Genomic DNA, 40,524 nt, shown 5'->3' with positions numbered 1-40,524 from the left:
TCTCCTAGCAGTTCGTGACAACTGCATTATGGCGCATTGCGACGCCGATGGAGCAGGAGCCATCCACCCCATCCCGCTAATCGGACACAGGCCTTATCTGATCTGGTGTCCGCTTCCCGCACAAGCGGTCGCTCTTGCTCTCAGTGATGCCTGTAATTCGGTGGGTTCAACATATCGAGGGAGCACAGCCCGGGTGCAGCTGCAATCACGTCTGGGATGCGATTTATGAGCGTCGAACAGGTAGTGAAGCGGTAGTTCGCGTCTTCGCAACTGAGTTGAAGATTTGGTTCTCCCTGCACCTTCCAGAAATTGTTGTCTGTTTCGCCATCGCGGCAGATGCGCCCTTCCATTGCAAATTCGAATTGAGGGCCTTCGCGCGTTGTCACGACTGTCCGATCTATGGTTCCGATCACATGGCCCGGCGGCACCTCCTCTTTCAAGCTTCGGCAATGGAGCTGCGTACTCGCAGTGACAGCCGTGACATCCGAAGCGATGGAAGCCACCTTAAGCCCAAGACGCGCGACGAGTGCTTCCAGCGTTTGACGGGCGACAAATTCAGGCCAGCCGGATGTTTTCACAAACTCGTCGAAGTCTTCTTCGGATCGCCCAATCAGAAGATGGTTGGCAACCTCGGGCCCGTAGTCATCCACATTCCAGCGACAATGTCCGATGACTTTATCGATCCTGTGAGATGCGCCCAAAAGAGTAGTAACCAAGTTCAACCAGAACACATCCTGTGCGCCTGACGCCGCAAGTGTAACGCCATTAGCCTTCGCTAGGTCGTCTAACGCCTCCGCGTGATTCAACGCTGTTGTCCATGGATAAACTGTCTCTTCCTCGATCGTCACAACATTCACGCCGTTCTTCAGGCAGGTTTCGAAGTGCTTATGCATAGAAGACAGATAACTGCCGACACACACCACCGCGATATCGGCACCGCGGGCTAAGACCTGAGCCGCGTCGCTTTCAACTGAGACACCAAGGTGAATTCCAAGCCCAGCGACTTCTCCGAGGTCACGCCCCACCTTGGAAGAACTGCGCCCCACAGCCCCAACAATCTTGGCACCCTTGTCCACAAGTAGGCGCGTTGCCAGGGCCCCCATAGCCCCCACACCGTACACAACCACCCGGATGTCTGAAAACGGACCGGTGCTCATCCCGCGACTTGGCGGTCGTAGTCCTCACCATCAAACCAGCCCAAGGCGGAGGTGACCTTCATGTCATCATTGAGTTCCCATTCTTCCCAGCCGTGCACGTTCAATGGGTTACCCGTCTCCGCGTGATGTCCTGTAAAGGTCCACAAATAGACAACATGCGAGCCTGCGCCACGAATACCGTCACAAGTAAGGTGCAAGTCAGGCACGTCGGCATGAAATCCTGCAGCCATCGCTGTAAGACCTTCATGACCTTCAGAGGGCTCGCCCCGGTTAATTACAATGCTGCTGCTAGACACGTGGAAGGCGGCGACATTCTCGGGAACCTTTGAGTTCCAAGCAGCCGTGTAGCGTTGCGCCAGATCGTCCAAATCACTTTGAGTAAATGACATCTTCATCTCCCTTTATCGGGGATACGGTATTTTTCATCTACCGACTTGGCAAGAATTAGAGCATGTCTGGTTCAATTGGTTTCATATCCAGCGGCCCTGAAGAAGTTGTAGCACTCGTCCGGCGTGAACAGGTTGCAGACGGTTCCGACAGCTTTCCAAAGGTCGTCATATGTACGTGCCGCGGCCTTCCGGATGAGGGTCTTCAACTTGGAGAAGGCCATTTCTATGGGATTGAGATCGGGGCTGTATTTCGGAAGAAAGAGGAACCATGCGCCGATGTCCTCAAGGATCTTCTGAGCCACGGCGCTTTTGTGGGCTGGCAGATTATCGAGGATCACGACGTCCCCTTCACGCAATGTCGGTGCCAGGATGCCTTCGACGTAAAGCTCGAACATCTCCCGATCCATCGCCCCATTCATCACGCCAGTGGCATCGATCCGGTCATGTCGCAGACCTGCGATGAATGTCTGGGGGTCATGTCAGAGGAACTTGGCTTGAGGCGGGTAGGGGGCTTTCGTAGCCTCCGAGCATGACCAAACGCTCCCCGTTCAAGTACTTCAAGACCAGCCCCGAGATCATACGCTTGGCGGTTATGCTCTATGTCCGGTTTCCGCTGTCGCTCAGGAATGTCGAGGATCTGCTGCATGAGCGAGGCATCGACGTCAGCCATGAAACTGTCCGATTCTGGTGGAACCGTTTTGGTCCGATGTTTGCGTCCGAGATCCGCCGGCGGCGTGTCCAGAAGTTGCGCGCCTTTTCCCGATGGCAGTGGCACGTCGACGAGGTGTTCGTGAAGATCAATGGTGAACGGCACTATCTCTGGCGGGCCGTAGATCACGAAGGCGAGGTCCTAGAGAGCGTCGTCACGAAGCGGCGCAACAAGCGCGCCGCATTGAAAATGCTCAGGAAATTGATGCGGCGGTATGGTCCACCGGAAGTCCTGGTCACCGATCGCTTCGCTTCATATAAGGCCGCGCTTCGCGACATAGGTTGCGATCATCTCCAATCGTGTGGTCGCTGGCTGAACAACCGCGTTGAGAATTCACACCTGCCATTCCGACGACGAGAACGGGCAATGCAACGCTTTCGCCGAATGCGAAGTTTGCAGAAATTCGTTGCCGTTCATGCCTCCGTCTTCAACCACTTCAACCAGGACAGAAGCCTCTCCAAACGAAATCACTTCAAGCAAAATCGATCCGCCGCTCTCGCCGAGTGGCGCGGTCTCTGCGCGGCATAAGAGACAGCATCACTGTACTTGCGGAGACTGGTTAGAATTGGTCTGACAGCACCATACCTGCGACACGCGCGGCACGCGCCGCAAACTGGCGCTCGATCTGCGCTACATCCGGAAATGCGGCTTCCGGATGGAAGGTTACGTTCTGTGGCGCACGCTGATCACGGTGGCCACAGGGCATGGCGCGCTCTGAGCAGGTCCGAGCCAGAGGCCATTAATCAAAAAATCGCAAAGCACCGATAAAGACGGTTGCGACCGGCGCATCAGGCAGCGGATCTCGGGGCAATCATGACGGCAAGAGTACTCCTGACCGGCGGTGCCGGCTTTATCGGATCACATACCTATCTGGCCCTCCTCGAGGCGGGCTTCGAGGTCGTCATCGTCGACGATTTCTCCAATGCCGAGCAGTCGGTGCCCGACCGCCTCGAAGAGATCACAGGAACCGCGCCCCGCGTCATCCGTGCGGATGTCTCGGACGCCGCCGCGCTTGCCAGCGTCTTTGCCGCCGAACGCATAGATGCGGTCATCCATTTCGCCGCCAGAAAGTCCGTGCCCCAATCCCTTGCGCGGCCGCAGGGTTTCTTCGATGCCAATATCGCAGCACTCCTGACCCTGCTGCGGGTCATGGACCGACACCGGGTTGCGACGCTGGTCTATTCGTCCAGTGCCACGGTCTATGGCCAGCCCGAGGCGCTCCCCATTCCCGAACATGCGCCGCTGGGCTACACCAACCCCTACGGTCTCTCCAAACTGATGGGAGAGCAGTTTCTCAACCAGTGCGTCCGGACACGTCCGGACTGGGCCGTGGGCATCCTGCGCTATTTCAATCCCGCAGGAGCGCATCCTTCCGGTCTGATCGGGGAGGCACCGCTGAGCGACGGCGGTAATCTCATGCCCCTCGTGGCGCGTGTCGCCCGGGGCGAACTGCCCGCCATCGACATCCATGGCCGTGACTATGGAACACCGGATGGCACGGGTGTGCGTGACTTCATCCATGTCAGCGATCTGGCCGAGGGGCATGTGCTCTCCCTCGACCGGCTGCTGAGGCACAGACGCTCGCACACGGTCAACCTGGGGCGGGGGCAGGGCTATTCGGTCCTCGAGGTGGTCAAGGCCTACGAACGGGCGAGCGGACGGCGTATTCCCTACCGGTTCAGGTCTCGGCGCGAGGGCGATGTCGCGGCCAGCTACGCCGACCCAAGCATGGCGCGTGCCGTGCTGGGGTTCCAGGCATCGCGCGATCTGAACGACATGTGCCGCTCCAGCTGGGCGTGGGAAACCCGCTCTTCGGCGGGCCTGACTGCCGCAGTGCCGGTCTGGTCGATGACGGCGACCCAATCCTTGCCAAACCTGTCTGCGTGATCGGGCCCATATAAACGCAAAAAACGCCCGAATGGGCGCCCTTGCAAAACAGTCCGTGACCTGGCGTGCGGCTTAACCGCCCCAACTGCGGACAACACCGCAATCCATGTGCACGAAGTTCGAACCGGAATACCGGCCAACACCGCCGCCCCGGCAGGCAATCGCCGCCTTGGCCATCTGGTGCACGCTGCGTGTGGAAAGCCGCAGATCAGCCGCCTGGCCGCGCATGTGCAGCGAGTTCTTGGCCACCCCGCGGGAGCGCGAGCGCAGCATGGCATTGGTCTGGGGGCTACGGTAGCCCGACAGCAGCATGTAGGGTTCGTTGACATCCAGAAGGTTGTGCGCTGCGGCCATGATGTCGACCGTGCGCAGGTCAATGCTTTTGACGCTGTCGGTGCGCCAGTCCCGCATGAAGAAGTTGATCTCTTTCACGGCGTCTTTGATGTACTGGCCCTCGATCCAGTAGATCATGTCGATCCGTTCACCGGTACGGCCCGAGTACATCCGGATACGACGAATGTCTCCGCCACCGCGAAGGAAACCTGCTGCATTGGAGTATGTGGGTGCTGCCGTTACTGCTGTTGCTGCGAATGCGCAAAGGAGCGCGCGCCGGGTCATCCCCGTTGAGCTTGTGCCAGTCATGTTGCCGTCTGTCCCGTGTTCTGCCTGTTTGGCGTCTGCCTGTGGCCGCGATGTTACACAGCCGTTCGATCTGTCTCCTTCAGATGCTGGGTATGTATGGCATAGGCCGAATCACGAACCAACCCTTTAAATTCAAGGCGACAATTCAGCTGCAAGTTTAGGCAATTTTCTGCTCAAACTATGATCACTGGAAGAATGTCGGGAACCCGATCCGGTTGCCTTTGCGCATCAGGTGCGGATTTGTTCACGTTTCCACGGCTTTGTTATTGGACTCGGCGCGATCTGGGCGAATGATTGAGTCGCGAACACGAATTTTGATTGGGAAACCCTTTTGATGCGAAAGTTATTTATTTCCCGGGTCTTGGCAGCCTTTCTATTTGTTGCGGGTCCCGCCGCGGTGGTGTCTTTGCCAGCCCCGGCCGTCGCCCAGGTTACCGCGTTCAAGCAGGCCGTGGCGGAAGCCGCCGCGCGGGACGCCGACATCGCCGCCTTCTACCGCCAGACCGGCTTTGCCCCGCTCTGGACCGGGCCGGGCGATGCCGACCGCGCCCGCCGGGCGCAGCTGTTCCAGGCGATCCGCGCCGCCGACAATCACGGGCTGCCGGTTGCCCGCTACGATCCAGAAGGGCTGATGGCGATTCTCGCGTCGGTCCGGACCCCGCGCGACCGCGGCATGGCCGAAGTCGAGATGAGCCGCGTCTTCCTCAAGTACGCCCGCGACATCCAGACCGGCATGTTGATCCCCAATCAGATCGACCGCGCGATGGTCCGTGAAGTGCCCTATCGTGACCGCACCTCCTATTTGACCGGCCTTGCCGAGGCGGAGGCCGCGGCCTTCTTCCGCGCGCTGCCACCGAAGAGCATGGAATACAACGCGCTGATCAAGGAAAAGATCGCGATGGAACGGCTTCTTCAGTCGGGCGGCTGGGGCCCGACGGTGCCTGCCTCCTCGCTCAAGCCCGGTGCGACCGGCAAGGCCGCCATCGCGCTGCGCAACCGACTGATCGCGATGGAGTATCTGGATCGCACCAGCACCGTGAGCTACGACGCCGATGTCGAAGCCGCCGTGCGTCAGTTCCAGGTCGATCACGGCCTCAACCCCGATGGCGTGGCGGGCGAGGCCACGATGAACCAGATCAACGTCAGCGTGGAAAAGCGCCTGCAATCGGTGCTGGTCGCGCTCGAGCGGGAGCGGTGGTTCAACACAGAGCGGGGCAAACGGCACGTGCTGGTCAACATCCCCGATTTCACAGCCAAGATCATCGACGACGGCAAGATCACCTTCGAGACGCGGTCGGTGGTCGGTGCCGCGCGGGAGGACCGTCCCACGCCCGAGTTTTCGGACGTGATGGAGCATATGGTGGTGAACCCCAGCTGGTATGTCCCGCGCTCGATCGTGACCAAGGAGTATCTCCCGGCGCTCAAGCGCAACCCCAATGCCGCCCGCCATATCGAGATCACCGACAGCCGGGGCCGCGTTGTGAACCGGGGTGCGGTTAATTTCGCCGCCTATACGGAGAACAGCTTCCCCTTCGCCATGCGCCAGCCCCCCAGCCGGTCGAATGCGCTGGGTCTGGTGAAGTTCATGTTCCCCAACAAGTACAACATCTATCTGCATGACACGCCTGCGAAAAATCTCTTTTCGCGTGACGTGCGCGCCTTCAGCCACGGCTGCGTGCGCCTCGCCCAGCCGTTCGAGTTCGCCTACGAGCTGCTCAGCCGGCAGGAAGCGGACCCCAAGGCGCATTTCCACTCCGTGCTGAACACCGGAAGGGAGACCAAGGTCGACCTCAAAGAACCGATCCCGGTGCATCTGATCTACCGCACGGCGGTCACCAACGCGCGCGGGCATACGGAGTATCGCGCCGATATCTATGGCCGTGACGCGAAGGTATGGAACGCGCTGTCACGGGCAGGGGTGGTCTTGGGCGGCGTTCGGGGGTAAATCTCGCGGCACGCCAACAGGGGTGCCCGATGTCCTATACCCTAGCCGAAATCGCCGAGGCCCTCGGGGCCGATGCCGCGGGCGACACGTCGCTGACGATTGCGCGCGCGGCAGAACCGCAAAGCGCCGGGCCGGACGATCTGGCCCTTGCCACCAATCCGAAATACGCCGAGGCGCTTGGCACAGGGCGCGCGCGCGCGGCGATGCTCTGGCCGGATGCCGATTGGCAGGCGCTCGGGCTCGAAGGCGCGATCCTGCCGACACGTCCCCGTTTCGCGATGTCGGGGCTGACGCGCCTGCTCGATCCGGGTCAGGGCTTTGGCACCGGCATCCACCCCTCCGCGATTGTCGATCCCTCCGCCACGCTGGGGGAGGGTGTCAGTGTCGGACCGCTGGCGATCATTTCTGCCGGGGCGCGGATCGGCGCGGGTTCCGTCATTGGCCCGCACTGCTTCGTGGGCGCGGACGTCACCATGGGCGAAAACGCCTTCATGCGCGAACAGGCGAGCATTGGGGCCCGCGTCACCATCGGACGGAACTGCATCATCCAGCCCGGCGCGCGGATCGGTGGCGACGGGTTTTCCTTCGTCACGGCCGAGCCGTCGACGGTAGAAGCCGCCCGCAAGTCGCTGGGCGATCAGGGCGACGCGCAGGCGCAGCCCTGGATCAGGATCAATTCGCTGGGATCGGTCAGCATCGGCGACGACGTCGAGATCGGCATGAGCGCGACCATCGACTGCGGCACCATCCGCGACACGAAAATCGGCAACAACACCAAGCTCGATAACCTCGTGCACATCGGCCACAACGTGGAGGTGGGCGATAACTGCCTGCTCTGCGGTCAGGTGGGGATCGCCGGATCGGTGCGCATCGGCACCAACGTGGTGCTGGGCGGGCAGGTCGGCGTCAGCGACAACATCTCGATTGGCGACGGGGTGATCGCGGGCGGCGGCACCAAGATCCTCAGCAGCGTGCCCGCCGGCCGCTCGATCCTCGGCTATCCCGCTACGCAGATGGACAAGCAGATTGAAACCTACAAGGCCCTGCGCCGTCTGCCACGGCTGATGCGGGACCTCGCGGAGGTACGAAAGGCGGTTTTCAAATCCGGCAAGGACGACTAAATCAGCCTCGAAAGTGATTTGAGGACGCGTGCATGAGCAGCATCAAGGATCAGGTCATCGCGATCATCGCGGAACAGGCCGTGCTTGAGCCCGAGGATGTAACCATGGACAGCACCCTGGAAAGCCTCGGCATCGACAGCCTGGGTCTGGTCGAAAGCATCTTCGCCATCGAGGAAGCCTTCGACATCACCGTCCCTTTCAACGCCAATAATCCGCAGGATTCGGACTTCGACATCTCCAGCGTCGAGAGCATTATCGCGGGCATCGAACGGCTGAAGGCCGAACAGGGCTGAAGCGCGTGAAACGTGTCGTCATCACCGGTGCGGGCACGATCAACCCGTTGGGGCATTCCGTGCGGGACACACTCGCCGCCATGCGTGAGGGTGTCTGCGGCATCGGCCCGCTCGACATCCGCGATGTGGATCGCCTGCAAATCCAGATCGGCGGGCAAGTGCGCGGTTTCGAGGCCGAAGGCCGCTACAATCGCCAGCAGATCTCGCTTTACGATCGCTTCACCCAGTTCACGCTCGCTGCCGCAAAGGAAGCCATCGCGCAATCGGGGCTGACCTTCTCCGGTGAGCTTTCGGCGCGCTCCGGCGTGGTGCTGGGCACTGCGGGGGGTGGCGTGTCAACGTGGGACGACAATTACCGCGCGGTCTACGAAGAGGGTAAGAACCGTGTGCATCCTTTCGTGGTGCCCAAACTGATGAACAATGCCGCCGCCAGCCACGTCAGCATGGAATGGAACCTCAAGGGGCCGTCTTTCACCGTCTCGACCGCCTGCGCCTCTTCCAACCACGCCATGGCGCAAGCCTTCTCCATGGTCCGCTCAGGCATGGCCCCGGTCATGGTCACGGGCGGTTCTGAATCCATGCTCTGCTTCGGAGGCGTGAAGGCCTGGGAAGGCCTGCGCGTGATGAGCCGCGACGCCTGCCGTCCGTTTTCCGCCAACCGCAACGGCATGGTACAGGGCGAGGGCGCGGGCATCTTCGTCTTCGAGGAACTGGAGCGCGCCCGCAAACGCGGGGCCGACATTCTCTGCGAGGTCGCCGGCTTTGCCATGTCCTCGGACGCCAGCGACATCGTGATGCCGTCCAAGGCGGGCGCCGCCCGCGCGATGGAAGGCGCGCTGCAGGATGCGCGGATCAACCGCGAGGACGTGGGCTACATCAACGCCCACGGCACCGGCACCGCTGCCAACGACAAGACGGAATGCGCCGCCGTGGCGGACGTCTTCGGGCCGCACGCCGACCGCCTGATGATCTCTTCGACCAAAAGCATGCATGGCCACCTGATCGGTGGCACCGGCGCGGTGGAGCTGCTGGCCTGCATCATGGCCCTGCGCGACGGGGTGATCGCGCCCACTATCGGCTATGAGGAACCCGACCACGAATGCGCGCTCGACGTGGTGCCGAACGAGGCGCGCGAGGCCACAATCACCGTGGCGCTCAGCAACGCCTTCGCCTTCGGCGGCATGAACGCCGTGCTGGCCCTGCGCAAGCTCTGACGCAAAAGGCCGCCCCGAGGGACGGCCTTTGAACAACGCGCCGGAACGTCCGATGCCTATTTATTGCTCGATCACCGAGACCTTGTCGTAGCTCGCCGTGAACCCCTTCAAGGACAAGGCCAGCCTTACCTGCTGATCCGGTGCCAGCGCCGGGATGATCGTGATGGTCGCCTCGTTGCCGCGCTTGAAGGCGGCCACGTCATCGGCCGTCAGGCCCAGCCGCGCGTAACAGCCCACCGGGTTGCAGAAGGCATAAGGGTACCGCCGCGCCTTGCCGCCATCCACGGCGATGGTCAGTTGCTGGGGCAGGGAGGTTTCCAGCGGCACGACGATGGTCGCACCGGCCTCGGCCTTGCCACCCTCGGGCAAGCGGAAGAGTGAAATCTCTGCCACCGGTGCTCCCTGTCCGTCATCCAGAAGCTGGTACATCTGGCAGGGGTCTTCCTCTGCCTCCGTCTTGATGCAGCGCAGTTCCCATGCGTCGATGACTTCCCTGGTGTAGGGCTTGCCCAGTTCCGGGTCTTTGTCCGCATCCTCGCCCAGGCTCAGCTGGCTTTCGATCTCCGCCGCGGCGCCGCTCTGCGGCTTGACCTCTTCCGTCTCCGTGGCGGTCTGGGCGAACAGGGTCTGCGGCACCATCAGGGCGAGCGCCGCGCAGATTGGCAATGCTTTTAGAAACTTGCTCATGTCACATCCGTTCTGATTGCTTTAGCGCCATCTACCACGCGCGTTTGGCGTTGTCAGTGCCGATCCACGATATTTTGATACCGATTTGGCGGAGCGCCGCTTAAGGATTTCCGAAGGCCTGAAAGTGAAAAAGAGGACGCATCGCATCCTCTTTCTCAAACTTCTCTCCCCGTCGAACTAGGCCGACTTGTGCCGTAACGTTACGAGAGGAACGGCGAGCGGTCAACTGGAAACTTTGTTATTTATTACAACGGCTTAGATAAATTCCCTGCATTTGGAGGGACCTTTGAAAAAAGGCCGCACCCAAGGGCGCGGCCAGTCTGACAGGGAGGAAGTACCCCCAGCGCAAAAGGACACACGCCGGGAGGACAATTAGTGTATGGCATGAAAAGGTTAACTTTGTATGCTCATCCAAACATCGGGGAAAAAGCGCCGGAAAGGACAATACGTGACCAGCGACATCTTCATCGGGGGCGGCGGCGAGGATTACGCCACCAAGCAGTATCTGAACATCGGATACGCCAACCGGCACGGGCTCGTGGCCGGTGCCACCGGAACGGGCAAGACCGTGACGCTGCAAATCCTCGCCGAAGGTTTCTCCGCCCAGGGCGTGCCTGTCTTCCTGTCGGATGTGAAGGGCGATCTCTCGGGCCTCGCCAAATCCGGCAGCGCCGATCACAAGCTGCACGAGGCCTTCACCAGCCGCGCCCAGAAGATCGGCTTTGACGACTATGCCTACGCCGCCTTCCCGGTCGTCTTCTGGGACCTCTACGGCAAGCAGGGCCACCCCGTGCGTACCACCGTCTCGGAAATGGGCCCGCTCCTGCTCGCCCAGCTTCTCGGGCTGAGCGAGGCGCAGGAGGGTATTCTCAATATCGCCTTCCGCGTAGCCGATGAGGACGGCCTGCCGCTTCTCGACCTCAAGGACCTGCAGGCGCTGCTGGTATGGATCGGCGAAAACGCCTCCGATCTCGCCCTGCGCTATGGCAACGTTTCACCAGCTTCGGTCGGCGCGATCCAGCGCCGTCTGCTGGTGCTGGAAAACCAGGGGGCCGCCGATCTCTTCGGCGAACCCGCGCTGGAACTCACAGACCTGATGCGCACCGACACGGACGGACGCGGCATGATCAACATCCTCGCCGCAGATCAGCTCATGGGCGCGCCCAAGCTCTACGCCACCTTCCTGCTCTGGCTGCTCTCCGAGCTGTTCGAGGAGCTGCCCGAGGTGGGCGATCCGGACAAACCCAAACTCGTCTTCTTCTTCGACGAAGCGCATCTGCTCTTCGACGACGCTCCCAAGGCGCTGGTCGACAAGGTCGAACAGGTCGCGCGGCTGATCCGGTCCAAGGGCGTGGGCGTCTATTTCATCACCCAGAACCCGGCGGATGTGCCCGACGACATCCTCGGCCAGCTTGGCAACCGTGTCCAGCACGCCCTGCGCGCCTTCACCGCCAAGGACCGCAAGGAGCTGCGCATGGCCGCCGAAACCTACCGCGAGAACCCGCGCTTCTCGACAGAGGAGGCGATCCGCGAGGTCGGCGTGGGCGAGGCGGTGACGTCCTTCCTGCAGAAAAAGGGCGTGCCCGGCATGGTCGAACGCACGCTCATCCGCCCCCCGTCCTCGCAGCTCGGCCCCATCGCGCTGCCCGAACGCGCCATGCTGATGGCGAACTCCTCCATGGCGGGCAAATACGACACCCGCCTCGACCGCGAAAGCGCCTTCGAGATGCTCCGCGCCCGGGCCGAGAAGGCCGCCGCCGAGGCGGCCAAGGCCGAAGCAGAGGCCGAAGCCGCCGAAACGCCCACCTTGCGCGAATTCAACAACGCCCGCCGCTACGCGGGCAAGGGTCTGGAACAACCCGCCCCCCGCGCAAGACGCAGCAAGCCCGAAGAAACCTTCGGCGGGGCAGTCGCCCAGGTGGTGATCAAAGAACTCAAGGGCACCACCGGCCGCCGCATCGTCCGCGGCATTCTCGGCGGTCTCTTCAAGGGGCGCTGACGGCTCCTCTTTCTGGCCAGATAAAGTCCCGGAGGTTTGGAGGCAGCGCCTCCAAAGGCCCCTCCGGGGCCTCCCGCTACTTCTCCGGGATCAATCCCCGCGGGCTGAATCGCAGCACCAGCAACAGGACCGCCCCCATCGTCATCAGCCGCATATGCGCCGCTGAGTCCAGCAGATGCTCCTTCAGCGCCGATCCGTCCGCCATGCCTGAGGTGATCACGTTCATCAGCCAAAGCCCCATCGGCTCCACCTGCACCCAGAGGAACCAGATCAGGAAGCCGCCCAGCACCGCGCCAAGATTGTTGCCCGACCCGCCGACGATCACCATGACCCAGACCAGGAAGGTAAAGCGCAAGGGCTGATAGGTGCCGGGTGTCAGTTGGCTGTCCATCGTGGTCATCATCGCGCCGGCGATCCCGCAGATTGCGGAGCCGAGGATAAAGACTTGCAAGTGCCGGGCCGTGACGTCCTTTCCCATCGCTTCCGCCGCAACCTCGTTGTCGCGGATCGCACGCAGCATCCGGCCCCAAGGCGAATGCAGCGCGCGCTGCGCCATCCACATCAGGATCAGCAGGACAACGGCAAAGAGCAGGATATACAGGAACTTGACCCAGAGGGTTGACCCCTCCACCGGATCGAACCCGAGCGAGGCGGCACGCTCCACGAAGGCGGGATCGTTCTGGAGGTCGATCTCGAAGGGCACGGGACGCGGCACGCCGATCACGTTTTTCACGCCGCGGGTCAGCCAATCCTCGTTCTTCAGCACCGCGATGATGATCTCGGCGATGCCAAGGGTGGCAATGGCCAGATAATCCGACCGCAGGCCAAGCGCCGTCTTTCCGATCACCCAGGCCGCCCCCGCAGCGAAGAGCCCGCCGACAGGCCAGGCGATGAGCACCGGCAGGCCCAGCCCGCCGAGATAGCCGGTCTGCGCCGGGTTGATGGCCTCGATCCGCTCCACTGCCGGATCAAGCAGCCCCCGGAACAGGAAGAACCCGGCGACGAGGATCGCGATCATCACCAGGTTGCGCGTCCAGCCCGCCGCGATGTTCTTGTAGGAAAAGATCGCCGCGATGATCGTCGCGGCCCCCAGAGCAAGTGCCGCCAGCACCTGCCAGCCCCCGGCGGCGAATGCGCCTTCCGTCGGCGGCATCCCGATCAGCACGGCGGCCAGACCGCCGAGTGCCACGAAGCCCATGATGCCCACGTTGAAGAGGCCCGCGAACCCCCATTGCAGGTTCACCCCCAGCGCCATGATGGCCGAAATCAGTCCCATCTGGATGATCAGCAGCGCCGAGTTCCAGCTTTGCAGAAAGCCCACATAGACAATCAGCAGCGCGATGACGCCAAAGAGCAGGGAGTTTTTCACTGTATCGCTCATACCGCTTGCCCCTTGAACAGTCCCGTGGGTTTGAACAGCAGCACGATCAGCAGGATCACGAAGCTGACCGCGAACTTGTAATCGGTCGACAGAAGCTGGACGAGGCCCGACGGCTCAAGCCCCTCGGGCGCAAGATAGCCCAGAACCTTCTTCCAGGCGTAGGTGATCGTCACCTCCGAGAAGGCGATCACGAAACCGCCCGCGATGGCCCCGATGGGGTTGCCGAGCCCCCCGACGATGGCGCTGGCGAAGATCGGCAGCAGCAATTGGAAATACGTGAAAGGCTTGAAGCTCTTGTCGAGCCCGTAAAGCACGCCCGCGATGGTGGCGAGCGTCGCCACGATGATCCAGGTGATCATCACCACCCGCTCGGGGTTGATGCCGGAGAGCAGGGCGAGGTCTTCGTTGTCCGAATAGGCCCGCATCGACTTGCCCGCACGCGTCTTGTTCAGAAACCAGAAAAGCAGCACCACAACGATAATGGCCGTCACGATGGTGATGCCCTGCGTCGTGCGAAAGGCAAGCCCTTCCTCCAGCCCCGTCGAGGCCTTGAAATCCCGTGCCGAGATGATGAAACGCTCACCGTCAAAGAAATTCTGGTCGTCCGCCCCGATGATGAAACGCGTCACCCCGTTGTAAATGAAGGTGATCCCGAGCGAGACGATGACGAGGATCACCGGCTTGGCCTTCTTAACCCGGTAAAACCGGTAAATCGCCCGGTCCGTCCCCAACAGGAGCAGGATCGCAAAGGCGATCCCGAAGGGCAGGGCGAGCAGGGCGGTGGGCAGGACCCCGAGGGTGATACCCCAGCTTTGGAACAGCCAGGTCATCAGCACAGTTGCCATCGCCCCCAGCGCCATCGTGTCGCCATGGGCAAAGTTCGAGAACCGCAGGATACCGTAGACCAGCGTGACCCCTAGCGCGCCAAGGGCAAGCTGCGAGCCATAGGCAACACCGGGAATGAAAACGTAATTCAGGAAAGCGACCAGCGCGTTGATAAAATCCATGCCTCAGCCCCCCAGGAAACTCTTGCGCACTTCCGGATCGGCCAGAAGTTCCTTGCCCGTGCCGGAATAGGCATTGCGCCCCTGCACCAACACATAACCCTTGTCCGCGATCTCCAGTGCCTGACGCGCGTTCTGTTCCACCATCAGGATCGGGATGCCCGTCCGCGCCACTTCGATGATGCGGTCGAACAATTCGTCCATCACGATAGGGCTCACGCCCGCCGTTGGCTCGTCCAGCATCAGCACCTTGGGCTGGGTCATCAGCGCGCGGCCCACGGCGACCTGCTGACGCTGCCCGCCCGACAGCTCGCCCGCCGCCTGAAAGCGCTTTTCCTTGAGGATTGGGAAAAGGTCATAGACTTGTGCCATCGTATCGCTGAAATCGTCGGTACGGATAAAGGCCCCCATCTCGAGGTTCTCCTCCACCGTCATCGAGGTGAAGATGTTCGAGGTCTGCGGGACAAAACCCATCCCCTTCGCGACCCGCGCCTGCGGCGACAGTTCCGTGATATCCTCGCCATCGAGCCTGACATGCCCCTGCCGCATGTCGAGCATGCCAAAGACCGCCTTCATGCCCGTGGATTTGCCCGCACCGTTCGGCCCCACGATCACGGCAATCTCGCCCTGATCCACGGAAATCGTGCAATCGTGCAGGATGTTCGGACCGTTGCCATACCCCGCCGTCATATTCTCGCCAATCAGGAACGGACCGCCGGGCACTGCATGGCTCTTGCCACTGCGCTGCGGGATCGCGCTGCCCATCCCCTTGGGGTTGGTGATCGACACGTCCTTGTTGCCGCGGTCTCCGTAGGGATCGCTCATATCAGGCCTCTTGTTGTCATTCGCTCTCCACCCGTTCCTGGTTCGGCGCGGCACAGTCATCGGGATCGGCGCAGATATTGCGCAGCGTTTCCAGTACCTCGCGCGAGGCCGCGTCCATGTCGTCCCAGCTCATCGTGCGCGGCCCGTCGAGCCAGAGCATGATCCGCGCCACGTCCACCTGCGCCAGCATCACCGCGCTCACCGTTTCCAAGTCGTCGTAGCGGTCCCTCTGCAGGGACCGGAACGCCTTGCCCGCCGGGATGTCGAGTTCGCTCTGCTCTTTCACTTCCAGCGGCGGGTTACCATCCGCCTCAACCAGCTCCGCATAGGTGACGAATTGCTCTCGCAGGGTGCTCAGGTCGTCCCTGATCTCCGCGCCGGGCCAGTCCTCGGTGAAATTCAGCACCAGGTCATCCAGCAAAAGCGTTGCCCCGTCGCCGTAAGGGTCCCATTCCGCCGCCGCCCAGGGCGTTCCCTTGGCGCACATCCAGACATTGGCGGAGAGCTGATCGCAGGCGGCCACGCCCTGCGGCAGCGCCAGCGCCGCCGCGGTCACTGTGGCCCCCACGAGCATCTTCATGCTCCCACCTGATCCTTGTTCTTCAACCCGGTGCCAAGATACGCCTCGATCACCTGTTCGTTGGCCTTGATCTCGTCCAGCGTGCCTGTCGCCAGCACCCGACCCTCTGCCATGCAGATGACCGGGTCGCACAGCCGTCCGATGAAATCCATGTCGTGTTCGATGACAACGAAGGTATAGCCGCGCTCCTTGTTGAGGCGGATGATCGCGTCGCCGATGGTATTGAGCAGCGTCCGGTTCACCCCCGCGCCGACCTCGTCCAGAAAGACGATCTTGGCATCCACCATCATCGTGCGTCCCAGTTCCAGCAGCTTCTTCTGACCGCCCGAGATTTGCCCCGCCTTCTGCTCGGCCAGGTGTTCGATGGTCAGGAACTCCAGCACCTCGTCCGCCTTGGCCTTGAGCGCGCGTTCCTCGTCGGCAATGCGTTTGCGCCCGAACCAGGTATTCCAGAGCGTCTCTCCCGATTGCCCGCCCGGCACCATCATCAGGTTCTCGCGGCAGGTCATCGAATGAAATTCATGGGCAATCTGGAAGGTGCGCAGCAAACCCTTGTGAAACAGGTCATGGGGCGGAATGCCGGTGATGTTCTCGCCATCCATCCAGACCTTGCCGGAGGTGGGTTTAAGAACGCCCGCGATCACATTGAAAAGCGTAGTCTTTCCCGCGCCATTCGGTCCGATCAGTCCGGTGATCGAGCCGCGATCAATGGTCAGACTGGCCCCGTCAACAGCGTGAAAGCCACCGAAATGCTTATGCAGATCGTCCACGACGATCATGTGCTCATCCGAGTACGCCATTCATCCATCCCCGTATCCGGCTTTGTGCCCGGCGATCTTGCCGATCTTTTCTTGGTCTTGATAGCGATACAGCCCGCACACAGGCGGGCTGTATCAAATGCATCTAATCCGCTTACTTGAACCCGATGGTTTCGTTCACGCCGTTGCGCACTTCGATCATCCGGTAGGTGCCTGCGGCTTCGCCCGGACCCACCAGTTCCACGGCTGAGGCACCGACATAGTCCACGTCTTCGCCGTTCTTGATCAGCTCAAGCGCCTTGGCCAGCTCACCCGGATAGATTTCCACGCCGGGTCCGTTGGCGACATGCAGGATGTGGTCCTTGTAGTCCGCTGGGTCGGAAGAGCCTGCAGCCTGCATCGCCAGCAGGAACAGCGCCGCCGCGTCATAGGCTTCGGGCGTGTAGGGCGATGTGGCGTCGAAGGCATCCCCGGCCATGCTGACCAGCGTGTCGATGCCCTGACCCTGCGAACCCGCGATCTGACCGTAGGAGCCGTCGAGGTCCGGACCGATGGTCTTGGGCAGGTTCTCACCGATCATGCCGCCGGGCAGACCGAAGGTGTCCCAAGCGCCTGCGTCCAGCGCGGATTTGATGATCCCCGCGCCACCCTGGTCGAGGTAGCCCGCAACGACCAGCAGGTCACCGCCGGCAGAGGCCAGCGCGCCAACCTCGGCAGAGTAATCCGCCTTGCCGTCCTCGTGGGCCGCGACGATCGTCACTTCACCGCCGATGGCCTTGAAGGAGGACTCGATCGCGTCCGCCAGACCCTTGCCGTAGTCGTTGTTGGTGTAGGTCAGCGCGATGGACTTCACGCCGCGCTCCTGCAGAATCTCCGCCATCACTTCGCCTTCACGGGCGTCGGAGGGGGAGGTGCGGAAGAACAGACCGTTGTCTTCCATCGTGGTCAGACCGGGCGAGGTGGCCGACGGCGAAATCATCACCATCCCGTTCGGGATCGCGACGTTCTGCAGCACGGCACCGGTCACACCCGAGCAATCCGCACCGATGATACCGTTCACGCCATCCGCGATCAGGCGTTCGGCCGAGGCAACGGCCAGACCGTTGTCGATACAGCCCGAATCCGCGCGCATCGGCGTGACCTTGGCCCCGTCCAGCAGCAGACCGCTGTCGGTGACTTCCTTCATCGCCATCTCGGCACCCGCGGCCATCGGGCCGGTCAGCGATTCAATGGGTCCGGTGAAGCCGTAAAGCACCCCGAGCTTGACTTCCTTCGCGTGGGCATCTGCCAGCGCACCGGTCGCCATCAATGCCGTGGCCGCTGTGGCCATAAGCAGTTTTTTCATGGATATCTCCCTTGTTGGAACATGATGTTCAGCCGGGAGGGTATGCGGTGGATTTTCAAAAGAAAAGGGGGTTTTTCAAGGTGCAAGTCCGTCGCTCGCGGGGGTTTGATGGGCCCCCGGTAGCAATTTCCGCCCGAAAGGTTAGCTTTCCCGTGAACCTTGTTTTCAGCGGGAGAATGACAATGCGGTTTCCGAAATCCTGTACCAATTTCCTGCTTGCCTGCGCGCTGTCGCTTGCGGCTGCCGTTACGGCAACGGCACAGCAAGACTGGCAGATTCAACCCGTGGTTACCGACCTCGATACCCCCTGGGCCGTCGCCCCCCTGCCGGAGGGCGGGGCGCTGGTGACTGAGCGCGACGGGCGGCTGCTCCACGCCACCCGAGAAGACCTGCGCGAGATCGGCGGCGTCCCGAGGGTGGCGACACAGGGGCAGGGTGGCCTGCTCGACATCACGCTGGCCCGCGATTTTGAACAGACCCGCACGCTCTTTCTGACTTACGCCAAGCCGCAGGGCGGGGGCAGCGGCACGGCACTGGCCCGGGCGATTTTTCCCCAAGGTGCCACGCAACTTGAAGACGTGATCGAACTTTTTGCTATGAAGCCCGGCAGCTCCGGTAGCAGGCATTTCGGCTCCCGCGTGGTCGAAGCCCCGGATGGCACGCTTTTCGTCACCATCGGCGACCGGGGCGACCGCCCCGCCGCGCAGGACCTTTCGCGCCATAACGGCACCATCGTCCGCGTGACCCGCGACGGGCGCATCCCCGCCGACAACCCCTTCGTCAACCAGGCGGGCGCGCTGCCCGAGATCTGGTCCTACGGCCACCGGAACCCGCAGGGCGCGGGGCTTGATCTGCAAGGAAACCTCTGGACCGCCGAACACGGCGCGCGCGGCGGGGACGAGGTGAACCTGGTCAAGAGGGGCGCAAACTACGGCTGGCCAGTGATTTCCTACGGGGTGCACTACTCGGGTGCAAAAATCGGTGAAGGCACGTCGAAGCCGGGCATGGAACAACCCGTCTTCTACTGGGACCCGTCCATCGCCCCCTCGGGCCTGCTGGTTTATTCGGGCAAGATGTTCCCTGACTGGCGCGGGCACATGTTCGTGGGATCCCTGAAATTCGACTACATCAGCCGCCTTTCCGGCAGCCCCTTCCGCGAGGTCGAACAGATCCGCACGCCCCATACCTCGCGCGTCCGCGACATCGTCGAAGCGCCCGACGGGTCGATCTGGTTCATCTCCGTGGGCGAGGGCGCCGTCTTCCGCATCACGCGCTGACGCCCTGTCTCCCGGCTCCGGACCTCTGGGAAGGTGAGTCCCGCAGTGCCTGCACCGCTTGAATTTACCTGAACCACCCGGTCCGCTGTCACACTGCCGAAGAGCGAAAGCGATGAGGCCCCGCCTCAGATCGAAAGGCGCGCCGCATGGCTGCCGCGTTCGCGGTAGGGCGTGGTCTCGTAGTGCGCACGGTAACACTTGGAGAAATGCGACGGTGAGGCGAACCCACACGCCAGCGCCACGTTGATCACGCTCATGTCCGTCTGCATCAAAAGGTTGCGCGCTTTCTGCAACCGCAGCTCCATGTAATACCGCTTGGGCGAACGGTTGAGGTAGCGCCGAAACAACCGCTCCAGCTGCCGCGTGGACATGCCCACCTCCTTGGCCAGAAGCGAGGGGCTGATCGGCTCCTCGATGTTGTTCTCCATCATCTGGATCACCTGGCTCAGCTTCGGATGACGCACCCCGATGCGCGTCGGTACGGACAGGCGCTGCGTGTCCTGATCGGTGCGGATCGAGGAATAGATCAGCTGGTCGGCCACCGCATTGGCCAGTTCCTCGCCGTGATCGTCGGCGATGATCTTGAGCATCAGGTCGATGGATGACGTCCCGCCCGCCGTCGTCAGCCGGTTCCCGTCAACGACAAAGACCGACTTCGTCAGGTCCACCTCCTGGAATTCCTCGGCAAAGCTGTCCTGGTTCTCCCAGTGGATCGTCGCACGCTTGCCGTCCAGAAGGCCCGCCTTGGCCAGCGTGTAGGACGCGGTGCAAAGCCCGCCCACCACCAGCCCCTTGCGGGCCTCGCGGCGCAGCCAGCCCAGCATCTTCTTGGTGGTCGCGTCCTGCACGTCGATGCCGCCGCACACCATGATCGTGTCGTCCCGGCTCAGCTCGTCGAGATCGTGATCGGCCTGGAACAATACCCCTGCCGAACAGGCGACCGTCTTCCCCCCTTCCGCCATGGTGGTCCAGGCATAAAGCTTCCTGCCGCTCATCCGGTTGGCGATGCGCAGGCTGTCGATCGCCGTGGCAAAGCAAAGCAGGCTGAACTGGTCGAGCAGGACAAAGACGAAACGGCGCGGCTTGTCGGTTTCCTGAGGAATGCGGGTGGCTGAGCGCGGCGCGGACATCGCAGCGTCCTTCGTTCTTGTTGTTTTCGCGTGCCACATCGGGGGGAAATCTGCGGCGTGGTTCTGACCTTGCTCATGCCGGAAGGTCAAGGTCAAGAGGGGCGAAATGGGTTCTGGTCACCGCGCACGGGCTTTTGTATAGACGAAAACCTGATAGCGCTGCCAGGCAGCGCACCGACCGGAGGGAACGACCATGAGCACATGGAGCAAATCAAGCTGGCGCGCGAAACCGCGGATCCAGATGCCCGACTATCCCGATCAGGCCGCCCTCGAGGCGGTCGAGGCGCAGCTGGCGCGTTACCCGGTCCTTGTCTTTTCCGGCGAGGCGCGCAGGCTGAAAAAGCAACTCGGCGCGGCCAGCCGTGGTGACGCCTTCCTTTTGCAGGGCGGCGACTGCGCGGAAAGCTTCGAGCAGTTCAGCTCGAACGCGATTCGCGACACTTTCAAGGTCATGCTGCAGATGGCCGTGGTCCTGACCTACGGCGCCAAGGTGCCCGTGGTGAAGGTGGGTCGCATGGCCGGCCAGTTCGCCAAGCCGCGCTCGGCCCCGACCGAGGTCGTGAATGGGGTGGAACTGCCCAGCTACCGCGGTGATATCATCAACGATCTGGACTTCACCGCCGACGCGCGCATCCCGAACCCCGAAAAGATGCTGCGCGCCTACACCCAGGCAGCGGCCACGCTGAACCTGCTTCGGGCCTTCTCGACCGGGGGCTACGCCGACGTGCACCAGGTGCACGGATGGACCCTCGGCTTCACCGACAACGAGCGCGCCGAGAAATACCGCGAGATCGCCAACCGCATCTCCGACACGCTGGACTTCATGTCGGCTGCAGGTGTGACCGCAGATACCGCGCATACCCTGCAGACGGTTGATTTCTACACCAGCCACGAGGCGCTGCTTCTCGAATATGAAGAAGCGCTTTGTCGTCAGGACAGCCTCACGGGGCAGTGGCTTGCCGGGTCGGGTCACATGATCTGGATCGGCGACCGCACCCGCCAGCCCGATGGCGCGCACGTGGAATTCGCCTCCGGCGTGCTGAACCCCATCGGGCTCAAGTGCGGCCCCTCGATGACCGCCGACGACCTCAAGAAGCTGATGGCCAAGCTGAACCCCGAGAACGAAGCCGGGCGCCTCACGCTGATCGCGCGCTTTGGCGCGGGTTCCGTGGGCGAGCACCTGCCGCGCCTCATCAGGGCGGTGCAGGAAGAGGGCGCCAATGTCCTTTGGACCTGCGACGCGATGCACGGCAACACGATCAAGTCGTCCTCGGGCTACAAGACGCGCCCCTTCGACTCCGTTCTGCGCGAGGTGCGGGAGTTCTTCGGCATCCACGCCGCCGAGGGCACGATCCCCGGTGGTGTGCATTTCGAGATGACGGGCCAGGACGTGACCGAATGCACCGGCGGTGTCCGCGCGGTCTCCGACGAGGATCTGTCGGATCGCTACCACACCGCCTGCGACCCGCGTCTGAACGCCAGCCAGTCGCTTGAGCTTGCCTTCCTCGTGGCCGAGGAACTGTCGGCGCATCGTCAGAAACAGGCCACCAAGGCCGCGGGCTGATCTTCGGCCGACCATTTGCGGCATCGCCCCCGGGCGGTGCCCGATGGCCGTGACCTAGTCTTCGGATTTCACCAGCCGCAGATACGGCGGGCGCTTCTTGGCGCCCCGGGCCGCGAAGGGGCTTTGCTCTTCTTGCATGCCGCGCCGTGCGGGCAAAGCGGGCTCGCCTTGCACCGTGGGCTGCCGTGCGTCCTGCCGTGTCAGTGGCGCGGGCAGCGGGGGCTGTCCCGGCGCGATCTGCAGAACCTCCTGCGCGGTGATGTCAAAGCGGCGCGGGCTCAGGCCGATGTCCCCTTTGGTGACAAGGCAGCCCAACACCCGGCTCACGTCGCCCAGATCGCTTTTGAGGGGCAGCAGGACCATTCGCCCTTCGAGCGCGCCACGTTCCGGCCCCGCAGGTGAGGCGAGCCGCAAGGTGCCGATGGCTGGCGTCTGGAACACCACTTCAAGCATGTCGGCGACGACGCTCCGCGCCGCGGGGCTGAAGAAGGTGGTCAGCGGCATCCCCCGGGTTTCCATCCCGATGATGTCATGCAGGTGGTTCCCCGCAATGCGCAGCCGCGCGATGCCCGGTGCCACCCGTTCCAGGATGAAGGCGTTCTCGAGCGCCTGTTCGATCCCGCGTGGATCGATGTCCGAGCGCTTGGGCAACAACCGCGCACCGCGGATCGCCTCCCAATAGGCCTCGACCTGCGCAATCGCAGCGTATCCGGTTTCTGGCTGGTAGTCTGACATAACAACGACATTTTGCTCGTTAAGGGTGTACTTGTCCATGATCCTTCATCCATACCCTGAAAAGGCGCGCCCGACGACACGGGACGCTCCAAGCAGGGCGTTAACTGTTGAGGCGGCGGCTCCACACCAATGCCTTAATATTGCCTTAATACACCAATCCCGCCACATTTCGTGACAAATTCGAAACTCTGGTTAATACGGGACAGGGCTTGCCCCCCGTGTCCGTTTCGCCCTATCCCGGTGCCGAGCGGGGGCAAGGAGACGGCCGAATGATCAAATCCATGACGGGCTTTGCATCGCGCAGCGGCACCGATGCCCCCTTCAGCTGGGGCTGGGAGTTGCGCAGCGTGAACGGTCGCGGGCTCGACATGCGCCTGCGTGTTCCTGAATGGGTCGACGGGCTGGAATCCGGTCTGCGAAAGCAGCTTGGCCATGTCGCCGCGCGCGGGAATATCACCTGCAACCTGCGCCTGACCCGCGAGGAAGGGGCCGCAGGCTACGAGGTGAACGAGGCTGCGCTGCACGCGATCCTCGTCGCCCTGCACCAGATCGAGGCGCGGGCGATGGATGCTGGCGTCTCGCTTGCCCCGTCCAAGGCCACCGACATCGCCAACATGCGCGGCGTGCTCGAGGCCGCCGCACCGGACGAAGACACCGGGCCCCTTTGCGCGGCCCTGCTGGCGGACTTCGAAACGGTGCTGGCGGATTTCGATGCGATGCGCGCCCGCGAGGGCGCGGCGCTGGCCGACGTCCTTCGGACACAGCTTGAGGAGATCGAGACGCTGACCGCCGAGGCCGCCGGTCTGGTCGAGGCCCGGCAGGCCGATCTTGCGGAAACCCTGCGCACCAATCTCGCCCGCGTGCTCGACAATGTCGACGGGGCCGAGCCCGACCGCGTCGCGCAGGAGCTGGCGATGATCGCCGTGAAATCCGACATCACCGAGGAGCTTGACCGCCTGACCGCCCATGTCGCCGCCGCCCGCGAACTGCTGGCCAAGGGCGGGCCGGTGGGTCGCAAGCTCGACTTCCTGATGCAGGAATTCAACCGCGAGGCCAATACGCTCTGCTCCAAGGCGCAGTACAAGGCGCTGACGCAAGTCGGCCTCGCCCTGAAAGCGGTGATCGACCAGATGCGTGAGCAGGTCCAGAATGTGGAATAGACCATGACCAAGACCCCCGCCGACCGTCGCGGCCTTCTGATCATTCTCTCCTCCCCATCTGGTGCCGGCAAATCGACGCTGGCCCGGCGGCTGATGAAATGGGACGAGACGTTGCAATTTTCGGTCTCCGCCACCACGCGCAAGGCCCGTGAAGGCGAGGTTGATAAGAAGGACTACTATTTCGTCAGCGATGCGGAGTTCCGCAAGATGGTTGCGGCAGGGGATATGCTGGAACACGCCCATGTCTTCGGCAATTTCTACGGCTCGCCCAAACCGCCCGTGGAAACCGCCATAGAGGCGGGACGCGACGTGCTCTTCGACATCGACTGGCAGGGCGCCCAGCAGATCCGTAACTCAGCGCTCGGGCCCTATACCCTCTCGATCTTCATCCTGCCGCCCTCCATCGCCGAATTGCACCGACGCCTTGTCAGCCGCGGGCAGGACACGCCCGAGACCATCGCGAAACGCATGCAGAAAAGCTGGGACGAGATCAGCCACTGGGACGGGTACGACTACGTGCTGATCAACGACGATCTGGACGCCACCGAGGAAAAGCTGAAAACCATCATCAAGGCCGAACGGCTCAAGTTCGCGCAACAACCGCGCCTGACCGACCACGTGCGCGCCCTTCAATCGGAATTCGAGGACCTGCAATGACCATCTACACGCTCGGAGAATTTACGCCCACCATCGACGACAGCGCCTGGGTCGCACCCGATGCCAACATCATCGGCAACGTCGTGCTCGAGGCGAACGCCTCGGTCTGGTTCTGCTCGACGCTGCGGGGCGATAACGAGGTGATCCATGTCGGGCGCGGCAGCAACGTGCAGGAAAACTGCGTCTTTCACACCGACATGGGCTATCCGCTGACTATCGGCGAAAACTGCACCATCGGTCACAAGGTCATGCTGCACGGCTGCACCATTGGCGACAATTCACTGATCGGCATGGGGGCTACCGTGCTGAACGGGGCGAAAATCGGCAAGAATTGTCTGATCGGGGCAGGGGCGCTGATCACCGAGAACAAGGTCATCCCCGACGGCTCGCTCGTGATGGGGGCGCCCGGCAAGGTGGTGCGCGAATTGGACGATCAGGCCATCAAAGCGCTCACGGCAAGTGCGCTCCACTACAGCGAGAACGCCGCGCGTTTCCGCAGCGATCTCAAGCCGCTTTGACCTGAATGCCCGACCGCGATCTGCTGCCGGATATCCTCGCCGCGCTGCCGCTGCCCGCGCTGGCGATCAACCGGAACGAGCGGATCGTGGCGATCAACGATGCCGCAAAGGCGCTGGTCCCGTCAGGTGCGATGGGGCGGCACTTTGTAACCGTCCTGCGCCAGCCCACGCTTGTTGAAGCGGTCGAAAAGGCGCTGCGCGAGGGCACGCCCGGGCACGCCAGCTATCTTGCCGGGACCGTGGACAAGAAAGTCACCTACGATGTCAGCCTGCGCCCCGTGGCCGCAACGGGCACCCTGGTCCTCAGCTTTCAGGACATCACTCACGAGGCCGAGGCAGGCCAGATGCGCCGCGATTTCGTCGCGAACGTCAGCCATGAGCTGCGTACGCCCCTGACGGCACTGATGGGGTTCATCGAAACTTTGAGCGGACCGGCCAAGGACGACCCCGCCGCGCGCGAGCGCTTTCTCGGGATCATGTCGGGCGAGGCCGAGAGGATGAACCGCCTTGTCGGCGATCTGCTCTCCCTCAGCCGGGTCGAGGCCGAGGAACGGGTGCGCCCCACCGCGAAGGTCGATCTGGTCGAAGTGCTGCGCAGCACGATGCGCAATCTCAACCCGCTCGCCGTCGACAACGATGTCGAGCTGCGCCCCGATCTTGGACCGGCGCCCTTGCCGCTGCTCGGAGATGCCGACCAGTTGCTGCAAGTCTTCACGAACCTAGTCGAAAACGCCATAAAGTACGGCGGCAAGGGCAAACCCGTGGAGATCAAGGCCGGGACCAACCTCCGCGACCCAGCGCTGCGCGGCCCGGCGGTGCGCGTGACGGTCGCCGATCATGGTCCGGGCATCGATCCCGTACACCTGCCGCGCCTGACAGAGAGATTCTACCGTGCCGACAGTCACCGGAGCCGCGCGCTCGGGGGGACTGGTCTTGGCCTCGCCATCGTGAAACACATCCTCAACCGCCACCGGGGCAGGCTCAGAATCGCCTCCGAACCGGGTCAGGGCGCGTCGTTCACAGTGATCCTGCCTCTTGATCTTGCGGCTGGATGAAAATTTTTAACAAAATCCTGCAAAATCCGTGGCTGTCATAAAACTGTAACACGACTGTCACAAAAGCTCAGCGAACCGTGCCTAGACGGGCGTCAAGATCACCATGGGGGTGGTCAAGAACCCGAACTGACAGGAGACACCATGTCACTGACCAAACTCACCACATCCGCGCTGGCCATTGCAGCCCTTTCCGCCACCGCTGCCGCCGCGCGTGACCAGGTGCAGATAGCAGGCTCTTCCACCGTGCTGCCCTATGCCTCCATCGTTGCCGAACTCTTCGGCGACAACACGGATTTCCCCATTCCCGTCGTGGAATCGGGCGGCTCCTCTGCTGGTCTCAAGCGTTTCTGTGAAGGCGTGGGCGAAAACACCATCGATATCGCCAACGCGTCGCGCCAGATCCGCGAAAAGGAGATCGAGGCCTGCGCCGCGAACGGCGTGACCGACATCATCGAAGTGCGCATCGGCTATGACGGCATCGTCTTTGCGTCGCAGCAGAGTGGCCCGGCCTTCACCGCATTCGAGCCTTCCGATGTTTTCAACGCCATCGGCGCCAAGGTGCTGAAGGACGGCGCGCTGGTCGACAACAGTCACAACACCTGGGCGGACTTCAATTCCGATCTGCCGGATACGGAAATCGCCATGTTCATCCCGGGTACCAAGCACGGCACCCGCGAAGTGTTCGAAGACAAGGTGCTGCTGAAGGGCTGCGAAGAAACCGGCGCCATGAAGGCAATGATCGACGGCGGCATGTCAGAAGATGACGCCGAGGATGCCTGCCTTGACGTGCGCCAGGACGGGCGCTCGGTGGACATCGACGGTGACTACACCGAAACGCTGGCGCGTATCGACGCGAATACCGATGGTATCGGCGTCTTCGGCCTTTCGTTCTACGAGAACAATACCGACAAGCTGAAGGTCGCGACCATGGGCGGCGTGTCGCCCTCGACCGAAACCATCGCGTCGGGCAAATACCCAGTTTCGCGCCCGCTGTTCTTCTACGTCAAGAAGGCGCACATCGGCGTGATCCCCGGCCTGAAGGAATTCGCAATGTTCTTCGTCGCGGATGAGCTGGCTGGTCCCGACGGCCCGCTTGCCAACTACGGCCTTGTCTCGGACCCCGAGCTGAGCGAAACGCAGGCGGCGGTTGCCGAGGAAAAGACCATCGGCGCAGGCTCCTGAGCCGCCGCTGACATGAATTGAATACCCGGGGGCGGCATGGGTCGCCCCCGGCCTGTTCCGGGCTTCTTTCCGGTGAACTGTGGGGCGATATGCCGATCTTGTGGGTTCTTCTGATTGTCCTCGCGATTGCGGCGGCGGGCTATTGGGCCGGTCGCGCGCGGGTGCTGAGCCAGACCGGCGGCGACCGCCGCACGATGCATTCGCTTCCCAGCTACTACGGCGGCAACGTGGTCATCAAATCCATCGTCCCGGCGCTCTTGGCCATGTTGCTGTGGCTTCTGATCCAGCCCATCTTTGTCAACAACGCTGTCTCGGGCATGATTCCGGCAGAGGTCGTGGCGCAGACGTCCGGCGATCTGGTGCTTTCCGAAGTGCGCCGCGCGGCCGCGGGTCTGAACGCGGCGGTGGATGCGGGTGTGATCGAGGCTGACCTTGCCGCCGACAGCAGCGCGCCGCTGGAAGACGTCGCCGCCGCATTGAAGGAAGCCGGGGCCGTCCTGACCTCGGAACTGACGGAACCTGTGCTGCGCGCTGCACAACGCTACCGCAACCTGACGGCCACTGGCTATGGCGTGATGTCGATGGTCGTGATCGCCCTCGCGATCCTCGGCGCGCTCTGGGGTCTGCGTGAGGCTGTCCCAATGTTTCGCGCGCGAAACAAAGTGGAAGAGGCCGTCCGGATGCTCCTGATCGGCGCGGCCTCCATCGCGATCCTGACGACGCTCGGCATCGTTTTGTCCCTTGTTTTCAATACCATCGAATTCTTCCGTCTCTACCCGGCGTCGGACTTCTTCTTTGGCCTGAACTGGGCGCCCAGCTTTTCGGGCCGGGGCGGCAGCTCCGATCTGGGGGTGATCCCGCTGCTTTGGGGTACCCTGTATATCTCCATCGTGGCGCTTGCGGTGGCCATTCCCATCGGCCTCTTCGCCGCGATCTATCTGTCAGAATACGCCACACCCCGTGTCCGATCCATCGCCAAGCCGATGCTGGAGATCCTCGCGGGCATTCCAACCATCGTCTACGGCCTTTTCGCGCTGCTGACCGTCGGGCCGCTGCTTGTGTCCGTCTTTGGCAAGGAAGGTCTGAACATCATGCAGGCCGGTACGGCGGTTGTAACGGCGGGGCTTGTCATGGGCATCATGCTGATCCCCTTCGTCTCTTCGCTGTCGGATGACATCATCAACGCGGTGCCGCAGGCCCTGCGCGACGGCTCCTACGGGCTGGGGGCCACGAAATCCGAAACCATCCGGCAGGTGATCCTGCCCGCCGCGCTTCCGGGTATCGTCGGGGCGATCCTGCTGGCCGCCTCGCGCGCCATCGGCGAGACGATGATCGTTGTCCTCGGGGCAGGCGCGGCGGCGCGGCTGTCGCTGAACCCTTTCGACGCCATGACCACGGTGACGGCCAAGATCGTGAGCCAGCTGACCGGCGACGCCGATTTCGCCAGCCCCGAGGCGCTTGTGGCCTTTGCCCTTGGTATGACGCTTTTCGTCATCACCCTGGGGCTCAATGTCTTCGCACTCTACATTGTGCGCAAATACCGGGAGCAGTACGACTGATGTCCGACGCAACCATCGACACCGCCCCCCGTCCGCAGCATAAATCCCTGCTGGAAGTGGATGCGCTCACCCGCAAGCGCAACGCCGCAGAGAAGCGGTTCCGCGCCTACGGGATTGCCGCGATCCTGACGGGTCTGTTCTTTCTCATCGTGCTGGCCGTGACCATCGTCCGCTCCGGTATCCCTGCCTTTACCCAGACCGTTGTGGGCGTGAACTTCACCCTGAGCGCCGAGCAATTCGCGGAAGCCGAGGGACAGCTTTTCAAGACCAAGGCCTACGAGCAGCTTCTGATCGAGGAAATCCGCGGCCAGCTGGAGACGCGTGGCCTGACGGTCGACTTCGACGCGAAGGCCATCGAGCGGCTGCTCGGCAAGCCCGGCGGCACCCTGCGGGAGCATTACCGCGCGAACGAGGCCGACCTTGGGCAGCCCGTTTACTTTGAGCTTGCCGCCGCGTCCCGTGTCGACGGGTATCTCACCGGGCGCGTGACGCGGGACACGCTGCAAGACAGCCGCTTTCTCGAAGCCTCGGACCTTGATCTGATCGACGCGCTGGTTGAGGCGGGGATCATCACGCGGGCCTTCAACTGGAACTTCATCACAGGCGCGGATTCAGGCGTGGACAATCCCGGCGGCGCGGGCATCGGGGCGTCGGTGATCGGGTCGTTCTTCATGATGCTGGTGGTGCTGGTCCTGTCGCTGCCTATCGGCGTGGCGGCGTCCATCTACCTAGAGGAATTCGCGCCCCAGAACCGGTTCACGGACCTCATTGAGGTGAACATCTCGAACCTTGCCGCCGTGCCGTCCATCGTTTTCGGCATCCTTGGCCTTGCGGTCTTCATCCAGTTCATGCACCTGCCGCAGTCCGCCCCGCTGGTCGGTGGGTTGGTGCTGACGCTGATGACGCTGCCGACGATCATCATCTCCACCCGCGCCTCTTTGAAGGCGGTGCCGCCCTCGATCCGCGAAGCCGCGCTTGGGGTCGGTGCCTCCAAGATGCAGACCGTGTTCCATCATGTGCTGCCGCTGGCGATGCCCGGTATCCTGACGGGCACAATCATCGGCCTGGCACAGGCGCTGGGTGAGACTGCGCCGCTTTTGCTGATCGGCATGGTGGGTTTCGTCGCGCGCGGCTACCCGGAAGGGTTCGTGGCGGGCTTTACCGAGCCGAACTCGGCCATGCCCGCGCAGATCTATACCTGGGCCGCGCGTGCGGATGCCGGATTTTACGAGAAAGCCTGGGGCGGGATTATCATCCTGCTGCTGTTCCTGCTGGCAATGAACATCCTGGCCATCATCCTGCGCCGCCGGTTCGAGCGGCGCTGGTAAGGTGCTGAACATGAGAGACAATATGACTGCGGAGAAAGACGTGGAAACCAAAAACGTTAAGATCGCGGCCCGCGGCGTGCAGGTCTATTATGGCGACAATCACGCCATCAAGGACGTGAACGTGGATATCGAGGACAACACCGTCACGGCTTTTATCGGCCCGTCGGGCTGCGGCAAGTCGACCTTTCTGCGCTGCATCAACCGCATGAACGACACCATCGACATCTGTCGGGTCGAGGGCGATATCCGCATCGACGGAGAAGACATCTACGACAAGAACGTCGATCCGGTGCAGTTGCGGGCCAAGGTGGGCATGGTGTTCCAGAAGCCGAACCCTTTCCCGAAGTCGATCTACGACAACGTGGCTTACGGTCCGCGCATCCACGGTCTGGCGCGCAACAAGACGGAGCTGGACGAGATCGTCGAACGCGCTCTCAAGCGCGGGGCGATCTGGAACGAGGTCAAGGACCGGCTGCAAGCCCCCGGCACGGGTTTGTCTGGCGGCCAGCAGCAGCGGCTTTGCATCGCGCGCGCCATCGCGACGGAGCCCGAGGTCCTGCTGATGGACGAGCCCTGTTCCGCGCTCGACCCGATTGCCACGGCGCAGGTGGAAGAGCTGATCGACGAGCTGCGCGAGAATTATTCGGTGGTGATCGTCACGCACTCCATGCAGCAGGCCGCGCGGGTCAGCCAGAAGACGGCGTTCTTCCACCTTGGCCACCTGGTGGAATACGACGACACCGACAAGATCTTTACCGCCCCCGAAGACGAGCGGACGGAAAGCTACATCACAGGACGTATTGGATAAAACCATGGCCGATCAACACATTGCATCTGCATTCGACCGCGATCTGGAGGCTGTGCAGGCCCAGATCATGAAGATGGGCGGCATGGTCGAAGACGCCATCCGCCTTGCCGCGCAATCGCTTGAGACCCGCGACGAGGAACTGGCCGAGAAGGTGCGTGGCGCTGACCGCGCCATCGACGCTCTGGAGAACCAGATCAACGAGAACGCCGCGCGGGTGATCGCGCTGCGCGCCCCGACGGCCATCGACCTGCGGCTTATCCTGAGCGTGATCAAGATCAGCGCAAACCTGGAACGCATCGGCGACTACGCCAAGAACATGGCCAAGCGCACCAGCGTTCTGAGTAATTTGCCGCCCGTGAACGACAGTGCGGGGGCCATACGCCGCATGGCGCGCACGGTCGAGGGGATGCTGAAGGATGCGCTTGATGCTTATATCCAGCGCGACGCGGAGCTTGCCCGCGACGTCATTGCCCGGGACGAAGACGTCGACCAGATGTACAACGCGCTTTTCCGTGAATTCCTGACCTTCATGATGGAGGATCCGCGCAACATCACCGCCTGCATGCATCTGCATTTCATCGCCAAGAACACCGAGCGCATGGGGGATCATGTGACCTCCATCGCCGAGCAGGTGGTCTACCTTGTCACGGGCGAGCATCCGGATGACGCGCGGCCCAAGGCCGACAAGACCTCGATCGCCTCGGAGGGGTAGGGGGGGCCGGTGTCCGTCACTCAACCCCATGTTCTGCTGGTCGAGGATGAACCGGCGCAGCGCGAGGTGCTGGCCTACAACCTCGAGGCCGAGGGCTATGCGGTGAGCCGCGCCGAGAACGGCGAGGAGGCCATGTTGCAGGTGGCGGAGATCACGCCGGATCTGGTTATCCTCGACTGGATGATGCCACTGATGAGCGGGATCGAGGTCTGTCGTCAACTCAAGACCCGAGAGGAGACGCGGAATATTCCGGTGATCATGCTCTCGGCGCGTTCCGAGGAGGTGGATACGGTGCGCGGGCTGGAAACAGGCGCGGACGATTACGTCGTAAAACCCTTTTCCCTGCGCGAACTGATGGCGCGGGTGCGTACGCAGCTGCGCCGCTCGCGGCCTGCGGCCAGTGGTGAGCTGCTGATCTATCAGGACATCACGCTGGACCCCGAGCGGCACCGGGTGACGCGCGGGGACCGGGAGTTGAAGCTGGGGCCGACGGAGTACCGCTTGCTGCTAACCCTGCTCGAAAAGCCCGGGCGCGTTTTGAGCCGTGACCAGTTGCTGGACCTTGTCTGGGGGCGCGACATCTACGTCGATACGCGCACCGTTGACGTGCACATTGCACGGCTGCGCAAATCCCTGACCCAGGCGGGCGAGGAAGACCCGATCCGCACGGTGCGCGGAGCGGGATATTCGCTGGGCTGAGCGCGCGGCGATTGCTTTCCGCGTCCGGACGTGCTGCCTTGGCAGGGCAAGGCCAAGGGGGGCGCAGATGGCGGATATCACGGTTTATCGGGCAAGGAAGATCATCACTATGGACGCCAACCGTCCCGAGGCGACGCATGTTGCTGTGATGGACGGCAAGATACTGGCCACGGGCGGTGCGGATTGTGCCGATGCCTGGGGGGCGGTGACCCACGACGACACCCTTTCCGAGACGGTGCTGTTGCCCGGGTTCGTCGAGGGCCACGCGCATATGATGGCCGGAAAGATGTGGGATTTCGCCTATGCGGGTTATCACGACCGGATCGACCCGCAGGGGAAGCTGCATACGGGTATGACCGTTATCGACGCGGTGATCGCGCGGCTGTCAGAGCGGGCGGCAAGTTTGCCCGACGGTGCGCCGCTCTTTGCCTGGGGGTTCGATCCGATCTTTCTGCCGACGGAGCGATTGAGCCGCCGCCACCTCGACGCTGTCGCAACAGACCGTCCCATTGCGGTGATGTTCTCGAACTTCCATCTGATGTGCGTGAACTCCGCCGCGCTGGAACTGGTCCAATACTCCGCCGAGACAAACCTTGAAGGGGTGATCAAGGACGACAGCGGCAAGCCCACGGGCGAATTGCAGGAGATGGCCGCCATGTTCCCGGTGTTGCGCCGGATCGGGGTGGATTTCCGCACGCTGTCGCAGGGAGAGGATGCGCTGCGCTCTTACGCGGATGTCTGCCGCAGGGCGGGGGTGACGACGGTGACCGACCTTTATTCCTCGATGGAGGACGAGGACCTTGAGGCGATGCTGCGGGTCACCGGCGCGGAGGATTTCGGCGTGCGGATCGTGCCCGCCCTTGGCGCGACCGGCCAGCAGCCGGAGGCGCTGGCGCAGCGGGCGCTGCGGCTCAAGGCGCGCTCCACCGACAAGCTGCGGCTGGGGGCGGTCAAGCTGATGACCGACGGGTCGATACAGGGCTGGACGGGCCGGGTGAAATGGCCGGGATACGTGGGTGGCCAGCCAAACGGGCTCTGGAACAGCACGCCCGAGGAGATTTTCGCACTGTGTGAGGCGATGTACAAACACGGGGTGCAGATGCATATCCACGTGAATGCGGACGAGGCCTCGGAAGTGTCACTCGATGCCTGCGAGGCGGCGGCGCGCAAGCATCCCTGGCCGGGGGCGCGGCATGTGTTCCAGCACTGCCAGATGATGGGGGCCGACCAGTTCGCGCGGGCGCGGGATCTGGGGATTTGCTGCAACATCTTCTCAAACCATCTTTGGTACTTCGGTGACCAGCACGTGGCGCTGACCATCGGAGAGGACCGGGCCACCCGGATGAATGCCGCGCGGGCGGCGCTGGATGCGGGGGTGAACGTGGCGATCCATTCGGACGCGCCGGTGACGCCAATGGGGCCCTTGTTTACCGCCTGGTGCGCGGTCAATCGTCAGACGATGTCGGGGCGGACGCTGGGGGAGGCGCAGCGGATCACGGTGGCAGAGGCGTTGCGGCTGATCACGCTGGGCGCTGCCTATACACTGAAGCTTGACAGTGAGATTGGCAGCATCGAGACCGGCAAGATCGCGGACTTCGCCATTTTGGGCGAGGACCCGCTGGCGGTTGCTCCCGAGTCATTGAAGGATGTGCCGGTGCTGGGGACTATCTCGGGCGGCAAGGTGCTTTGGGCATGAACCCGCTGCTGCTTACGGTGATCAGCGGCTACCTTGGTGCGGGAAAAACGACGCTGATCAACAGGTTGCTGGCCGATCCCAAGGGATTGCGGCTGATGGTGATGGTCAATGATTTCGGGGCGATCAATGTGGACCGGTCGCTGATCGCGGCGGAGGGCGAGAATGTAATCGCCCTGACCAACGGCTGCGTCTGCTGCACGATGGGCGCGGACCTGTTCATGGCGCTGGGTGACTTGCTGGACCGCAGGCCGAGGCCCGATCACCTGATCATCGAGGCGAGCGGCATCGCCGACCCCAAGGCCATTGCCAACACGGCCATCGCGGAGCCCGAACTGCGCTACGCGGGGATCGTGACGCTGGTCGATGCGCTCAATATCCTCGATCTGCTGGGCGATCCGCTGGTCGGGCCACAGGTACGCCAACAGATCGCCGTGGCAGACCTGGTGCTGCAGACGAAGCGTGAGACGCGGGATGAGCGGCTGGATGCGGCATTTGTCTCTATGGCGCTGCGCGTGCCAGAGATACTCAGCGCCGATGCGCTTTCCGTACTCACGCTGGATGGCGACAAGGAAAAGGTTGCCGGGTTCAGCGCTGCGCATCCGGAGTACGTCAGCTGGCACCTGCGACCGGAAACGCCCGTGTCCTGCGACGTGCTGAAGGAGGCCCTGGGGGCGCCGCCGGCGGGGCTTTACCGGCTGAAGGGCGTGCTGCGCACGAATCGCGGACAGAAGGCCGTCCATCTAGTCGGAAAACAATTTTCGATCAGCGCTTTGGAGGGTGAAGTTGAACCAGTTCTCGTCGGGCTTGGCCCAAGGGGGCGGCTCAGCGAAGAGGAAGTCACTGCCTGGTGGGACGCGATTTGTGCGGCAAGTGCACGCGATGTGCAGCCAGTCGGCGAAACCTGACGCCTTGGGGGCGTCATAAGCATCGCAGCTTAATCGGCCATTCATTCTTGTGCTCCATTAAGGGCCGATGACGCGGGTGCGCGGGTGTTGCCGCGCGCGGTTAGCATCGTCAGCGCGGGACAGGAACAACATGCACCTGGGTGAAGAGCCTCTGCGGTCGATGGGGGCGATGTATTCGAAAAAGAAGGTCGTGATCGTGGACGATTCGCGCTCGATCCGGCATTGGCTGCGTCTGGTTCTGGAACGCGATCCACGGCTGGAGGTCGTGGGAGAGGCCGATTGCGCGGCTTCCGCGCGGGACGTGATCAAGCAGACCAATCCCGATGTCATCACGCTCGACATCGAGATGCCCGGGATGAACGGCCTTGCCTTTCTGGAACGGCTCATGGCGCTGCGGCCCATGCCGGTGGTCATGATTTCGGCCGCCACGCAAAGCAATTCCGAGGCCACGATCACGGCGTTGTCGCTGGGGGCAGTGGACTGTATCCTCAAGCCCGCAAACGCCGCGGACAGCGCGACCTGCCGGGATATCACGCGCCGGGTGTTCTCGGCCGCCTGCAGCACGGTCCAGGTCGGCCGCCGCGCCAGGCCCGCGGCGCCGGCTGCAATCGGACGCCGCACGGGGCCGATGCCCATTATCCTGATCGGCGCCTCGACGGGCGGTGTGGGTGCTTTGGAATCCGTGCTGGCCGATCTGCCTGTCGATGCGCCGCCGGTGGTCATCGTGCAGCACATGCCGGGAGCCTTTCTGGTGAGCTTTTCGCAGATGCTGAACCGTCAGCTGCCTCAGGATGTGGCCATCGCGCGCGAGGGCGAGGCGCTGGAGGACGGTCAGGTGCGGCTGGCACCGGCCATCGGCAAGGACACGCAGGTCAGTCGCCGGGGCGGGGTCTGGCAATGCCACTTCGTTCAGCCGGCTCAGGACAGCCTCTATTGTCCTTCGGTCGACAGCCTGTTCCTCTCGGCACGGGAGGCTGCGACCGACGTGATCGCGGTGATCCTGACGGGGCTTGGCCGGGACGGGGCGGCGGGCCTGCTCGATCTGCGGAGCGCCGGGGCCGCGACGCTGGGACAGGATGCGGCCAGCAGCGTCGTCTACGGGATGCCGCGCGCTGCCTGGGAGGCGGGTGCCGTGGCCGAACAATTGCCCCTGTCCCAGATCGGCGGCGGGATCATGCGCGCGGTCGAGAAACACGCGGCGGGGCGCGGGCGGGGATGATGAAGCGGATCGTCATTACCCAGGGAGAACACTGCACCAGCGCCGATCCGGATGCCACGATCTCGACCCTGCTGGGCTCTTGCGTGGCCTGCTGCCTCTGGGACCCGGTTGCGCGCGTCGGGGGCATGAACCACATGCTGCTTGCCGTGCATCCCAAGGGCGGCATCCAGAGCGAGAGCCTGTCGGGTGTCAATGCGATGGAACTGCTGATCAACGATCTGCTGAAGCTGGGCGCGATGCGCCACAGGCTCATGGCCAAGGCCTTTGGCGGGGCACGGATGATCAGCGGGCTGTCAGATATCGGCCCTGCCAATTGTGCCTTTGCGAAGGCCTATCTTGAGCGCGAGGGCATAGAATGCGTGTCGGAATCGCTGGGCGGTGAGCTCGCGCGTCACGTGGTATTCGTGCCAACCACCGGCGTGGCGCGTGTCAAGGTTCAGCGCGGTGCGCCGGAGATCGCGCCGGTGGTGCCGACGCCGGTCGGCAATGGACTGGAGCTGTTCTGAGGCGTGGTGCACGGGGTGCGTGAGGGTTTTCGGAAGCGCTTAGAACAAGTCCACGTCGCCGAGGCTTTCATCCTGGGCGACGGCCCAGTGGCTTCGGGACTTGCTTCGCAAGAGATGACGTGTGGCATCGAGGCGGAGCTGTGCGCCGATCCCGGGGGGCAGGTCGCCCTTGGACTGCCGCGACAGCGCCAGCGTGAGGATCGCGAGATCCTCGAGTGACTGGCGCACGAAATCAAGCCGTTGCAGCCGGGTGATGCCGGAGGTGGCCTGTGACAGGCCGCTGCCCAGTTCCTCGCCGATCACGAATTCGACGGCGTGGATCTCATCGGCCAGCCCGTCGAGGTATTCCGAGAGGCGTCCCAGCACGCCCCCCAGCGTCAGTTCCGGCGCAGGCTCCTTCATCACAGGCGACCGACGACCGCCTCGATGCAATTGCGCAGATCATCCGGCTGAAACGGCTTCTTGAGGTAGTTGTTCATGCCCAGCTTCTTGCCGTGGTCGATGATCTGCTGCTCGGCCCTGCCGGTGATCAGAACAAAGCCCACCTTCTGGGTCTTGGGCGTGGCGCGCAGATAGTGGAGCAGTTGCAGCCCGTCCATCTCGGGCATGTTATAATCGGAAATGACCAGATGCGCGGGTTTGGTCGCAAGCGCCTGCAGGGCCTGCCTGCCATTCTCGGCCGTGGCGACGTTGCGCACCCCGAAGGCGTCGAGCGCCTGGGTAATCAGGCCGCGACTGGTGGACATGTCGTCCACCACCATTATCCGAATTTGATCACGCAGTGCCATGGGTCAGCATCCTTGAGGGTTGTAAGTGTGGCGGTCCGTCATGGCTGTGCCGTCAGGACGCGATTGGTCGATAGGTCGTGGGCCCGGTGCAGTCGAAGCCATAAGCGCCTGGATCAGCGATCCGCTCCGAATGGCCGAGAAATAACACGCCATCGGGGGCGAGTGCGGCGTGCAGACGGGGCCAGAGCCGCCGCTGCGTTTCGACATCGAAGTAAATCACCACGTTCCGACAAAAGATCACGTCGAAGCGCCGCGTCATGGGCCAGGGGGCCAGCAGGTTCAACTCGTTGAAACGGATCAGGCTGGTCAGGCTGGGCAGCGCCCTGAAAAACGGCTCGGATTCGCCCAGGTCCTCGCGGCTGAAGTATTTTTGCAGAAGTGTTTCAGAGACACCGCCCATCAGCCGTTCGGGATAGAGGCCACGCCGGGCGAACTGCACCACCTCGCTGTCGATGTCGGTGGCGAGAATACGCAGGTCTAGAGAGCCTGCGGTCGGCGTATGGTCGATCAGCCGCATCGCGGCCGAAAGCGGCTCCTGCCCATTGGAGCAGCCGGCGGACCAGATGCGCATGGGCTTTCCGGCGCGCAGATCGGGAAGGCGTTTCTCAAACTCCCCGATCATGGTGTCGTAGTGATGGCTTTCCCGGAAAAAGTGGGAGACGTTCGTGGTCAGCGCCGAGATGAGGTAGCGCAGCTCTCCCTTGCCCTGCTCGGACTGCAGCAGGGCGCTGTAGGCGGAGAAGTCGGGCAGACCCAGATCGCGCAGCCGGTGGCGCAGGCGCGAGCGGATCATCGAGCTTTTCTCCTCGACCAGCGTCAGGCCGCTTTCCCGGTACGCCAGATCGGCGATGGCGCGGAAGCTGACGGGGTCGAGATCAGCCGATATCTGCATCTGTGCCGTCATGCAGCCACGCCTTCGGCGACGTTGATCGTCGCGGCAAGGTCGAGCACGCGGATCATCCGCTCGTCGATCAGTGTGAGCGCGCTAACCACAGCCTCGGCGGGCGAGGACGACAGCTCGGGCGGCGGCTGCATGTCCTCGGGCGAGAGGGCGACGATGTCGGAGACCGCATCGACGAGGAGGCCTGTCATCGTCTCGTCCAGCTTCACGACGATGATCACGTTGCGTTCGTTCTGGTCACGCTTGGGCAGGCCGAGACGGCTGGAAAGGTCCATGACCGGCAGGACGGTGCCGCGCAGGTTGATCACACCCTTCATGTAATGGCGCGCATGAGGCAGGGGTGTCGCGTGGGTCCATCCCCTGATTTCGCGCACCGACATGATGTCGAGGGCATATTCCTGATCCGCGATGCGGAAGGTCAGCAGCTCGATGCTTTTGGGACTGGATTGCACGCTCATGCCGAAAGACCTTCTTGCGGTGTGGGGGGCGGCGCGCGGTGCGGGGTGGCTGCGGAGCCGATGATGTCGGAAGGATCGAGGATGAGCGCGATCTGGCCATCGCCGAGGATCGTCGCGGCGGCGACGCCCGGCGCGCGGTGAAAGCTGTCGTCGAGGCCCTTGATCACCACCTGGCGCTGGTCGAGGATATTGTCGATCACGAGCGCGGCCCGGCTCTCGTCCTCCTGCGCGATCAACAGGGCGACGCAACCGTTGAAATCCGTTACCGGATCGCGGTAGCCGAGCGCATGACCAAGGTCGAAAAGCGGCACGAAACCGCTGCGCACCTCGATCACGTGATGGCCCGGGCGGACCATCTGCACGCTCCTGTCGTCGAGCGTCAGCGTTTCGATCACAAGGTTGAGGGGCAGGACCAGCGTTTCCCCAGCGACCTCGACCACCATGCCGTCGAGCACCGCCAGCGTGAGTGGCAGTGAGATCGAGAAAGTCGTGCCCTTGCCCGGCTCTGAGGTGGTCGTGATGCGGCCGCCAAGGGCCTGTATGGCCGTACGGACCACATCCATGCCGACGCCACGGCCCGAAAGATCTGACACCACGGAAGCGGTGGAGAAGCCGGGCAGGAAGAGCAGATTGTCGATTTCGCTATCCGACAGGTTGGAATCGAGAGGGATCAGCCCCTTGTCGATGGCGATCTGCAGGACCTTGGGGCGGTTGATCCCGCCGCCATCGTCCGCGACCTCGATCACCACGCGGCCCGAACGATGGGCGGCGCTGAGCGTGACCCGGCCTTGCGGGTCCTTTCCTGCCTCAATCCGTTTCTCGGTGTTTTCAAGGCCGTGATCCACGGCGTTGCGGATCATGTGGGTCAGCGGATCGGCAAGCCGTTCGATCACCGTCTTGTCGACCTCGGTCGCCTCGCCGATGGTTTGCAGGCGCACGTCCTTGCGCACGGCAGCGGATGCCTCGCGGACGATGCGGGACATGCGCTGGAACAGGGATTTGACGGGCTGGGCGCGGATCATCATCACGCTGTCCTGGATATCGCGGGTGAGGCGCTGGAATTCCTCCAGCCCGCTCATGGGGTCGGAATGGGGCGAGAGGCCCGATTGTTCGAGGCTCTGGCTGAGCATGGCCTGGTTGATCACCAACTCGCCCACGAGGTTGACCAGCCGTTCGATCCGGTCGAGGTCGACCCGGACCACGGATTTCGCCGCGGCGGAGGCCGCCTGTTTGCCGCCCCTGTCGCCTGCCGGGGCGGCCTCGGGCGGCGCTGGGGGCGGGGGTGAGGCAACGGGGGCATCGGGCACGGGGGCAAGCGCTTCGTCCTCATCCGCCGGGTCGCTGTCGGATACTGTCGCGGGAACGTCCTCCAAGGGAGGCGTGTCCGGGATGTCTTCTGCCGCAGTCTCCGACCCGTCGGCGCGGCTGATGTCGAGGGTGCAGAGCCCCTCGACGAATTCAAAGATCGAGGCGATCTCGGCCTCTTCGACTTCGGTGACGAGGGTGATTTTCCAGCTCAGATGGGGGATCTCGGGCACAAGCGATGCGAAGTCGGGGAGTTCCGATGTGTCGCAGACGACCTGCATCTCTCCCAGTTGCTGCAGGTTGCGCAACAACAGCGCCGGTTCGTTGCCGGTATCGAAGAGTTCGGCTTGCGGGATGGGGTGGATGGCTCCTGCTCCATCGGCGTCGCAATGCGCCATAATGCAGTTGTCACGAACTGCTAGGAGA

General features: G+C 63.0%; 41 protein-coding genes. 23 read left to right on the top strand and 18 right to left on the bottom strand.

The genetic code is table 11. The annotated features are described in order from the left end of the window. Positions 1–140: 140 nt before the first annotated feature. The 3 genes from AB2B41_RS20085 to AB2B41_RS20075 form a co-directional block, all read right to left on the bottom strand. Complete coding sequence (locus AB2B41_RS20085) at positions 141–1,157, bottom strand: NAD(P)H-dependent amine dehydrogenase family protein (protein ID WP_367879615.1); 1,017 nt, start codon at positions 1,155–1,157, stop codon at positions 141–143. Then, the gene (locus tag AB2B41_RS20080) at positions 1,154–1,546 is read right to left on the bottom strand and encodes a nuclear transport factor 2 family protein (RefSeq protein WP_367879614.1); all 393 of its coding nucleotides are present in this window, start codon (positions 1,544–1,546) and stop codon (positions 1,154–1,156) included. The genes AB2B41_RS20085 and AB2B41_RS20080 overlap by 4 nt, the downstream gene beginning before the upstream one ends. 71 nt (positions 1,547–1,617) lie before the next feature. Further along, positions 1,618–2,007 (bottom strand): transposase, encoded by a 390-nt coding sequence (locus AB2B41_RS20075; RefSeq protein WP_367879617.1) that lies wholly within the window; start codon positions 2,005–2,007, stop codon positions 1,618–1,620. Positions 2,008–2,075: 68 nt separating this feature from the next. On the opposite strand from AB2B41_RS20075, the gene AB2B41_RS20070 reads away from it, so the two are divergent. Together AB2B41_RS20070 and galE are read left to right on the top strand one after the other, a co-directional pair. Next, the gene (locus tag AB2B41_RS20070) at positions 2,076–2,783 is read left to right on the top strand and encodes an IS6 family transposase (RefSeq protein ID WP_367879613.1); all 708 of its coding nucleotides are present in this window, start codon (positions 2,076–2,078) and stop codon (positions 2,781–2,783) included. A gap of 285 nt (positions 2,784–3,068) precedes the next feature. Then, the gene (gene galE, locus AB2B41_RS20065) at positions 3,069–4,142 is read left to right on the top strand and encodes a UDP-glucose 4-epimerase GalE (protein WP_367879612.1); all 1,074 of its coding nucleotides are present in this window, start codon (positions 3,069–3,071) and stop codon (positions 4,140–4,142) included. 72 nt (positions 4,143–4,214) lie between these two features. Here galE and mepK read toward each other — a convergent pair whose 3' ends face one another. Continuing rightward, positions 4,215–4,760 carry a peptidoglycan L,D-endopeptidase MepK gene (mepK, locus tag AB2B41_RS20060; RefSeq protein ID WP_420014316.1) on the bottom strand — a complete coding sequence of 182 codons (546 nt, stop codon included), beginning with the start codon at positions 4,758–4,760 and terminating at the stop codon, positions 4,215–4,217. 358 nt (positions 4,761–5,118) lie between these two features. On the opposite strand from mepK, the gene AB2B41_RS20055 reads away from it, so the two are divergent. Genes AB2B41_RS20055 through AB2B41_RS20040 form a run of 4 tightly spaced genes read left to right on the top strand, consistent with a single transcriptional unit; the run spans position 5,119 to position 9,357 of the window. Next, positions 5,119–6,729 (top strand): L,D-transpeptidase family protein, encoded by a 1,611-nt coding sequence (locus tag AB2B41_RS20055; RefSeq protein ID WP_367879610.1) that lies wholly within the window; start codon positions 5,119–5,121, stop codon positions 6,727–6,729. A gap of 29 nt (positions 6,730–6,758) precedes the next feature. Then, positions 6,759–7,850: a UDP-3-O-(3-hydroxymyristoyl)glucosamine N-acyltransferase gene (gene lpxD, locus AB2B41_RS20050; RefSeq protein ID WP_367879609.1), complete on the top strand. Its 1,092-nt coding sequence runs from the start codon at positions 6,759–6,761 to the stop codon at positions 7,848–7,850. 32 nt (positions 7,851–7,882) lie between these two features. After that, positions 7,883–8,143 (top strand): acyl carrier protein, encoded by a 261-nt coding sequence (locus tag AB2B41_RS20045; RefSeq protein ID WP_367879608.1) that lies wholly within the window; start codon positions 7,883–7,885, stop codon positions 8,141–8,143. Between the two features lie 5 nt (positions 8,144–8,148). Beyond that, entirely contained in the window at positions 8,149–9,357 is a 1,209-nt protein-coding gene (locus tag AB2B41_RS20040; RefSeq protein WP_367879607.1) for a beta-ketoacyl-[acyl-carrier-protein] synthase family protein, read from the top strand. 60 nt (positions 9,358–9,417) lie between these two features. Here AB2B41_RS20040 and AB2B41_RS20035 read toward each other — a convergent pair whose 3' ends face one another. Beyond that, the gene (locus AB2B41_RS20035) at positions 9,418–10,044 is read right to left on the bottom strand and encodes an invasion associated locus B family protein (protein WP_367879606.1); all 627 of its coding nucleotides are present in this window, start codon (positions 10,042–10,044) and stop codon (positions 9,418–9,420) included. 448 nt (positions 10,045–10,492) lie between these two features. Here AB2B41_RS20035 and AB2B41_RS20030 point away from each other — a divergent pair, with 448 nt between their 5' ends. After that, the gene (locus AB2B41_RS20030) at positions 10,493–12,043 is read left to right on the top strand and encodes a helicase HerA-like domain-containing protein (RefSeq protein WP_367879605.1); all 1,551 of its coding nucleotides are present in this window, start codon (positions 10,493–10,495) and stop codon (positions 12,041–12,043) included. A gap of 76 nt (positions 12,044–12,119) precedes the next feature. Here AB2B41_RS20030 and AB2B41_RS20025 read toward each other — a convergent pair whose 3' ends face one another. The 6 genes from AB2B41_RS20025 to AB2B41_RS20000 all read right to left on the bottom strand — a co-directional run bounded on the left by AB2B41_RS20025 (position 12,120) and on the right by AB2B41_RS20000 (position 17,936). Further along, a complete protein-coding gene (locus AB2B41_RS20025; RefSeq protein ID WP_367879604.1) occupies positions 12,120–13,424 on the bottom strand; it encodes a branched-chain amino acid ABC transporter permease in 1,305 nt (434 codons plus the stop codon). Further along, positions 13,421–14,431: a branched-chain amino acid ABC transporter permease gene (locus tag AB2B41_RS20020; RefSeq protein WP_367879603.1), complete on the bottom strand. Its 1,011-nt coding sequence runs from the start codon at positions 14,429–14,431 to the stop codon at positions 13,421–13,423. The genes AB2B41_RS20025 and AB2B41_RS20020 overlap by 4 nt, the downstream gene beginning before the upstream one ends. A 3-nt stretch (positions 14,432–14,434) precedes the next feature. Beyond that, positions 14,435–15,253 (bottom strand): ABC transporter ATP-binding protein, encoded by an 819-nt coding sequence (locus AB2B41_RS20015; protein WP_367879602.1) that lies wholly within the window; start codon positions 15,251–15,253, stop codon positions 14,435–14,437. Between the two features lie 16 nt (positions 15,254–15,269). After that, positions 15,270–15,833 (bottom strand): hypothetical protein, encoded by a 564-nt coding sequence (locus tag AB2B41_RS20010; RefSeq protein ID WP_367879601.1) that lies wholly within the window; start codon positions 15,831–15,833, stop codon positions 15,270–15,272. After that, positions 15,830–16,612, bottom strand: a complete 783-nt coding sequence (locus AB2B41_RS20005) for an ABC transporter ATP-binding protein (protein ID WP_367879616.1) — start codon at positions 16,610–16,612, stop codon at positions 15,830–15,832. Before AB2B41_RS20005 ends, AB2B41_RS20010 begins: the two co-directional genes overlap by 4 nt. A 133-nt stretch (positions 16,613–16,745) precedes the next feature. Continuing rightward, positions 16,746–17,936, bottom strand: coding sequence for an ABC transporter substrate-binding protein (locus tag AB2B41_RS20000; RefSeq protein ID WP_367879600.1), 1,191 nt, complete (start codon positions 17,934–17,936; stop codon positions 16,746–16,748). Positions 17,937–18,118: 182 nt separating this feature from the next. On the opposite strand from AB2B41_RS20000, the gene AB2B41_RS19995 reads away from it, so the two are divergent. Then, positions 18,119–19,213: a PQQ-dependent sugar dehydrogenase gene (locus tag AB2B41_RS19995; RefSeq protein WP_367879599.1), complete on the top strand. Its 1,095-nt coding sequence runs from the start codon at positions 18,119–18,121 to the stop codon at positions 19,211–19,213. Between the two features lie 125 nt (positions 19,214–19,338). Here the strand turns inward: AB2B41_RS19995 and AB2B41_RS19990 are convergent, their stop codons facing one another. Then, positions 19,339–20,343 (bottom strand): GlxA family transcriptional regulator, encoded by a 1,005-nt coding sequence (locus AB2B41_RS19990; RefSeq protein WP_367879598.1) that lies wholly within the window; start codon positions 20,341–20,343, stop codon positions 19,339–19,341. Between the two features lie 193 nt (positions 20,344–20,536). Between AB2B41_RS19990 and AB2B41_RS19985 the strand changes: the two genes are divergently transcribed. Continuing rightward, the gene (locus tag AB2B41_RS19985; protein WP_367879597.1) at positions 20,537–21,907 is read left to right on the top strand and encodes a class II 3-deoxy-7-phosphoheptulonate synthase; all 1,371 of its coding nucleotides are present in this window, start codon (positions 20,537–20,539) and stop codon (positions 21,905–21,907) included. 54 nt (positions 21,908–21,961) lie between these two features. Here AB2B41_RS19985 and AB2B41_RS19980 read toward each other — a convergent pair whose 3' ends face one another. Beyond that, the gene (locus AB2B41_RS19980; protein ID WP_367879596.1) at positions 21,962–22,681 is read right to left on the bottom strand and encodes a PAS domain-containing protein; all 720 of its coding nucleotides are present in this window, start codon (positions 22,679–22,681) and stop codon (positions 21,962–21,964) included. 230 nt (positions 22,682–22,911) lie between these two features. On the opposite strand from AB2B41_RS19980, the gene AB2B41_RS19975 reads away from it, so the two are divergent. From AB2B41_RS19975 to AB2B41_RS19910, 14 genes are all read left to right on the top strand, one after another. Further along, a complete protein-coding gene (locus AB2B41_RS19975) occupies positions 22,912–23,802 on the top strand; it encodes a YicC/YloC family endoribonuclease (protein ID WP_367879595.1) in 891 nt (296 codons plus the stop codon). Between the two features lie 3 nt (positions 23,803–23,805). Then, complete coding sequence (gene gmk, locus AB2B41_RS19970; RefSeq protein ID WP_367879594.1) at positions 23,806–24,459, top strand: guanylate kinase; 654 nt, start codon at positions 23,806–23,808, stop codon at positions 24,457–24,459. Next, positions 24,456–24,977 (top strand): gamma carbonic anhydrase family protein, encoded by a 522-nt coding sequence (locus tag AB2B41_RS19965; RefSeq protein ID WP_367879593.1) that lies wholly within the window; start codon positions 24,456–24,458, stop codon positions 24,975–24,977. Before gmk ends, AB2B41_RS19965 begins: the two co-directional genes overlap by 4 nt. Before the next feature lie 5 nt (positions 24,978–24,982). Next, positions 24,983–26,032, top strand: a complete 1,050-nt coding sequence (locus AB2B41_RS19960) for a sensor histidine kinase (protein WP_367879592.1) — start codon at positions 24,983–24,985, stop codon at positions 26,030–26,032. Positions 26,033–26,173: 141 nt separating this feature from the next. Then, on the top strand, positions 26,174–27,214 hold the full coding sequence (locus AB2B41_RS19955; protein WP_367879591.1) for a substrate-binding domain-containing protein: 1,041 nt from the start codon (positions 26,174–26,176) through the stop codon (positions 27,212–27,214). Positions 27,215–27,303: 89 nt separating this feature from the next. Then, entirely contained in the window at positions 27,304–28,773 is a 1,470-nt protein-coding gene (gene pstC, locus AB2B41_RS19950; RefSeq protein ID WP_367879590.1) for a phosphate ABC transporter permease subunit PstC, read from the top strand. Further along, a complete protein-coding gene (pstA, locus tag AB2B41_RS19945; RefSeq protein ID WP_367879589.1) occupies positions 28,773–30,101 on the top strand; it encodes a phosphate ABC transporter permease PstA in 1,329 nt (442 codons plus the stop codon). The genes pstC and pstA overlap by 1 nt, the downstream gene beginning before the upstream one ends. A gap of 10 nt (positions 30,102–30,111) precedes the next feature. Further along, positions 30,112–30,909: a phosphate ABC transporter ATP-binding protein PstB gene (gene pstB, locus AB2B41_RS19940; protein WP_367879588.1), complete on the top strand. Its 798-nt coding sequence runs from the start codon at positions 30,112–30,114 to the stop codon at positions 30,907–30,909. 4 nt (positions 30,910–30,913) lie between these two features. Continuing rightward, positions 30,914–31,621: a phosphate signaling complex protein PhoU gene (phoU, locus tag AB2B41_RS19935; protein WP_367879587.1), complete on the top strand. Its 708-nt coding sequence runs from the start codon at positions 30,914–30,916 to the stop codon at positions 31,619–31,621. Positions 31,622–31,630: 9 nt separating this feature from the next. Further along, a complete protein-coding gene (gene phoB / locus AB2B41_RS19930) occupies positions 31,631–32,320 on the top strand; it encodes a phosphate regulon transcriptional regulator PhoB (protein WP_367879586.1) in 690 nt (229 codons plus the stop codon). A gap of 67 nt (positions 32,321–32,387) precedes the next feature. Continuing rightward, positions 32,388–34,016, top strand: a complete 1,629-nt coding sequence (locus AB2B41_RS19925; RefSeq protein WP_367879585.1) for an amidohydrolase — start codon at positions 32,388–32,390, stop codon at positions 34,014–34,016. Next, a complete protein-coding gene (locus AB2B41_RS19920) occupies positions 34,013–34,921 on the top strand; it encodes a CobW family GTP-binding protein (protein ID WP_367879584.1) in 909 nt (302 codons plus the stop codon). Before AB2B41_RS19925 ends, AB2B41_RS19920 begins: the two co-directional genes overlap by 4 nt. Positions 34,922–35,051: 130 nt before the next feature. After that, on the top strand, positions 35,052–36,140 hold the full coding sequence (cheB, locus tag AB2B41_RS19915; protein ID WP_367879583.1) for a chemotaxis-specific protein-glutamate methyltransferase CheB: 1,089 nt from the start codon (positions 35,052–35,054) through the stop codon (positions 36,138–36,140). Further along, positions 36,140–36,646, top strand: a complete 507-nt coding sequence (locus tag AB2B41_RS19910; RefSeq protein ID WP_367879582.1) for a chemotaxis protein CheD — start codon at positions 36,140–36,142, stop codon at positions 36,644–36,646. Before cheB ends, AB2B41_RS19910 begins: the two co-directional genes overlap by 1 nt. A gap of 39 nt (positions 36,647–36,685) precedes the next feature. Here AB2B41_RS19910 and AB2B41_RS19905 read toward each other — a convergent pair whose 3' ends face one another. The 5 genes from AB2B41_RS19905 to AB2B41_RS19885 all read right to left on the bottom strand — a co-directional run. Next, a complete protein-coding gene (locus AB2B41_RS19905; protein ID WP_367879581.1) occupies positions 36,686–37,048 on the bottom strand; it encodes a hypothetical protein in 363 nt (120 codons plus the stop codon). After that, positions 37,048–37,434, bottom strand: coding sequence for a response regulator (locus AB2B41_RS19900; protein ID WP_367879580.1), 387 nt, complete (start codon positions 37,432–37,434; stop codon positions 37,048–37,050). The genes AB2B41_RS19905 and AB2B41_RS19900 overlap by 1 nt, the downstream gene beginning before the upstream one ends. A 52-nt stretch (positions 37,435–37,486) precedes the next feature. After that, entirely contained in the window at positions 37,487–38,338 is an 852-nt protein-coding gene (locus tag AB2B41_RS19895) for a CheR family methyltransferase (RefSeq protein WP_367879579.1), read from the bottom strand. Beyond that, positions 38,335–38,793 (bottom strand): chemotaxis protein CheW, encoded by a 459-nt coding sequence (locus AB2B41_RS19890; protein ID WP_367879578.1) that lies wholly within the window; start codon positions 38,791–38,793, stop codon positions 38,335–38,337. Before AB2B41_RS19890 ends, AB2B41_RS19895 begins: the two co-directional genes overlap by 4 nt. After that, positions 38,790–40,524: chemotaxis protein CheA (locus AB2B41_RS19885; protein WP_367879577.1), on the bottom strand; the 1,735-nt coding region annotated here is incomplete at its 5' end. The genes AB2B41_RS19890 and AB2B41_RS19885, both read right to left, overlap by 4 nt.

It is taken from the genome of Sulfitobacter sediminis (assembly GCF_040811725.1).
Classification (GTDB): domain Bacteria; phylum Pseudomonadota; class Alphaproteobacteria; order Rhodobacterales; family Rhodobacteraceae; genus Sulfitobacter; species Sulfitobacter sediminis.
This window is presented reverse-complemented; position numbering and strand designations above follow the sequence as displayed.

Bases quoted from the DNA above. Each gene is read 5' to 3' on its own strand.
- AB2B41_RS20085 (WP_367879615.1), bottom strand. From the start codon at position 1,157: ATGAGCACCGGTCCGTTTTCAGACATCCGGGTGGTTGTGTACGGTGTG.
- AB2B41_RS20080 (WP_367879614.1), bottom strand. From the start codon at position 1,546: ATGTCATTTACTCAAAGTGATTTGGACGATCTGGCGCAACGCTACACG.
- AB2B41_RS20070 (WP_367879613.1), top strand. From the start codon at position 2,076: ATGACCAAACGCTCCCCGTTCAAGTACTTCAAGACCAGCCCCGAGATC.
- galE (WP_367879612.1), top strand. From the start codon at position 3,069: ATGACGGCAAGAGTACTCCTGACCGGCGGTGCCGGCTTTATCGGATCA.
- mepK (WP_420014316.1), bottom strand. From the start codon at position 4,760: ATGACCCGGCGCGCGCTCCTTTGCGCATTCGCAGCAACAGCAGTAACG.
- AB2B41_RS20055 (WP_367879610.1), top strand. From the start codon at position 5,119: ATGCGAAAGTTATTTATTTCCCGGGTCTTGGCAGCCTTTCTATTTGTT.
- lpxD (WP_367879609.1), top strand. From the start codon at position 6,759: ATGTCCTATACCCTAGCCGAAATCGCCGAGGCCCTCGGGGCCGATGCC.
- AB2B41_RS20045 (WP_367879608.1), top strand. From the start codon at position 7,883: ATGAGCAGCATCAAGGATCAGGTCATCGCGATCATCGCGGAACAGGCC.
- AB2B41_RS20035 (WP_367879606.1), bottom strand. From the start codon at position 10,044: ATGAGCAAGTTTCTAAAAGCATTGCCAATCTGCGCGGCGCTCGCCCTG.
- AB2B41_RS20025 (WP_367879604.1), bottom strand. From the start codon at position 13,424: ATGAGCGATACAGTGAAAAACTCCCTGCTCTTTGGCGTCATCGCGCTG.
- AB2B41_RS20020 (WP_367879603.1), bottom strand. From the start codon at position 14,431: ATGGATTTTATCAACGCGCTGGTCGCTTTCCTGAATTACGTTTTCATT.
- AB2B41_RS20015 (WP_367879602.1), bottom strand. From the start codon at position 15,253: ATGAGCGATCCCTACGGAGACCGCGGCAACAAGGACGTGTCGATCACC.
- AB2B41_RS20010 (WP_367879601.1), bottom strand. From the start codon at position 15,833: ATGAAGATGCTCGTGGGGGCCACAGTGACCGCGGCGGCGCTGGCGCTG.
- AB2B41_RS20005 (WP_367879616.1), bottom strand. From the start codon at position 16,612: ATGATCGTCGTGGACGATCTGCATAAGCATTTCGGTGGCTTTCACGCT.
- AB2B41_RS20000 (WP_367879600.1), bottom strand. From the start codon at position 17,936: ATGAAAAAACTGCTTATGGCCACAGCGGCCACGGCATTGATGGCGACC.
- AB2B41_RS19995 (WP_367879599.1), top strand. From the start codon at position 18,119: ATGCGGTTTCCGAAATCCTGTACCAATTTCCTGCTTGCCTGCGCGCTG.
- AB2B41_RS19990 (WP_367879598.1), bottom strand. From the start codon at position 20,343: ATGTCCGCGCCGCGCTCAGCCACCCGCATTCCTCAGGAAACCGACAAG.
- AB2B41_RS19985 (WP_367879597.1), top strand. From the start codon at position 20,537: ATGAGCACATGGAGCAAATCAAGCTGGCGCGCGAAACCGCGGATCCAG.
- AB2B41_RS19980 (WP_367879596.1), bottom strand. From the start codon at position 22,681: ATGGACAAGTACACCCTTAACGAGCAAAATGTCGTTGTTATGTCAGAC.
- AB2B41_RS19975 (WP_367879595.1), top strand. From the start codon at position 22,912: ATGATCAAATCCATGACGGGCTTTGCATCGCGCAGCGGCACCGATGCC.
- gmk (WP_367879594.1), top strand. From the start codon at position 23,806: ATGACCAAGACCCCCGCCGACCGTCGCGGCCTTCTGATCATTCTCTCC.
- AB2B41_RS19965 (WP_367879593.1), top strand. From the start codon at position 24,456: ATGACCATCTACACGCTCGGAGAATTTACGCCCACCATCGACGACAGC.
- AB2B41_RS19960 (WP_367879592.1), top strand. From the start codon at position 24,983: ATGCCCGACCGCGATCTGCTGCCGGATATCCTCGCCGCGCTGCCGCTG.
- AB2B41_RS19955 (WP_367879591.1), top strand. From the start codon at position 26,174: ATGTCACTGACCAAACTCACCACATCCGCGCTGGCCATTGCAGCCCTT.
- pstC (WP_367879590.1), top strand. From the start codon at position 27,304: ATGCCGATCTTGTGGGTTCTTCTGATTGTCCTCGCGATTGCGGCGGCG.
- pstA (WP_367879589.1), top strand. From the start codon at position 28,773: ATGTCCGACGCAACCATCGACACCGCCCCCCGTCCGCAGCATAAATCC.
- pstB (WP_367879588.1), top strand. From the start codon at position 30,112: ATGAGAGACAATATGACTGCGGAGAAAGACGTGGAAACCAAAAACGTT.
- phoU (WP_367879587.1), top strand. From the start codon at position 30,914: ATGGCCGATCAACACATTGCATCTGCATTCGACCGCGATCTGGAGGCT.
- AB2B41_RS19925 (WP_367879585.1), top strand. From the start codon at position 32,388: ATGGCGGATATCACGGTTTATCGGGCAAGGAAGATCATCACTATGGAC.
- AB2B41_RS19920 (WP_367879584.1), top strand. From the start codon at position 34,013: ATGAACCCGCTGCTGCTTACGGTGATCAGCGGCTACCTTGGTGCGGGA.
- cheB (WP_367879583.1), top strand. From the start codon at position 35,052: ATGCACCTGGGTGAAGAGCCTCTGCGGTCGATGGGGGCGATGTATTCG.
- AB2B41_RS19910 (WP_367879582.1), top strand. From the start codon at position 36,140: ATGAAGCGGATCGTCATTACCCAGGGAGAACACTGCACCAGCGCCGAT.
- AB2B41_RS19905 (WP_367879581.1), bottom strand. From the start codon at position 37,048: ATGAAGGAGCCTGCGCCGGAACTGACGCTGGGGGGCGTGCTGGGACGC.
- AB2B41_RS19900 (WP_367879580.1), bottom strand. From the start codon at position 37,434: ATGGCACTGCGTGATCAAATTCGGATAATGGTGGTGGACGACATGTCC.
- AB2B41_RS19895 (WP_367879579.1), bottom strand. From the start codon at position 38,338: ATGACGGCACAGATGCAGATATCGGCTGATCTCGACCCCGTCAGCTTC.
- AB2B41_RS19890 (WP_367879578.1), bottom strand. From the start codon at position 38,793: ATGAGCGTGCAATCCAGTCCCAAAAGCATCGAGCTGCTGACCTTCCGC.